The sequence below is a fragment of the Alteromonas halophila genome, from assembly GCF_014651815.1.
GTDB classification, from domain to species: domain Bacteria; phylum Pseudomonadota; class Gammaproteobacteria; order Enterobacterales; family Alteromonadaceae; genus Alteromonas; species Alteromonas halophila.
In genome coordinates, this window is sequence record NZ_BMXP01000010.1 from 54,579 (window position 1) to 107,227 (window position 52,649).

The following is a 52,649-nucleotide window of genomic DNA, read 5'->3' on the forward strand; positions in this document are numbered from 1 at the left end:
GACAGGTTCTTCGTAAGTGTTATCGACCCCGCATTACCCGACCAGCTGCACGAAAGCATTAAAACCCAGCTACCTCAACTTATGACATTTTTTGCCGACAAGCTGGGACGGCTTAAGTACCGGCCTTCTCTGTTTGCGTCTTACAGTAAAGACAAAACCGGCCGCTATGGCAATCAGGGCGGCACGCTGCCGGGCCAGGTATTTATGCACTGGTATGGCTACAAGTCCATTCATCCCTTCGACAGTCAGGCAACCTACTGGTTTTTTGCTCACGAGGTAGCGCACCTATATCAGGGTCAGGCAAGCCTTATCAACGATCCCAGTCATGCCTGGATCCACGAAGGCGCGGCTGACATGATGGCGGGGCTGGCGTCTGACGCCTCATATCTTGATAAACGCCTGAATAAGGCGCAGCAACAATGTGCACAACGCGTCTCAGACAAAAAAACGTACTCAAAAGCGGTCAGAAAGAAACCGACATTGCACTACAGCTGCGGACTTACGCTGTTTCACGCAATCATTCTTGATATGAAAGCAGGCAACGGTGTCTCACTGTTTGAGCTGTGGCAGCGCTTCAACACCCGTGTACTCAATGGGCGTCCCGCCTCTGCAGCGACCTTCCTGACCACTGCACAGCCGTACCTTTCGGAGGAATTATACCGGTTTTTAGATGCTTTTATCGCGCAGGACGCGCTGGATACGGTCTGGCTGAATGAATTTATCAGCGTGAAAAAAGGTGATGAGGCAACAGCGGACAGCGCTTTATAATCAGGCTGGGCCCGCTTTATTCACTAAGCTATTGCTGCAGGGCTGCAATAATCTCACGGTTGGCCGCGGGAAAGTCGTCCGGCTTGAGCGCATCCATGGTCTGCCAGCGACTTTGCTGCCCCTCTTTACCATGCGGCTCGCCATCAAAAGCGGTAACCTTATGGACATCCAGTACTACTTGCTTATCAGGGTATGCATGCCGGATAACCGTCAACGGTTCGCTGCCTGTCACGGTGATCCCGACTTCTTCAGCCAGTTCACGTGACAGCGCCTCGGCAACCGTTTCGCCCTCATCGACTTTGCCGCCGGGGAACTCCCACTTACCCCCCTGATGCTGGTGCTCGCCACGCAGGCAAACAAAGGTCTGCCCGTCGCGAAGAATGACACCTACGGCTACGTGAACGGTTTTCATTATCTTAATTTACCGTGACACTGCTTGTATTTTTTGCCTGAACCACAGGGACAGGGATCGTTGCGTCCGACTTTAGGCCCATCGCGTACTTCGGTTTGCGGCTTGGCCTTCGCGGCACCTGGCGCTTCTGAGGCACTTTCATGCTGATAGTTTTTAGGCACATCGTCGGCCTGACGACGCTGCTCTTCAACCTTTTCAACATCTTCCTCGGCGCGTACTTTGACCCGGGCCAGAATGGTGATGACTTCCAGCTTCAGTGCTTCAAGCATCTCTGAGAACAGTTCAAAAGACTCACGCTTGTATTCCTGCTTAGGGTTCTTTTGCGCATAGCCACGCAGATGGATCCCCTGACGCAGATGATCCATAGCAGCCAGATGCTCTTTCCAGTGACTGTCGAGGTTTTGCAGCATGACGGCTTTTTCGAACTGACGCAGCACGTCTTCGCCAACGATCTTCTCTTTTTCCTGATAAGCGGCAACAATTTCGTTAAGGATACGTTCACGCAGCTTTTCTTCATATAGCTTACTGTCTTCGTCCAGCCATGCCTGAATATCCAGATCAACCGCAAAATCCGCTTTTAAGCGATCGTGCAGCCCGCTGACATCCCACATTTCTTCCAGCGACTGTGGCGGAATATACTCGTCGACAACCCCACTCACTACGTCTTCGCGAATGGCCTGAATGGTTTCACTGATGTTGCCTTCATCGAGCAACTCATTGCGCTGCTCATAAATGACTTTACGCTGGTCGTTGGCCACATCATCGTACTCAAGCAGTTGCTTACGAATATCAAAGTTACGGCCTTCTACCTTACGCTGGGCATTTTCAATAGCGCGGGTTACCCAGGGATGCTCAATGGCTTCACCACGCTCCATGCCCAGGCGCTTCATCATATTGCCCATTTTTTCAGAGGCGAAGATACGCATCAGCGCATCATCCAGCGACAGGTAGAAACGGCTTGAGCCTGGATCGCCCTGACGGCCTGAACGACCCCGCAGCTGATTATCAATACGACGAGACTCGTGGCGTTCAGTACCAATAATGTGCAGACCACCCGCTTCCAGTACGGCGTCGTGGCGCTTCTTCCAGTCAGCTTTTATCTTTTCAATCTTTTCGTCAGACGGATTTTCAAGCTTTTCAATTTCGACATGCCAGTTGCCGCCCAGCACGATATCCGTTCCCCGACCCGCCATATTGGTGGCAATGGTCACCGCACCGGGCTGTCCGGCCTGCGCGACAATGTCGGCCTCCTGGGCGTGGAATTTCGCGTTAAGGACTTTGTGAGGGATCTTTTCTTTTTTCAGGATACGCGACAGTAGTTCTGAGTTTTCAATGGAAATGGTACCCACCAGTGATGGCTGGCCACGCTTCACGCAGTCGCGGATATCCTCAACGATCGCTTCATACTTTTCTTCGGCGGTAAGATAAATCAAATCTGGTTTATCTTTACGAATCATCGGTTTATTAGTAGGAATAACCACGGTTTCCAGGCTGTAGATATGCTGGAACTCGAAGGCCTCGGTGTCGGCTGTACCGGTCATACCGGACAGTTTGTCATACAACCGGAAGTAATTCTGGAAGGTAATGGATGCCAGCGTCTGGTTCTCGTTCTGGATCTTCACGTTTTCTTTGGCTTCTACCGCCTGGTGCAGACCTTCTGACCAGCGACGCCCTTCCATCGTACGCCCCGTGTGCTCATCAACGATAACGATTTGATCATCTTTGACAATGTAATCAACATCTTTGGTGAACAGCTTGTGTGCACGCAGCGCCGCATTGATATGATGCAGCAACGAAATGTTCCCGGCCGCGAACAGTGACTCACCTTCCGGCAAAATACCCTCGCGCTGCAGGACTTCCTCAACATGCAACTGACCCCGCTCGGTCAGGTGAACCTGTTTAGCTTTTAAGTCGACGGTGTAATCACCATCGCCTTCCTGGCCTTCTTCATCTTCTTTTTCCTGCTCAACCAGCTCAGGAATGACCGTGTTAATCTGACGGTACAGTTCCGAGCTGTCTTCCGCCTGACCAGAGATAATCAATGGTGTACGGGCTTCGTCAATCAGGATAGAGTCGACTTCATCCACCACTGCGAAATGCAGAGGTCGCTGCACGCGATCCTGCGGGCTGAACGCCATGTTGTCGCGCAGGTAATCAAAGCCAAACTCGTTGTTAGTACCATAGGTAACGTCAGACTGATAGGCTTCACGCTTTTGTTCAGGGTTCATGCCCGGAATGTTGCAGCCAACGGTCATGCCCAGATAGTTAAACAGGTCACGGCTCCAGTCGGCATCACGCTGGGCCAGATAGTCATTCACGGTGATCACGTGAACGCCCTTACCGGTAAGCGCATTTAAATAGGTAGGCAGTGTGGCTGTCAGCGTTTTACCTTCACCAGTGCGCATCTCAGAAATCTTACCCTGGTGCAGTACCTGACCACCGAGCATTTGCACGTCAAAGTGGCGCATCTCGTACACCCGCTTACTGGCTTCACGCACAACTGCGAAGGCTTCAACGAGAAGGTTATCCAGCGTTTCGCCTTTTTCCAGACGTTCACGGAACTCTGTGGTTTTTGCTTTTAGTGCCTCGTCTGACAGCCCTTCATATTCAGTTTCCAGGGCATTGATGGCATCAACACGTTTTTGTAATTGTTTTATCAGGCGGTCATTTCTGCTACCGAATACTTTTCTCAGGACACTTGCAAACATTGGCTTGATTATTCCACTACTTGTAGGGACAGCACGTGTAACGTACTGCCACATTAATAAACTGTCAGCGCCAGCATATCACTGGACACTACCCAACACGATATTGCGCAATGCCATTCTGGCATCACTTACCTGGCTGCTACCTTTTGCTACTTGCCTGCAACAAAAGGCAGAGGATCGACATGTTGTCCGTTTCTTATTACTTCGTAGTGAACATGAGCACCGGTAGAGCGCCCCGAGCTTCCCATCTGAGCAATAACCTGCCCCTGGGTCACGACGTCGCCCACCGAAACTGACAGAGATTGATTATGGCCATAACGTGTGGTGTAGCCATCACCATGATCAATCTCTATTAGCTGTCCGTAGCCGTAGCGATCACCGGCCCAGGTCACTATGCCTGCTGCCGTTGCTACAACATCACTGCCTTGTTCTCCCGCAAAATCCAGCCCTTCATGCATGGCTGGTTCTCCCGAGAAAGGATCGGCACGCATTCCGTAATAAGAAGACAACCACCCCGATGCTATTGGGCGGCCCGATAACTGACTCTGCTGTTGGATATGGTGACCCCTGACAAGCGTTTCAAGCGTTGCCAGCTGTTTCGCCTTACTATCCAGATTACGTTGCATGGTCTCGATGTTGTCGAGTATCGGGTTTTGTTGCTGGTTGTCAGTCAACATTTCAGGGGAAAAAGCGTCCAGGTCGGCCGCTTTCATCCCTAATTCTTTCGCTATATTCTGCCCTTGTCTGTCAAGCTTCTGCATTTGCGCTGAGAGCGCCGCAAGCCTGGCAACAACGGCACTAAGTTGTGCAGTCGTTTGGTCTCGCAACTCAGCAATGTCCTGCTGGTCACTGCTGGTTTGTGACTGTGCCAGTTTGATTCTGGCCAGATCTTCAGACACCGAGTCGGTAGACCGGCTTGAGACCAGCATAAACAACGAGGACAACACCGTCACGCTTACCAGTGTTCGCACACTGATACTGCGTTGATAGCGTTTCTTTTTGCCCGCAAAGGTTATGGTCAGTCTCATAATACAACTCAAAAAAATTCGGCTCACAGTGTAACCGCCTTTTGTGTCGGGAACAAACGCTGAGCCGGTGTTTTCCCCGATCCCTCGTCTAAAAGCGGTATGAAGCTTGCGAAGCGTGCATGTCGCACAAATTTTCAACAATTTTCAGCAGTTTACTTCGCACTTAACAAACGAAGCGAGTGAACCCGCTGCAAAAGTCGCGCTGATTACGTATATCTGCCCATTCACACTCATGGATACCGCAACCGGTATCTGAGCATCCGGTCAACTGGTTCACCACGTCGTTTTCAGAGCTTCACTACAAGATGTGAGTTAAATATAGATCAAGCATCATGCACTACTTTTTAGAATTCTTGTAAGCTAGCTGTTTGTAAACTATCCAGATCGGTGTTTTGCGAGAGTGAGAAATTTTCTGGTTGAATTTATTTATGGTGAAAAACTATAGCGTCTGATTTTTTTACACTTTGACTTTTAAACGTTTTTCTAAATTTAACTATTTTTAATTTAATCAATAAGATAAATATATAAAAAAGATAACCGGCTCAATTTGTGCTTTAAGGATTTTTATAGTGCGGAGCGCTATTTAACGACATAAATATTAATGGAAGGAAAAACATGAAAACAGTTAAAATTTTGGTGGCGACTTTAATTTTCATAAGCGTAAACGCAAATGCGGGTTTAATTCAGTGGGATGTCACGGGTGACCCCTCCACTAATGGATGGACAATGACAGGGTGGGTGCAAATTGATTCAAGCAATTTGCAAAGCAATACCGATATCGGCGCAAATATCGTCAACTGGATGTTTAACTGGACCGACGGAAATTTGGTACTCTCAAATAGCTCTGGTGCGGGAGATAGTTTTAATCCTGCCTATAGCTCATTTATTGTTGACAGCTCTTTTGAGGTTTCCAGCGCTTCATTGTGCGCAAAAGACTGTAACGGAGTGTCCGACTGGCCTGCGATTTTTGTTTCCCAAAACACATGGAACGCGAGTTTTGCAAACAATGGCTGTTGTATTAGCATCACTCCTGCAAGTTGGGTGAGAGCGAGTAATGTGAGTGTGAATGCACCTTCAACTTTTGCCATCTTATCACTTGGTATAGTTGCTTTGGCGTCACGCCGATTTAGAAAAGAGTGATTGCCTGGTTCTGGCACATAGAAGTCTTTCTGCGGTTAGCAGCTACACACAAAAAAGCCGCCCAACAGGCGGCTTTTCTCAATGAATGTGTCGCTTACGCCAGCACTGGTTGTGCATAGCGGATAGGCGCAGACTCGACGTTATCGTAGGTCACGAATTCCCAGCAGTCCTGTTGTGCCAGCATGGCATTAAGCAGCTTGTTGTTCAGCCCGTGTCCGGTTTTAAACGCGCGAAGCTCGCCAATGATGCTGTGACCACCAAGGTACAAATCACCCACGGCGTCCAGGATCTTATGCTTAAGAAACTCATCGTCGTAACGAAGCCCTTCCGGGTTAAGCACTCTGAACTCATCCAGCGCCACAGCATTTTCCATACTGCCACCCAGCGCCAGGTTCTTTGCGTTCATGTACTCCAAATCGCGCATAAAACCAAAGGTACGTGCACGGCTCACTTCATCAATGTATGAGCTGCTGTCAAAATCCATCACCATATGCTGACGGGTCTGACTGATAACAGGGTGGTCAAAGTCAATTTTAAAATCGACCCGGAAGCCATCATGGGGGTGCAGCTCCGCCCACTTGTCATCTTCTTCTACACGCACCGGCTTTTTGATACGGATAAAACGTTTTGGCGCATTGAGTTCTTCAATACCCGCTGACTGCAACAGAAACACAAACGGACTGGCACTGCCGTCCATAATCGGCAGTTCATTGCTGTCTACGTCAACAATAATGTTATCAATACCCAGCCCTGCCAGCGCAGAGGCCAAATGTTCAACGGTATTGATACTCACGCCATCTTCGTTATTCAGACAGGTACACAACATCGTACTACCCACCGCGTTGGCACGCGCGGGAATGTCTACATGCGGAGTCAGGTCAACACGCCTAAATACGATACCCGTATTGGCAGGCGCTGGCCGGAGAGTCATTGTGACCTTCTCCCCTTTATGTAAACCGATACCAGTCTCCTGGACCGGATTTTTTATGGTACGTTGCTTTATCATGTCCTGTGCTTTCTACCTATTCCAAAAGCGGTCGCGAATTATAGTGAGTTACCACTAACATGTCAAAAAAATGTCATATACCGCCTATTACCCAGACTTTCTTTAACCAACAAGTACTTACAACTATCCTGGTGAAGACTGAGACAACATTACAGCAATAAAATTCAATTTTTTGTCAGTCAGCGGCCTCCTCGCTACGCGTTAGTCTGCCTGCTTTCTGAGAAAAGCCGGAATATCCAGATATTCCAGGTCATCAGGCTGAGCTTCTTCGTCAGCTTTAAGCGCCTGGTTACCGTCCGTCGATCCCACGCTGCTGCTGCGGTTTTCACCACCACTGCTTTGTCCGTATTCACGCGCCGTCGCTGACAGTCTGGAGCCTTCATTGCTGACCAGAGAAATATCTGGCTTGCGCTCGGCACCTATTCCGGTAGCAACCACAGTGACACGGATTTCGTCGGTCATTTCCATATCAATAACGGTACCCACCACCACAGTCGCGTTTTCAGACGCAAAGGCCTTAACAGCGTTACCAACGGTCTCGAATTCATCGATAGCAAAGTCCGGGCCTGCCGTGATATTCACCAGAATGCCGCGTGCACCTGACAGGTCGATGTCTTCCAGCAGCGGGCTGGCAATCGCTGATTCTGCCGCTTCCTCTGCACGATCGGGGCCTGATGCCGCACCGCTGCCCATCATGGCTTTACCCATTTCTGACATCACCGTACGGACGTCAGCAAAGTCGACGTTAATCAGACCCGGACGAGTGATAAGCTCAGCAATACCCTGTACCGCGCCACGCAGTACATCGTTCGCTGCACTGAAAGCCTGCAGAAGCGGTGTGCCCGGCCCCATGACTTTAAGCAGTTTTTCATTCGGGATAGTAATTAGCGAGTCAACGTTGTTGGCCAGCTCAAGAATGCCCTGGTCTGCGAACGTGGTGCGCTTTTTCCCCTCGAACGGGAAAGGCTTGGTGACCACTGCCACGGTTAGGATCCCCATTTCGCGGGCGATTTTGGCTACCTCTGGCGCAGCACCGGTTCCGGTACCACCGCCCATGCCCGCAGTGATGAACACCATATCTGCGCCGTCGAGCGACTGACGAATGGTTTCGCGGTCTTCCTGCGCGGCCTCGCGGCCAATATTGGGATCAGCACCTGCTCCCAGCCCTTTAGTCACGCTGGAGCCAATCTGCAATGTGACATTCGCGCTGGAACTGCGCAGTACCTGTGCATCGGTATTGACTGCAATGAATTCTACGCCTTCAATGCTCTGAGACACCATGTGCTCAACCGCATTTCCACCGCCGCCACCGACGCCGATGACTTTTATTACGGCTTCTTCGCCGTGACTATCCATTAATTCAAACATACTTACTCTCCGGTTGTACGTCTTCAACACTAAGCCTGGTCATAAACTGCTCGCTTAACATTCCGCTGTTAGCTCTTATGCCTGACTCTAGCGCCCCCAAAAATTTAAAATTCACCTTTAAACCAGCTTTGCACACGCTCAAACAAACTCTCGCCTGTGCGCTGCTTACTGATTTTATTATTCTCTGACTGCATTTTGCCGTAGTGCAACAGCCCAACGGCCGTAGCAAACCCGGCATCATCTACGTATTCAGATAACCCTTTTACGCTGATGGGATTGCCCACTCTGACGGGCATCTGAAACAGTTCTTCTGCAAATTCCACCGCCCCTTCCATCTTGGCGGTACCGCCGGTTAGCACAAGGCCGGCAGCGATTTGCTCTTCAAATCCACTGGCACGAATTTCGTCATGGACCAGTTCAAATAATTCCTGATACCGAGGCTCAATCACCTCGGCCAGTGTATGGCGTGACATCACCCGCGCTGGACGACCACCCACACTGGGTACTTCAATGCTCTCTTCCATGCTAACCATGTCTTTGAGTGCGCACGCATAATTCACTTTTATCTCTTCCGCGTTACTAATTGGTGTACGGAAAATTTTAGCGATATCACTGGTTATCTGATTCCCGGCCACCGGGATCACCGCAGTGTGACGAATCGCCCCATCGGTGTAAATCACGATATCAATCGTGCCCCCACCAATGTCGACGACACAAACGCCTAACTCACGCTCATCGTCGGTCAGCACGGCATAGCTTGATGCCAGTGCGGAAAAAATAATCTGGTCGGCATTCAGCTCACAGCGCTCTACGCACTTAACCAGATTTTTGGCCATATCATCGGCGCAGGTAATAATGTGCGCGTCTGCTTCCATACGCACACCTGACATACCAACCGGGTTTTTAATGCCTTCCTGGACATCAATTGTAAATTCCTGCGGCAACACGTGCAGCAGACGTCGCTCGGCGGCAATAGGTACACTGCGGGCCGCATGAATAACGTTATCAACGTCTTCCTGGGTGACTTCCTGATTGTTAATGGGCACCATGCCATTTTCATTCTGGCACTTAACGTGACGGCCTGAGATCGACATAAACACCGATGACACCCGGCAATCTGCCATGAGCTCCATTTCATTCACGGCCCGCTGCACAGATTTGACCACCAGGTTCAAATCGTTCACGCCACCTTTGTCCATGCCTTTCGCGGCATGGGTGCCCACGCCGACGATGCTGATTTGATCATCGTCAAGCAACTCACCGACAACAGCCTTTACCTGGCTGGTTCCTATGTCCAGGCCGACTATCAGGTTGCGTTCCGCAGGTTTCGACATGCTGGTATCAACTCTCTTCTTTAATTTCGTCGCTGTCGCCGTTTTTCCAGCCAACAGCCAGTCCCGTATCGTATCGAAGGTCGACATACTTCACTGCCTTCGTTTCTTTGGTCAGCAGCGGATAAACATCAATAAACCGCTGCAGACGGTCAATAAATTCTTTGCGACCGAGGTTCAGCTCGATCCCGTTTTGTAACTGCAACTGCCAGGCAAACCGCTCGCTTAAGGATAACTCCGCAATGGGCATTCCCACGGTTGCCAGCAGCGAGTGCATGGCGTTATACCCCTCAAGCGCTGTTTTCTCGCTCCCCCCCGGCCCAAACAGCCGCGGCAGAGACAGCCCCTCAGCGCTGGCGTCAAAGGTGTCGCCGTAGGGATTGAGCAGTAAATCCTCATTCCACTGCGCCACTGGCTGTTGCTCAACCAGATAAATTTTCAGCGTATTCGGCCACTGTTTACGCACCGAGGCCCGGTATACCCAGGGCTGCGCCTCAACCAGGTGGTATACTTCATTCACATCCAGGGCAAAAAAACTGCCCGGCTGTGATTGTCTGATTAAGCGTTCCAGCTGGCCCACTTTGACATGGGAAAAGTCACCGGAAAAATCCACCACCTGCACCGGCATACGTTGTTCGTCTGCCAGCCAGTCTCGTACTTGTACGCCACCGACTATCAGCGCTGCCAACACCAGCACCAGAAAGGCAATACCGCCCCACAGGTTAAGTCTGGATGCGCTGACAGCCATAATTACTGCCCGTCTCTCATGTCAGTCATACTGGTCGCCAGGATCGCCATAGCCAGCGCTTCGAGCGTTATACCCGCCGCACTGGCTGCTTTTGGTACCAGACTTTTCTCGGTCATACCCGGCACGGTATTGGCCTCAAGTAAATAAAACTGTCCTGTTGCATCCTGCATCACATCAACACGGCCCCAGCCGTAGCCAGCGACCGCGGCGAACGCGCGTGTCGACAAGTCAGCCAGCGCCGCTTCCTCTTCATCACTTAAGCCACTGGGACAAAAGTACTCGGTGGTATTGTCCTGATACTTGGCCGAATAATCATAAAATGTGTGGGGGGTGGACATCCGTATAGACGGCAAGGCACGACCCTGCAGCACCGACACTGTCAGTTCAGGTCCGCTGATGTACTGCTCGAGCAGGACCTGGTTATCATAATTAAAGGCGTCCTGTACGGCAGTCTCGAGTTGTTTAGCGCTTGTCACTCTGGCCATGCCGATGCTGGAACCTTCCCGCGCCGGTTTTACCATGACCTCATTCCCCAATTCATGCATTATAGCGCTGCATGATCCAGCTTCAAAGCCACTTTTTTCAGCAATTCGGTATTTCGCAGTAGGCAGTCCCAGACTTTGCCAGATTTGCTTGCTGCGGATCTTGTCCATGGCCAGTGCAGAGCCCAGCACACCGGTGCCAGTGAAGGGAATACCAAGCTGTTGCAGTGCTCCCTGCATCACGCCATCTTCACCACCACGCCCATGCAGCATAATGATCACCCGGTCGGTTTGATTATGCAGCAACTCAACAATATTCGCTTCAGCGGGATCGAACTTGTACGCATCCACGCCCTGGCGCAATAAAGCATCAAGTACAGTCTGGCCAGAACGCAACGAGACTTCCCGCTCCGCAGACGCGCCACCAAACATCACGGCAACTTTGCCATACTCGGCTGCAGTGTACTGCTTCATGTGCCGGACTCCTGCTGCATCAGGACCGTTGGCTCCATACCGGCCGCGGCCAGTGTTTTGGCGACCTGTCCGATATTGCCTGCCCCCTGTGTCATGACGATGTCGCCATCTTCCAGCATATTACCTAAAATGGCAGGCAACTGAGCGGCGCCGCCCACGTACACAGGCTCTACCTGGCCACGCTGGCGAATAGAGCGGCACAGCGCTTTACTGTCAACGCCTTCAATTGGCTTTTCACTGGCAGCATACACATCCAGCAGCAACAGTACGTCTACCTTCGAGAGCACCTCCACAAAGTTTTCGTACAGATCACGGGTGCGACTGTAGCGGTGCGGCTGATAAACCATCACAATGCGTTTATCCGGCCAGTTGGCCCGCGCCGCATTGACGGTCGCCGCCACTTCCGTGGGGTGATGTCCATAATCATCCACCAGCGATATCTGGCCTTTTGACGTATCAAAGTCGCCAAGTAGTTCAAAGCGCCGGCCGATGCCGCCAAAGCTGGCCAGCGCGTCAGTTATCGCCTTATCCTCGATCCCCTCATCGGTCGCCACGGCAATTGCCGCAAGGGCATTGAGCACATTGTGCTCACCCGTCAGGTTCAGGGTAATAGCCAGTGGCTCGTGATTCGCCCGCAACACCGTGAAACGCGCCTGACCAAACGATAGCGACACATTTTCTGCGCGCACGTCGTTATCCGCGCCAAAACCATAAGTCAGCACGCTACGCCCGATATGGGGCCGTATTTCCTGCACGTTGGCATCATCACCGCACATAATCGCCTGCCCGTAAAACGGCAGGTTGCGCAGGAAGTCCACAAAGGTGTCTTTTACTTTAGAGAAATCGCCGCCATAGGTATCCATGTGATCAGCTTCAATATTAGTGACCACTGCCACCATGGGCTGTAAATGCAAAAATGACGCATCACTCTCATCGGCTTCGGCAATCAGATAACGACTCTTACCCAGCCGGGCATTGGTGCCTGCACTGTTCAGCAAGCCACCGATAACAAAGGTAGGGTCATACTCTGCCTGCGCAAAAATCGTGGCAATCAGGCTGGTTGTCGTGGTTTTGCCATGCGTACCTGACACGGCAATGCCATGGCGAAAGCGCATCAGTTCGGCCAGCATTTCTGCCCGGCGAATAATGGGAATACGCGACTGACGGGCCGTAATGATTTCAGGATTGTGTTCGTCAATGGCACTGGAGACCACCACCACATCGGCACTGGCTACGTTTTGGGCGCGGTGACCAATTTTGATATCTGCACCCAGGGCGGTGAGACGATCTGTCATGGCACCCTGTTGTATATCTGAACCGGCGATTTCATACCCTTCATTCAGCAGTACCTCAGCGATACCACCCATACCGGCACCGCCAATGCCGACAAAAAATATACGTTTTACTTTCCGCATCTGCGGACTTTCAAATGGGGTTCGTAATACCATTAGGCCCCTACTCCTGCCAGCGCTTCGCACTGGGTTACTACTTGTTCTGTTGCATCCTGCCGCGCTGCCTGTTTGGCGAGCTCGCCCATTTTCAGACAGGCATAAGGATCCTGGATCCATTGTCTGACAGCCTGGCCGAGGTTATCGGCCAGCGTTGACTGCGCAATCAATAGCGCCGCTTTTTTATTCACTAACGACAATGCGTTACTGGTCTGATGGTCGTCCACGGCATGCGGTAAAGGCACAAATATGGCTGCCCTGCCCGCCGCGGATACCTCGGCCACGGTCAGCGCACCCGCCCGGCATACCACAAAGTCTGCCCAGGCATAGGCATCAGCCATGTTGTCGATAAACTCGTCAACGGTCACAGGGACTGAGCCGCCACTGTATGCCGCCTCAACGTCGGCTTTATTATCTTTGCCACACTGATGCCAGATGTGCAGATCATCCAGACCTTTGCAGATTTCCGGCACAATAAGATTGAGCGGCCTGGCGCCCAGACTGCCACCGACAACCAGCATATTAAGAGGCTTCTCAATGGTGTCTTTTGGCTTTATCGCCAGCACCTCCCGACGCACCGGATTGCCCACCGCCATGATGTGATCCGGGTGCAGGGTAAACTGCGGCGCCGCATCGGCAAACCCCAGCATCACACGTTGCGCCAGTCTGCCCAGCAGACGGTTCGTCATCCCGGCAGTGGCATTTTGTTCGTGAATCACCAGGGGCACACCGCATAATTTCGCGGCAATGCCGCCAGGACCACTGGCGTATCCACCCATACCAAGCACGACATCAGGCTTAAGACGCTTAATCAATGCACGTGCCTTGCCAATGCTGCGTAACATCGCAAATGCGCTGTGTAGTTTACCGCCCAGACCTTTACCGCGCAGCCCTGAGACGGGAATAAAGTGAATAGCATAACCGGCTTTAGGCACCTGCGTGGCCTCCATACGCTCGCGTGTGCCCAGCCACTGAATATCCCAGCCTTTGGCCGATAATGCATCGGCAACGGCCAGCCCCGGGAACACATGGCCACCGGTTCCACCTGCCATTATCAGACAACGTTTAGTCATGACCGGCCTCCCGCGATACAGAATGTATCAATTCAGAGACATCGCGCTTCGCTGTCTCTTCATCCTTTTCGGCGGCCTTTTTGGTGTTTTCCAGACGCGGCTTCTTGCTTCGCTTCATGGCCTGCATGCCATCTACCCGAAGCTCAAAGTCAATGCGCAGCAATATCGCCACCGCAATGGCCATAATGATCAGGCTGGACCCCCCGTAGCTGACCAGCGGTAGTGTCAGGCCCTTGGTTGGCAGAATACCGGCACTGGCACCGATATTGACTGCCGTCTGAAACGAAAACCAGATCCCAATACTGTAAGCCATATAGCCATCGAAGGGCCGGTCCTTTAGCAGCGCCTGATTACCAATACGCAGCGCCTTAACGACCATCGTCAGAATCAGTGCCAGCACCACGATCACACCGGCAAACCCCAGCTCTTCGGCCAGGATGGCCATGACAAAATCGGTGTGCGCCTCTGGCAGAAACTCCAGCTTTTGAAGGCTGTTTCCCAGACCCTGACCAAACCAGTTACCCCGTCCATAGGCCATCAGAGACTGGGTTAACTGATAACCGGTGCCAAACGGGTCGGCCCAGGGGTCGAGAAAAGACGTGACCCGTTTAAGCCGGTACTCTTCAAAAATAATCAGTGCAACCACCGCCAGCAGGCCCGCAAATACCAGCGCAAAAAACTGCCAGAGCCGAGCCCCGGCTAAAAACAGCAGCCCCAGTGTAGTCGCAAACATCACCACCACTGTGCCCAAATCAGGCTGCAACAACAGCAGCATGGCGAGAATAAAAAATACTGCCAGTGGCTTTATAAAACCTTTCAGGTTTTCAGTCACTTCTTCATATCTGCGTACCAGATAGCCGGCAAGATACGCAAAGAAAAACAGCTTTGCCGGCTCTGCAGCCTGCACCGTAATAGGCCCAAATACCAGCCACCGGGTACTGCCATTAACCGTGCGACCAATCAGTAGTACCGTCAACAGCAAGCCGATGGCTGCAAGTAGCAGATACGGGTTGGTCAGCCGCCAGAAATTCATTGGTAGTTGCATAACCACCATGGCAGCAATACAGGCGGCAATCAGGTAAATACCGTGACGAATAGCAAAGTGGAATGGATTGTCGTAAATCCGCTGCGCCTCCGGCATGGACGCCGAAGTAACGATGATCAGACCAATACTCATCAACGCCAAAGCAATAACAATCAGTCCCTTGTCGTAGTAATCACGAGGCGAACTGTCACCATGTCTTAGCGCAAACATATCACTGAGGCTGGCTGAATTTAGCATGCCACCTCCAGTGCGTGTACCGCGTCTCTGAACACTTCGGCCCGATGAATATAATTGCTGAACATATCCAGACTGGCACAGGCTGGTGATAATAAGATGATATCCCCGGGTTTGGCTTCTGCAGCCGCCTGCCTGACCGCGTGCTCCAGACTGTCTGCCCGCTGGGCCTGTGGTGTCATGTCTGTAAACTGCGGCGCGTCTTTTCCAATGGCATAAACCTGTTCGACATGGTCGGTAATGGCCTGCCTGAGAACACTAAGATCCGCCCCTTTAGCATCCCCGCCGGCAATCAGAAACAACCTGCCCTGGATTGAGGATGCCAGCCCTTCAATTGCGGCCAGCGTTGCTCCGGCATTGGTGGCTTTGGAGTCATCGATATAGCGAACACCGTTAATAGTGGCAATATCCACACAGCGATGAGGGGCCGGTTCAAACCGGTATACAGCCTCCGCCGCCTGAGCCGGACTGACGCCCAGCGACAAGGCCAGCGCCATGGCGGCCTGTATGTTCAGCACATTGTGGGAGCCTGCCAGTGGGATACGGCGAATATCCAGCACATTCTCACCGTTGCAGGTGATCCAGTCGCCACTGACACCAAAGCCCTGCGCGGCTGCGTCAAGCCCGTATTCAATCACGGTATCAACCTGACGGCTCGGACGGGTTGCGTCTTGCCCCCGCCACACAGCAGCCTGATGACAGTGCATAAACAAACGCTGTTTAGCCGCCAGATACGCCTCCATGGTGCGGTGACGGTCAAGGTGATCGTCACTTAAATTAAGCAGGCAGCCTGCCTGCAGGCGCAGAGAAGAGGTGCTTTCCAGCTGGAAGCTGGACAACTCAAGTACAATGGCATCAAGCGGCAATTCCAGCGTATCGAGTACTGCACGGCCGACGTTGCCAGCGGCTACCACGCGTTGTCCCGCAGATGAGAGAATATGGGTCGTCAGCAAGGTAACGGTGGTTTTGCCGTTTGAGCCTGTAATGCCAATGGCAGGCACTGTATTGAAATGCGCAAACAGTTCGACATCACCCATAATGGTCACGCCCGCACTGCGGGCCATCTCTACGACGGGATGTTGCGGGTCTATGCCCGGGCTTAAGATCAGTACATCCACGTTATTGAAGTACTCTGTCGCCGGCGTGCCCAGTGTAACGGGCACGCTGACTGACGCATGCACCGTCAGGTGTTCGCGGCTGTCCCAGGCTTTCAAATCAGCACAGCGGCCTTGCAAAAAGCGCACACAGGCCTGACCGGTCATTCCAAGACCGGCGACAACTGCCCGCTGTGTGCTTAATGCTTTATCCATTACCGTAACTTCAATGTTGCCAGGCCAACTAAGACCAGGATGATAGAAATAATCCAGAAACGCACGATGACGCGCGGCTCCGGCCAGCCTTTTAATTCGTAATGATGGTGTATGGGTGCCATGCGAAAAATACGCTGGCCGCGCAACTTAAATGAACCAACCTGTAAAATAACGGACAGGGTTTCCATTACAAACACCCCGCCCATAATGATTAGCACGATTTCCTGACGCACCAGTACCGCCAGAATACCCAGCGTACCGCCCAGCGCCAGTGAGCCCACATCGCCCATGAAAACCTGCGCCGGGTAGGTGTTAAACCATAGAAATCCAAGGCCTGCGCCAACCAGCGCAGTGCAAACAATCACCAGTTCACTGGTCAGTGGTATATGCGGAATATTCAGGTACTCGGCAAAGTTAGCATTACCGGTGACATAGGCAAAAATAGCAAAGGCGCCGGCAACTAAAATCGTCGGCACAATCGCCAGGCCATCCAGCCCATCGGTCAGGTTTACCGCATTACTGGTGCCGACCACTGCGAAGTAGGTGATCACCACAAACATCAGACCAAGTTGCGGCATCACTTCCTTGAAAAAGGGCACCAGCAAGGCGGTCTCGGCGCCCTGCGACGAAGCAGAGTACAAGTAAATCGCCACTACCAGCGCGATAGCGGACTGCCAGAAATACTTCCAGCGGGCAATCAGGCCTTTGGGATCTTTACGGATCACTTTGCGGTAGTCGTCGACAAAACCGATGATGCCATAGCCTACGATGATGCTCAGCGTTACCCACACATAGCGATTTGACAGATCAGCCCATAACAGAATGCTGACCACAACGGCAGCCAGGATAAGCAGCCCGCCCATAGTGGGTGTACCGGCTTTTGAAAGATGACTTTGCGGCCCGTCATCACGCACGGTCTGCCCGATCTGCAGATTCTGCAGCCAGCGTATCATTTTAGGCCCAATAACAATTGCGATAATCAGTGCCGTCAGGGTGCTTAAAATCGCCCGCAATGTCAGATACGAGAAGACATTGAACCCGGAATCGAACTGGGTCAGAAAGTCAGCCAGCCACATTAACATGCAATGCGCTCCCGACGGCGTTCAAGCTTTCCCAGCTCAGAGGCCTCTATTGCCTCTACCACGCGCTCCATACGGGAGCTGCGTGATCCTTTAACCAGAATTGAAATATCGCGCTGCTCAGACAGTAATCTGCCTTTCAGCGCTTCTATCAGACTATCGATGTCACTGAAATGTTCACCCTGCTCACCGTACACCGAGCTGGCAGACTGGCTTAGCACGCCCAGCGTAAACAGCATATCAATGCCCTTCTCACGGGCGTAACTGCCTACCTGTTCATGGTAGTAACGCGACTTTTCGCCCAGTTCTTTCATGTCGCCCAACACCAGCAGTTTTACTCCGGAGAAACTGGCAAGGGTATCAATCGCTGCATTGACGGATGCCACATTGGCATTGTAGGTATCATCCAGCAGCGTGACCTGAGAAGTCAGTTTTTTCACGTTCAGGCGTCCGGCTACCTGCTGCATATCCATCAGACCATTGCAGACATCCTGCAGCGTAGCACCTACCTGCATGGTTAATGCTGCGGCCACCAGCGCATTGCCCACATTGTGTGCACCGGGAATGGCAAGATGGACACCCACATCGCCTTGGGGACAGACCAGATTAAATGACGCACAGCCATCCAGACCAATGGAAATATCTTCGGCGCTGAAATCGGCGTCATGCTGTTGATCAGGCGAGAAGGTCAGTACCGGCTTATGTCGCAGTTTGCCCTGCCAGAACTCAGCGAACTGACTATCAGCATTGACAATAGCCGTGCCGGTTTCACCCAGCCCTTTAAAAATTTCACTTTTCGCCCGTGCGACACCCAGCAGACTGCCGAAACCTTCCAGATGCGACGCTGCTGCATTCACAATGGTGGCCACATCCGGTTTCACCAAATCGGTGGTATAAGCAATTTCTCCTAAGTGGTTCGCGCCCAGCTCCATAACCGCGAAGTCATGCTGAGGCTCCAGACGCAGTAACGTAAGCGGCACACCAATGTCGTTGTTAAAATTGCCGGCAGTTGCCAGCACGTTGCCCCGGCGAGCAAGGATTGCGGCGCACATTTCCTTGACTGTGGTCTTGCCACTGCTGCCAGTAATGGCAATAGTTTTGGGGGCAACTTCGCGTTTTACCGCGGCGCCCAGTGCACCTAACGCCTGTTTGGTGTCTTCCACCATAATGACCGGCAGCGAGGTGCGCACCTTCTCACTGGCAATAATGGCGCTGGCACCGGATTCCTCAGCCTGTCTGACAAAACGGTGCCCGTTGAAGTTCGCGCCACTTAAGGCCAGGTACACAGCGCCTGGCGCAATTGTACGGGTATCTGTGCTGATCGCGTCGATTTGGCGATCCTCACCCTGCAGTTGCCCGTCCACCTGACTGGCGACCCAAGACAGCGTGGTTGTTATCATTAGCTGTACTCCCGTTGTAAGCGTGCGACTACCGCCCGCTCGTTGTAATCTGTGGTTGTGGTGCCGATTATCTGATAGTTTTCATGCCCTTTACCGGCCACCAGTACCAAATCCTCTGCACTGGCATTATCCAGACAGTAACGAATTGCTTTTTCGCGATCCGCTTCTGAATGAGCGTTCTGTGGCGACGCCAGGCCTGCCATAATGTCGCTGGCGATCGCCTCTGGCGCTTCAGAACGGCTGTTATCGGTAGTAATCACAATGTGATCAGCGCTCTGCTCAGCCGCGCTGCCCATTAGTGGGCGCTTGCCTTTGTCGCGGTCACCGCCACAGCCAAATATGCACCAGATTTTACCTGGCGTGTGTTTGCGTGCCGCCTCCAGCGCCTTTGTCAGCGCGTCAGGAGTATGTGCATAATCCACAACAATATTGGCGTGACGATCAAAGTGAAACACTTCCATTCGCCCGGCGACGGGTTTTAATGCTTCTACCGCGCTAACCACATCGGTAAAACGCTCGCCTTCGGCAAGCAGTGTGGCAATGGCGTTAAGGACATTGCGTATATTAAATTCACCCAGAAGCGGCAGGCTGACACTGCCCTCACCCCACGACGAGTGCAATGTAAAGCGACACCCATCCTGATGGTAATCGGCATTTGTGGCGAAACAGTGGCGATCATCAGGCTTATCCGGGGCAGCACTGTCGTCATTACCAGAGCGAATACCAGTCCACACGCAGCTAACATTATCGGGAGTATGCGCAGCCCAATTCTGACTTTCCGAATCGTCTGCGTTTAATACCACGGCATAAAGTCCTGGCTGTTGCAGCAAAAGACGTTTAGCCAGTGCGTATTCTTCCATGGAGCCGTGGTAATCAAGGTGATCACGGGACAAATTGGTAAATACCGCCACATCGGTCTGCACCTGGGCCAGGCGCCGTTGCACCAGCGCATGAGAACTGGCCTCAAAGGCGGTATGTACGACATCCTGTTGCTCAAATTCGGCGAGGATGTACTGCATTCTAATGGCATCTGGCGTGGTTACAGCCGCGGGCGTGGGTGTCCATTGCATGTCGGTGTCATCATAGATGCCGCTACCTAAAGTACCGATCGCCGCACTGCGGCTGCCAAGGTGATGTTTTAGCTGCGTAATCAGTTGTACAACCGAGGTTTTTCCGTTGGTCCCGGTGACCGCCACGGTCTTCATTTTCTGCGCCGGATAATCGTAAAAGGCGGCGGCCAGTGAGGACAGCATTGCCGGCAAATCATACAGAGAAATGATCACGCTATTGCCACGCATTTCCAGCGCACCATGGTCACGCTGATTGTCTGTCTGCGACAGAATAACCCGAGCCCCCAGACTGATAGCCTGCGGTATAAAGTCGCGCCCGTCGCGTTCATGACCTTTAATCGCCAGAAAACCCAGTTTAGTGTTCACTTCCCGGCTATCCAGCGTTAGTCCATGGATACGAATGTCCGGCGCGTCGACACCGAACTTGGCCAACAGCGCGCGCGTACTTTGCACAAACGCACTAACTACCACCTTGACCTCCTTTCAGAAAGCGGGTTGAGGTTACCTGGCGATCATCCGGGGCAATATTCATCAGTTGCAGGGCGCCGCCCATGATAGATGAAAATACCGGCGCCGCCGTATCACCGGCATGATACAGATCGCCACCAGGCTCATTGATAAGCACAACCGTGACCAGTTGTGGATCGGATACCGGTGCAATACCGGCAAATATGTTCACATATTCTTCGCCATAACCGCCTGCTACCGCTTTACGGCTGGTACCGGTTTTGCCCGCCACACGGTACCCGGGAATGGCTGCCTTAACCGCTGTTCCGCCTTTTTGCGTCACGCTTTCCATCATGTGCATGACGGCGCGTGCATTGGCCTTGCTGATAACCCGCTCTTCACCGCCTTGCCAGGTCTTGGGCTTAGGCTCTTTAATAATATTAAGTGGTCGCTTGGTTCCGCCGTTAGCAATGGTGGCGTACATACGCGCGAGCTGGGCGGTAGTTACCGAGATGCCATAGCCGAACGACAGCGTAGCCAGTTCAAACTCTGACCAGCGGCTTCGCTCGTGAAAGATACCGCTGCTCTCACCAGGCATATTTGAGCCCGTATCCGACATCAGGCCCATGTTGTAGTAGGTGTCCAGCAGGAATGGTTTTGGCACCGACAGAGCAAGCTTGGATGTGCCCATGTTGCTGGAATGCTGAATAATTTCCTCAAGCGTCAGTTCACCGTAATTACGGAAATCTTTCACCAGGCTACCGCCAAGACGCATCCAGCCTGGGTTAGTATCGATAACATCGCCGACGTTTACATCACCAAATTCAAGCGCTGTGAGTACCGCAAGCGGTTTTATTGACGAGCCTGGTTCGAATGAATCAGTAATCACCCGGTTCCGCATGCGGTGTGCCGACACATCATCGCGATCATTGGGGTTAAACGACGGCGCATTTACCATGGCCAGCACATCGCCACTGTGTACGTCTACGACAATGGCGGAGGCAGAGCTGGCCTTGTAGTACAGCATGGCCTCTTTAATTTCTTTGTAGGCCAGCGCCTGAATTCGCTGATCAATCGACAGTGTCAGGTTATCGGCTTCTTCACCCGTTGTGGTTTCAAGAATTTCTACCTGACGGCCTTTTGCATCGCGGCGGATTTTACGGGAGCCCGGTGTACCGGTCAGCCAGTCATTGTACATCCGCTCAAGCCCTTCAATGCCCTTGTCATCAACATCGGTAAAGCCAATTAACTGCGCGGCCACTTCGCCGGTTGGATAATACCGACGACTTTCCCTGCGCAGATAAATACCGGGAATATCCAGTTTATCAACGTAATTTGCCATGGCTGGCGATACCTGCCGCTGCAGATAGACAAACCGGCGCTTGGGGTTACTGACCTTCTCACGCAGGCTGTCCACGTCCTGCCCCAGTACATCTGCCAGTGCCCGCCAGCGACGGGCTTTGTTAAAGGCCTGGTTATCGTGAATAACTTTAGGATCGGCATAAATAGCCCTTACCGGTACACTGACGGCCAGCTCGGCACCATTACGATCGGTGATGAGACCACGATAAGTTGGCATATTCCGGGTTCTCAGTGTACGACTGTCGCCCTGTTCAATCAGCGCATCAGGCTCAATCACCTGTATAAAGGCAGCACGCGCCGCCAGTACCACAAACACCGTCACAACCAGCAACAGCACGGTTACAAACCGCCACTGAACCAGTCTGGGTGTCACATTTTGTTTGGCGCCACGGCGGGTACGGGCTTTGTTCGTTGTTCGTGTCATTTTAATCGCACCACCACTTCTTCATCCGCTCTCGGCCGGTGCATTTTCAGCTGCTTCTCAACCATACTTTCTATGCGGTTGTGCTCGGTCAGTGCGCGTTGTTCAAGGACCAGATTGCGCCACTCGACATCCAGCTGATCTTTCTCTTCCATCAGATCTTCCAGTGCAATCACCTGCTGGCGATTGTGATGTGTACTCAAAATCACCGCCATCGCACTTAGCATGACCATCAAATACAACAAAACCCGCAGCTTGTTGCGGGTCAGATCTGAGACCAGAATGAGAAGCAGACTGAAGTTTGTCGTGCTGTGTTTGTGGCTGGTCGAGGTCATAGCTTTTCCGCCACCCTTAGCACTGAACTGCGTGCCCTGACATTCTGTGTTATTTCTTCTGGCGAAGGTTTTATCGCTTTACCCAGTGTTCGCAGTACTTTGTCTGCGTCGATTTCTGCCTGGGTAACCGGCAGGTTGTGTGGTACCACCTTGCCCCGGCTTTGTTCACGCATAAACCGTTTTACCAGTCTGTCTTCCAGCGAGTGAAAAGAAATCACAGCCAGTCTGCCACCGGGTTTAAGCACACTCACGGCCGCCTTTAATCCTTCACGAAGTTGCTCAAGCTCGGCGTTGATATAAATTCTAATCCCCTGAAATGCGCGCGTAGCGGGGTGTTTATATTTATCTTTGACCGGCACCGCTTCATCAATGAGTGCTGCCAGTTGTGCAGTGCGGGTGATGGGTGTCTCATCGCGGGTATTAACGATGGCATGCGCAATGCGTTTACCGAATTTCTCTTCACCAAACTCTTTGATCACCTGTGCAATATCCTGCTCTTCTGCACTGGCCAGCCATTCTGCTGCACTTTGACCGCGGCTGGTGTCCATGCGCATATCGAGTGGACCGTCCCGTAAAAAACTAAAACCACGATCCGCATCGTCAAGCTGTGGGGAGGACACGCCAAGGTCCATCAATACACCGTCAACCTGACCACTCAGGCCGCGTTCGGCAAGCGTATTGGCCATCTCGGCAAACGGTTCATGAATAATACAAAAGCGGCTGTCACTGCTCAGCGCCTCAGCCGCTGTAATGGCTTGTGGATCACGATCAAAGGCAATCAGCCGGCCATCGTCACCCAGCTGACTCAGGATCGCGCGACTGTGTCCGCCCCGACCAAAGGTCGCGTCTACATACAGCCCGTCAGGCTCTATCGCCAGTCCATCAACGGACTCAGACAGTAGTACCGATGTATGTTTGAAATCAGCGGCGGTCATAACGAGAAGTCCTGCAGTCGTTCGGTCAGTTCAAAGTTGCCATCACGCTCGGTTTCCATATCCATTTCAATCTGGCTAGCCCAAATTTCTGCATCCCAGATCTCAAATTTGTTAAGCTGACCGACCAGCATCACTTCTTTACTGAGTTTGGCGTGTTGTCTGAGTGGTGTGGGAATAAGGATACGGCCGCTTTTGTCCATTTCGCCTTCGGTGGCATAACCAAGCAGTAACCGCTGCATCCGGCGTTCGGCCGGCACCATGCTGGAAAATTTACTTAATTTGAGTTCAATTTCTTCCCATTCGGGAAGTGGGTAAAGCAGCAAACAGCTTTGTTGTGTATCGACGGTGCAGACCAGCTGTCCGTTACAATCATCCTGGAGGGACTCCCGATACCGCGTAGGTATCGCCAGTCTCCCTTTTGTGTCCAGATTGATTGCGTTAGCGCCGCGGAACATTCCCCTAGCCTTTTATTATTTGCTTTTCTTGTTTGTTGAGTGCTGATCTGCAAAACGATGAACTCTCGATCCACAATTTGCCACTTTTACCCACTGTTTGACAGTTTAGGTAGCAATGATCCCCACTGTCAAGCAAAAAACCGCCGCTAGCCCGCGTCGTTACTGGCTTTAAGCTGTTTTTATATACAGTAGTATAAGGAAGTGGCTGATATAAGGCGGGAAAAGCGAAGCAAATGAGGCTCTGCCAAACATTAAATTTTCAGCCAAGAGCAGAAAAAAGCTAAAGAAAAAGTAAACACTCACTTGTCAACAGAAACGACGCTGTCAGAAGCTCAGCACAGTGCAGTCCTAACCTGTATAGGAGAGCAGGAACTTGGATCGGCGCACAACGACAACCGGCATGAGGGGACCTGTGCTGACCAGCGTTTCAGCCTGCACTGATGCGGATTGGTTCTTTGCTGAACTGATAACTCAGGCACGCGCGCTGACAGGAAAGGTGCTGAAGCAAGCCTGGTAAAAAAGAACGGTAATTCCCTGCCCTGTCGCTGACGGTTTCGCCCAATTGTATATAAATAAAAAAGCCGGGATGCGAATGCAGCTCCCGGCTCTGTCAGAGGTTATATCCCGATCAATCAGGCGTCCTGCTGTTGCGGCTGTCCCTGCTGTTCGGCCTGCGCTGCCGAGGTCATCTGCATTGACTGAATGGGGTTGTCAGTTTTAGATGACAGATCAACTAACCGGTTAAGTTGTCCAAGCGACAGCATTACTGCATAGATAGCACCGATGAAACCGGCTTTGTGCAGTTCAAGCACCTGCTCTTCAGGCAGCTCAAGCAGTTTTTTCTCGTTAATGCTCATCATGCCCGTTACATTGCGCTGTTTGCCATCGGCATAGGTCAGACGGATCTGGAATGGGTCCATCAGTTCAAGCTCTGTCAGTTTGGCAACAAAACGCTGTGTCATCATTTCGCTGTTGGCCAAATCAGCAAGAAACTGTTGTCTGTTTTTAAGCACTTCAGTTGGCTCGCCAGCTTCAGTAAACAGTGCCTGGCCATCGTCTGTCAGCTGGTCACTGTTTTCGTCAATGTACAGGCCCAGTTTGTCGCCATCGGGACGTACATCAAACGGGTAGCGCAGAATATTCATTGGTACATGCGGCGCCTGCCACTTTTCACCGTCTAAAAACAGGTTCTGGTTTTGTTCCATCCCCAGCATCGCAACTGTGTGATGGCGCTCTGAGTTAGGATCCTTAATAAATACAATTGGCATACAGGACGCCAGTTGCGCAAATTCTTTAATTGATGCGGCGGCAAGATGCGTGTTGCCGGCAAACTGGAAAGAGTTTCTGGGCGCTACTTTGATATCTTTATGTTTTTCTTTATCCAGCGGTACGTAATTAATCGCCATAATACTGTCTCATTCTTGTTGATGCGGCTGTATTGGTTACTTTTCAGACGACGCTGATCGTCTTAACAGACAGCCAGGTTTGCTACTCAATCCGGGACTCTGAGCCCCAAGGCGGCGGGCAGTATCCCGCATTTCTGTAAACAAGTCACGTACTGTAACACCAGGGAAGATGCGAATAAAACTATCATCACTCAGTGAGTCCTGACGTGTGTAGCCGCAAGGCGGCTACAGGACAGATAAAGATTGTCGCATCGTGGCTTTTTACGTAGGCTACATAGCAAAAATACGAAAAGGATAATACATGAAAAAAACAATGACGCTTTCCCGTATTACTGCGCTTTTTATTGGGCTCACCGCTGTGCCAGGTGTTCAGGCGGCTGAGGTATCAGACAAAGCCACAGCGCTGGCGCAGCAAACCATTATCGTCGATGGTCACATCGATGTTCCCTACCGCATTAACGACAATTGGGTAGATGTCACCACAGCGACCAAAGACGGTGACTTTGACTATCCACGTGCAAAGGAAGGGGGTCTTACTGCGCCGTTTATGTCTGTTTACGTGCCGGCCAGCCTGGACAACTCTCCGGCGTCAACGCAACTGGCCAATCAGTTGATCGATTCCGTTGAGGCAATAACAGCCCGGGCACCTGACAAGTTTGCTATTGCCAGAAGCGTGGCCGACGTTAAAGAACAGTTTGAGCAGGGGTTGATCTCATTGCCAATGGGCATGGAAAACGGCTCACCGATTCAGGGTGACATGGACAATCTCACGCACTTTTATGAGCGCGGTATTCGTTATATTACACTCACCCACTCACAGTCGAACCATATATCTGATTCGTCATATGATCTGCGTCGCCAGTGGAAGGGCCTGAGTCCGTTTGGCAAAAAACTCATCACCCAGATGAACAACATCGGTATGCTCATTGATATTTCGCATGTGTCAGATGATGCGTTTTATCAGGCGGTAGAGCTGAGCAAGGCACCGGTTATTGCATCACATTCATCACTCCGTGCCTTTACGCCTGACTTTGAACGCAATATGAATGATGACATGTTAAAAGCACTGGCTAAAAATGACGGCATTATCATGATCAATTTTGGCTCTGGCTTTGTCAGTAAAGCAGCCAGAGAGTGGCGGGCCGGGTTATCACAGGCACGAAATAAGTATATAAAGGAACACGGTGATGACGAGGCGACCCTGGACGCCTTTGACGCGCAGTATCGTAAGGAAAACCCTTATCCCTATTCAAGCCTGAGTGATGTGCTTGATCACATTGACCATGTGGCAGATCTGATAGGCGTGGAACACATCGGCATTGGCTCAGATTTCGATGGTGTGGGTGATTCATTGCCAGTTGGCTTAAAAGACGTGTCAGACTACCCCAACCTGATTCAGGGGTTGCTGGAGCGCGGCTACAGCGAGAAAGAAATTAAAGGCATTTTGAGCGACAATTTTCTGCGGGTGTGGTCACAGGTTGAGGACTACGCAGCAGAGCACTAGGAAAAATGGAGTCGCCAGTAAGGCGACTCCTTTCGCGTCTGTAATACCGCCTGTTAGTCTGTTGGTGCAACCGACAACTGGCTTAAGTAACTTTCCAGCATCATTGTCATTTGCCCGAACAGCGGGTTCGCCGCCGGGATTGCACATTGCTCGTTCGGATTCACCAGCGCGTCGTTGAAGCGCATTACATTCAGCAGGTAGGTGTTAACTACAAGGTCGGCGTGGCACAGTGAGTATGACTTGTCGATAACAAAGAAGGTATCAGGGCCTTCACTGTGTGCTAACAGGTTCTCTACCCCTTCGATAGGGGTAGTTTTATCGTCTGCCGAATGTGCGGCATAAACCGGCACACTAATGCGGCGGCCTTCTTCAAGCCGTGTGCGTATCTGTTCTATCACATCCATGAGTTCAAGGCCGGCATAACTGGCCACACTCGGGTACTTATATGGGTTGGGCCCATGGGTCTGGTAGTCTCCATCAACCAGCCACGCCAGCCATTTTATGCCCCAGATACGCGCCATTTTCTCGGCATCGTCTGACAACGCCAGTGCGCCAGAGAACAATGTCAGCCCTGACACCGACTCAGGCGCATCAAGATAGTAATCAACGGCCAGCGCGGCGCCAGCTGAGAAGCCGCCCAGCACGACCTTATCACCCAGTGATGTGGCAATGTCCATGACGTCACGAACATGCGCCTGCCAGCGCTCAGCAAGCTGACTGTCAGACATATCGTCATTTGCATTACGCAACCCGTGGCCGGGCAACAAAGGAACAAAAACGGTATAGCCCTGCGCCTGCATGACGCTGGCAATTTCGCGCAGAAAGAATGGCGAGTCGCTTAACCCGTGAACGAGCACCGCTACCTTGTCCGCTGGCGTATTGGAATGCAGCACGTAAGGGGCATTGCCCTCGTTGCGCAGGATATCAGAGCACACGCGATACCGGGTCAGTGACGTTTCCCGACATGGCGCCGTCTGGCCCCACTCCTGCTTATACAGCGAGGCAAACGCATCCAGCGCGGCACGCTGTGATGCCGCCTGAGCCTGACTTAACCCGCCCGCCATCATGAAAAATACGACTAAAAATATTCGCACACCGTCTCCTCTTCGCGGTTTGCATTATCCGGCTGCTGCCGAATTTTTATCGTCCATAGGCACGATCATAAAGGAAGCACCATCCAGACGCCATATTAGTGCACAAAAGGTATGACATTCTATTCGTTAATATTAACCTTCATGCTGTTTAATCGCATGCTCACTTCTAGTATGAGCTGTAAAGGTCCGCTCTGGTGTTTTATCGCCGGGCGCAGTCGTTCAGGTCAGCTGTATGTCTCCCAGGATACGGTGCCGTGTGCTGCGCCCGGATGAACACCGGTTGTGGCCTGTGGACGATAGAAAAAGGCAAAGCGGTACGAAAGGCCGTGACGCAAAGCTTCCGGTCTGTCACACAACGACCTTGTGTCATGATAGCGGGGTTACCGAACTTGTATACCAGCTGCAATGCAGTCAGGGAAGGTTCACTTTTTCGGTCATCAATTATGTTGTTGCCGGTACGTGCCGGTGCGAGAACACCATAGCGTGAGGACTGTGATCATGATAATTCTGGTAGGTGGAGAAAAAGGCGGCAGTGGAAAAAGTTGTCTGGCGCAAAATATCGCGGTGTATCTGCGGTGCGAAAAAAATGCGCAGGTACTGATGGTCGACTGCGACCCTCAGCGTACGACATCAGACTGGATTCAGGAACGCAAAGCTAACGAGGCGCTGCCTGAAATCAATTGCGTTCAGCTGTATGGCAAAATCAGAAACGAATTATTAAGCATGCGTCAGTATTACGATTATGTTGTGATCGACTGTGGCGGTCAGGATAACCTGGCATTGCGCTCATCGATGGCAGTGGCCGATCACATACTGATACCACTACGTCCGAAAAGGCGCGATCTGAAAACCGTGCCACACATGGAAGATATTCTGTCCACCTGCAAAATGGTCAACCCGAAAATGAATCCGGCTTTTGTCATCACGCAGTGCCCGTCGCTGCCTAGTCTTAGCAGCCGTATTCTTGAAGCAAAGGATGTGTGCCGCTCATTCGATGTTCCGGTACTCAACTCTGTGACCTTCAGCCGTAATATGTATGACGACTCTGAAGAGTCAGGTCAGTCGGTTATTGAAAGCGAACCCGATGGAAAAGCCGCGGTTGAAATTCGAAGTATCATTGAAGAGCTGCTGGCCAGACAGAAAGGGGGTGCCAATGAGCCTGTTGAGTCTCAGAAAATCCACGCCGTCAGTTAACCCGCCCCGGCTGTCGGTAGACCGCTTTATCGATGACGCGGTATATTATGCCTACGGGCAGCAGCACGCTGCTGATGCCCAGGATGCGTCGGCACATCTGCAGGCCATCCGCTCAGAACCGGACAGCTCCTCAACAATGCGGCGCGCCACTTTTACACTGGATACGGCCACAGCAGAACGATTAACGATGCTGTCGCAGCAAACGGGTATTTCGCGCTCCCGCCTGATCCGGATCTGGGCCAGCGAACAAACAATGCGGGATGATGAAAACCTTCTTCGGGCAACTACCGTATAACTGCAGGGTTGTGCTGAGCCTGCCGCTGTGGAGAGGATTTCCTTATCAGACGATGGTTGCCAGACAATTGCCTTCGCGTTGTTGAAAATCAGAACAGCTCTGATTATTTTAGCAGCAGTATTTACAGTTCGCCTTTTCACGTTGGGAAGGTGGGTCGATATGGAATGTCTATGAAAGTGCACACGTTGTATGCGACAGGACTGATCTGGCTTAGCCTGTTCAGTGTTTGCGCCAGTGCTCAGGACAACCTTAACGCTAAGTCACTTGAGTCTTTAGAAGACGTGTCAGCATTACGGGAGGCCGGTAAGCTCAGTGAAGCCAAGGCGGGTGTTCTGCTTATTCTTGAGCGTTCACGTATTGATGAAAACTCGCTGGAAATGGCCAGTGCATTTAGTGAACTTGGCTATATCCTCGAGCAGCAAAACGACTATATGCAGGCATTTCGCTCGTATAACCGGGCATTGGATATCTACACACAGCAACAGCGCTACGAGAGTATTGCTAAAACCCTGTCAGACATCGGCCAGAATTACCGCTACCGGGCAAGTTACAAGCAGGCATTCGATTACCTCAACCGTGCCATGGAACTGTATGAATCACTGGGCAATACTTTGGGTGTCGCCCGTCAGCAGCTCAATGTCGGCCTGGTATACAAATCACTGGGCCGCTATGAGGACGCGCTGAGTTCGCTGACGCAGGCATTGCGGGTGCTGCGTACCAACGATGACACAGAGTCAGTCAGCCTGTGCTTATCCAATATTGGCGATATTTACCGTGATATGGGGCAACTGAAAAATGCAGAAACCTACCTGACCGACGCGCTGACTATCAATAAACAAACCGGATCGGTACAGCAGACAGCAAAAACACACCAGAAGCTGGGCGACCTTTATCTGGAAATGGGACGGTTTGAGCAAGCCAGATTGCACCTCAATCAGGCGGTGAAAAAATTCTCTGGTATTGATGCTCCTTTGGATCATGAGCGCGCAAATGTTGCCCTTGCCCAGGTCGAACTTGCAGTAGGCCAGTATGACGTAGGCTTAACGTTACTTCAGCAGGCGTTGTTGCGTGCCACTGACGGCAATTTTATTACTCTTCAGACTCATATCCATCAGGCCCTTGCCAATGCGTTTCTGGAGCAGGATGATTATGACACCGCCCTGCAACATGCACAAAAAGGCCTGCTGCAGGCGCGTGAGCGTGAAGAACTGGCCACGCAGGCACAACTGCTGTCAGTGCTGGTCGATATATACTCGGCACAGGGAAATTATCAGCAGGCGTTCAACAGCCTGTTGAAAAAAAATGATGTACTCGAACAAGTGGTCGACCGTGACAACACCCTCATTGTACGCGACATGCAAACAGAAATTGAACTGGACCGACAGGCTCAGTCAATAGAATTGCTTAGGAAAAACCGTGCTATCGCCCTGGCTGAAGCCAAGCAGCGTAACCTTCGCACCAGTATGGTACTGGGTGGCCTTATCGCCCTGTTGCTTGTAATCTTTTTGCTTTGGAGCCGCTACAAAGAACGACAGCTCACCAGGACCCTCAAGCGCGAAGTCCGCAACCGGACACAGGAGCTGGAGGTCAAAAACCTCGAACTGGAAAATGCCTATCGTACGCTCGAACAGGCCAGCCTGCGGGATCCTCTTACTGGCCTGTATAACCGGCATCACCTCGAAGCCCAGCTGCCGGGTGAAATTCAGCGCTGCCAGCATGCTCATGCGTCGGGTGACGCTAAGCAAGGAAACCACGATCTCTTATGCTTTTTGATTGATATTGACCACTTTAAGGACATCAATGATGTGTACGGACATCTGGCCGGCGATCGCTTCCTGGTACAGTTTGCCCAGATTATTCGGGATGTGTTCCGCCAGACAGATTTAACTATCCGCTGGGGTGGCGAAGAGTTTCTTGTTATCTGTCGCTATTCATCCCGTGATTTGCTGGTCGATCTGGCCAGTCGATTCTCAGAATCGGTCAGGCAGCATGTGTTCGAGCTGGGTGGTAAAGTTCGCTGCAATGCTACCTGCAGTATTGGCTTCGCGCCAATCCCACTGGATAAATCGAAGCCTTTTGAGCATAACTGGCAAACCATGTTCGCGCTGGTTGACTACTGCCTTTATGCGGCAAAACAATCGGGCCGGAATGCCTGGGTTGGCGTATCCGATGTGCAAAGCACCATGTCCACTGCCACAGAATCTGGTCCGTTGGCATCGAAATTCGAATTAAGTGGTGCGCGAGTCAGCACCTCGTTAAATAATTTGGCCAGTATCGCCTGGCCGGAAAATCCGCAAACAGAAATCCCTCTGGAGTCTTAGCATGTTTAAAAATCACTGCTGCTGTGGCGCAATTACGCTGGAAGTGAATGCCGATATCGACGCCAGCAATGTGTCGCCCCATGCCCTGGCTGAAGGTCATGACAGCGAATTCAGGATGCAGGTGCCGGCAGAAGATGTTGTCGTTGATGCCGAACCCTGTGCACTGGGCTGCCTGGAAATATTTCCGGGCCACCGCCAGTATTTTTGTAATATATGTGCCAGCACCCTGTACACCCGAATTGACGAGGGACAGCTTTCCCTGAGTGTTCAGTTCTCTGGTCACGATGTCATGTCAAAGCACCATGTCGCTCAGTGCCGCGTCACCGAGAGCGGCATATCAACACGCCCCGCTACCTAAGCAGACAGCAACGGGCGGTGTTAACACTGCCCGTCAGTACTGCTAAAGCCTGACTTTCTCAGCGCATTAACACTCATAGCACTGAGCGCACTTTCCTAGACGCCTGTTTTAATATCTTCCAGATGATATTTTTCAATTAACGAATACAGGGTTGGACGCGTTACACCAAGCAATTCAGCCGTCTTTGACATATTCTTCTGTGCACTGCGGTAGGCTTTGCGAATCGCTTTACTTTCAGCCAGTTCGCGGGCTTCACGCAGATTCAGGATTTCGGGCTCTTCGCCGCCATCTGCGGCTATCAGGCCTAGATCGTCGGCCTGCACAACTGTACCTTCGGCCATGATGACCGCCGCTTTCAGTTTGTTTTGCAGCTCACGGATATTGCCTGGCCAGGAGTGCGCGAGCATGGCCTTAACCGCACTTTCTGAAAACGATTTTGCTTTCGCATTGAATTCATCACGGTATTGATTGAGAAAGGTTTTCGCTAAAAGAATAATATCCTGATCACGCTCACGCAGCGGCGGGATCAGGATCGGAATTTCCCCAATCCGGTAATATAAGTCTTCACGAAAGGTTTCTTTACCGACCATTTCCTGAAGGTTACGGTGAGTGGCACAAATCACCCGGATATCGACCGGAATTTCATTGCGACCACCAACGCGCTCTATTACCCGCTCCTGCAAAAAACGCAGCATTTTAGCCTGCAGGCCAATCGGCATATCGCCTATTTCATCCAGAAACAGGGTCCCGCCCTGTGCAGTTTCAATCTTACCCACGGTGGTTTTATTAGCGCCGGTGAACGCGCCTTTTTCATAACCGAACAATTCGCTTTCAAGCAAAGCTTCAGGTATAGAAGCACAGTTAATAGCCACAAACGGCGCATCTTTTCGTGGACTGTGTTCATGAATACTACGGGCAAATACTTCTTTACCCGTGCCGCTCTCACCCAGCAACAATGTACTGATATCGGTGCCAGCAATTTTTTCTGCTTTTCGAACCACTGTCTGAATCGCGTCACTGTTGCCGACAATACGCGACATCCCAGAGCGGCGCTTAGCCAGAATACGGTTTTCATGCTCAAGGTTAAACAGGTTCATCGCACGGTTGACCAGCAATTTCATGGTGTCGGAATCAACGGGCTTCTGGTAAAAATCGTAAGCGCCCATGTCAATTGCTTTTAACGCGTGCTCCTTATCATTATTGCCGGTAACCACAATCACTTTCGTATTTGGCGCCAGTGCCAGAATTTCTTCCAGGGCAGCCAGTCCTTCGGATGCGTTAGCGGGGTCTGGCGGTAAACCAAGATCCAATGTAACCACACTTGGCTCGTGACGACGCAGCTGGGCAATTGCCGATGGCCGGTCATCCGCAAACACCAGATTAAAATCTGTCAGACTCCACTTCAGTTGTTTTTGGATCCCCAAGTCATCATCAACGATGAGCACTGTATCTGTCATTCTTATCGTTCCTTACCACGTTAATGCACGTGCTCCCTCTGTATTTGGTGAATTAATCCAAAGGAAACACAAGTGTAAAGCAGCTGCCTTCTCCTGGCTGGCTTTGCACAGTGAGTTTACCACCAATTGACGTCATATAGTTTTTCGCATCATACGCCCCTATGCCCATACCCGCATTGCCTTTCGTTGTATCAAACGGCTTAAATAAGCGGTGCTCGATGAAATCAGCATCCATGCCACTGCCGCTATCCTCAATCAGCAGCAACTGGCGTGAACTGGCATGGTCGCGCATCAGTACCACTTCTATAGTGCCATCATCCGGCGTCGCCTGTTGTGCATTATTCAGTAAGTGAAAAAGCACATTGGACAATTTTTCGGGATCGGCGACTACCTTGCTCTCCTCAACGCAATGCAGGACCGGTACTGGCTTTAACTGCTGGCAGCGATCGGTTATCACCTTTTCCACCAGGCCTGAAAGCAGATACGCTGCGTCTTTACCGCCGTCGTCAATGTTTTTTTCGTTAAGCTGCTGCAGCATTTTGTCCATGCGGGCTTTGGTATGGGTCAGCGTTTCAAATGTGTCATCAATGAATTCAGGGTTGTTTTTGTGTTGCTCAGCATTCGCCAGAATAAGATCGATTTGCGCCAGCACATTCTTTAAGTCGTGCAACACAAAGGCGGACATGCGGCTAAACGCTGCAAACTGGGCATTCTCAGCCACGGCTTTCGCCGCTTCATGGTGGAATATAAATGTGCCGACCTGTTCGGTGACGGCATTGAGATAGTCCCTCACCTCCCAGTCCAACTTAACACGCTCAGATCCAACCGGATTCAGCAGGGCCATGCCCCACACCTTCTCATTCTGAAACAGCGGCAGCACAAGCTGAAACTCACACTCATCCAGTATGGATCTGTCCAATGCCAGCCCCTCATACTGAAATGGCGACACTTTGTACTCGTCAATATCTATCAGCCAACCGGTCCTGGCGCAATACGGCAACAACTGTTCGAGGATCAGAACCTGATTATCAGACAATGTGGTCGACTGAATACGTGACACCATCTCAAAGTCATCGTTGACAACTTTGACTAACTGACCCGCGTCATAATTAACTGCGCCAAGGATCCCTTCAAGCGCATTGCGGTAAACCTGCGAGGTTTCGTTACTGGTAGAAGAGAGGGCTTTGGTCAGCTTAACCCATTCCACCCTGTAGTCGTACTGGTTTGCGAAAAAGTGCTTGGTAATAAATACCTTGCTACGCGTACGAAAAGAATTGGAAAGGAACAGCGTGCCGAGCAGGGCCAGCGATAGCACGATAAGAACAATTTGTACGGTGGCCCCCCAGCTGCCGCCCACCAGATTGATGATATAGCCGACCAGCGCCATGATGAACAGATAACTACCAGCAACCAGCAACAATGAGCTGTGTAAAACTACGTCGCGGGAAATAAAGATATCCACGCCCCAGTTTTTAATTCGCCGGATAGCCACCACCAATAGCGGTACCAGCAACAGGTAAATATAGCCTCGCGCCTCGATGTAAACCGGCTCAATCTGATTCACCATGGCCGCATTCGCATAGGTAACGAATTCAAACAGATGAATAGCCCCAAGATACTGCACCAGCGGCTTGTACGCCCACTTATTATCACCGGACTGTCTGTACATTACCTCCAGCAACACCAGCGCTTCCAGCGCCAGAACCGTATGACCCAGAAAACGGAGCGTGGGCGACACGGCGATAAACTGAGGGATTAGCAACGCTGCCAGACAGGGCAGCACTACAAACAGCGTTGCCGGTCGCTTTAACACCTGCCATATATCAGTGAAGTCGTCCTGCAGACAACTGGCAATAAACAATAACCAGACCAGTTGCTTCGCGGCATCAGCGAGCAGCAGGCGGGACACGCTCAATGAGCCAAACAGACTGGTAATCAGGCTTAGTGACCACACCAGCGTGGCCAGACTGGCCAGAATCAAAAGATGTTTAGCCAGTCCTGCTTTACGATCAGTAAGCAGCAGCAGTAGCAGGGTAAGGTAGGCCAGACCGTTCAGGCCATAGCCTATATCTGCAATGATCACTTCCCTATCTCCCTACGTCTGCAGCACGACTAGCGTTTCTGTAATACCAGTGAACCGATGGAATACCCCGCCCCGAATGAGCATAAAACCGCCGTATCACCGGCACTGAGATCTTCATGGTACTTGCCAAATGCGATGACTGAACCGGCGGACGCCGTATTCGCGTATTCATCCAGCACTACCGGCGCCTCTTCCTGACTGGCATCACGGCCCAATAACCGCTTACAAATCAGGGTGTTCATATTGATATTTGCCTGATGCAGCCACCAGCGCTTCACATTCTCAGCGGTGAGATTGTGGCGCGCTAGATGCGCCTCAAGATGGGCGGCCGCCATCGGGCAAACCTCTTTAAACACCCGTCTACCTGCCTGATGGAACAGCTTGTCGGGCCCGTAAGGGTCGACATCTTCTGCACGGGTCATGTAGCCGAAATTGGAGCGAATATTATTGGAGTATTTCGTCAGCGCTTTAGTACTCAGAACATTATACATGTGTGGCGCATCCGCCGTTTCTTCGCGTTCCAATACTGTCGCGGTCGCCACATCGCCAAAGATAAAGTGGCTGTCCCTGTCGGTATAATTGATTTGCGGTGAAACCAGTTCAGGGTTGATAACCAGCACGCAGGACGCCGTGTCAGCAGACAACATCTCAAAAGCGCGGTGCATACCAAAGGTTGCCGCTGAGCAGGCCACCAGCATATCGAAGCCAAAACCTTCAATACCCAGCGCTTCCTGCACCTCGATAGCTATGGCAGGATACGCGCGCTGTGTGTATGCGCAGGAGACGATGACGGCATCGACATCACTGGCCTGCTTGTTTGCTTTCTTCAGCGCGATTTTTGCTGCGGCAATCGCTATTTCAGCCTGATGTGACAGTTCATCATCGTTGCGCGGGGTAATTTTTGGGCGCATGCGACTTACATCCAGCGCGCCTTCTTTCTGGTAGATGTAGCGGCTTTTTATGCCTGATGCTTTCTCGATGAACTCAGCGCTGGAATAAGGCATGGCTTCAGTCTCGCCGGCCTCAATTTGCTTTTCATGCTCAGCGTTAAACGCATCTACATAGCGATTGTAACTATCCACCAATTCCTGATTCGTAATTGTATGTTCCGGAGTCCACACCCCGACACCACTAATAACAATTTGTTGCGACATTTGGATTCTCTTAATTCTGTCATTTAAACCAGTCCTGGTGACAGCACTGCATGACCAGGACGAGGCTTGCCCCCTTTCACTGCTTACCGGCTACCAAAGGTCGGTGTTCATTGTAGCAAGTGCGTGGGTGGCAAATGTCTATGGGTCTAGCTTATCGCGTTGGTTGTTAAATGTCATGAAACAAAAACGGCGTCTTAAAAGACGCCGTTTTTCTGTATGTCTGCCTGGTTAGTTAATTAGTTAGGATTAACCGACCATACCGACACTGTCCCGCTTACCTCATTTCCGACCACTAACAGGGGCGTACCCGTCGGGCTGTCTTCAGCACTGATAAACACCAGACTTTCCGGCGCCAGATCGCCAATCACATCGTCGGCTGTCAGGCCTTCTGTCAGGTCGCGATTAATCACATATTCACTGAACTTAGCATCATAGGGATTCGTCACATCATAAACAAAAATGCCGCCCATACGCTCTGTACCAATAAATGCATACGTACGATCGCCAATCTTACCGACCGTTACTGCTTCTGGCTCAGGCCCTTTGTTTTCAGAGCGCGAGTCACCCTCGTTCTCATCATCGCCATTATTGAACTGAGCCCCGTGTACTGAGGCGGTAATACGCTCAAAATCGTCGCCAGAGTCAAACACGACCAGACCATTCTGATCCCATATAGTGAAGGACCGTGCACCATACGTGTATGCCGCATCATATTCACCATCACCGTCTGCGTCACCCATTGCATCTGTCACGCGCAGATCATCCACTTCGCCCAGAGTCTGCAGTTGCGCAAGCTCAGAATTTGGCTCTGCCGTAAGATCCCCTACCTGCATCTCATCAGTGTAGGCCAGGCAGCCATCATCTTCATCATAGTCCTGACCACCCGCGGCGGCACATTCAGCTTCATCCGCAACGTCAAAGAAGTATTCACGGGCATCCCCCTCATTCGCTGTAATAAGGAATTCGGCGCCTTTCCAGTCAAAATGCGTAATGGTATCGGGCATATATACGCCATACAGGCCCGTATACTGGCCAAAGCTGACCTGACCGTTTTCCTGTACATCAATGTTTAATCCAGACCAGCTCTTAACACCCAACCCGACGACTTCAACAGTCATATCTTCCAGGTCAACGATAGCCATACCGTTATTTTCCTGCAGGGTGACATAGGCCCTTTCGTTGGTGGCTGTAATGTATTCAGGCTCCAGGTCCTGCGCCACACTAATATCAATATCGTTGCCATTAATTGTACGGCCAGTTGGATTTGGGAACATCAGTCCCTGTGCCATTAGCTCTGCCTGCGTACCATTTAAGTCGGTAAACGTTATAAAGGTGGCAGTTTCTGCGGGTTCATTGCTCGCCAGAATATCAATCACAGCGACAGACCCTTCCGGATCGATGCTGTAATCCCCATTTGGCTCACCTTCGTTAGCTACAATCGCCTTACCACCGTTAGGTGTGAAGGTCACCATGTCAGGTAAACTGCCAACCAGCACAGCATCAACGTACTCAAGCGAGGCAGATTCAACGCCATTGTAGAACAACACATAGCCGGGATCGGTTTTCGTTTCCGCTGTTACAGCAACGGCCATCAGGTCACCACTCACAGCAATGCTGGTAACGCCGCCAAGTGGGTTTCCGTCTACCTCCTCAGGCAACGCAAAGGTTTGCGGATTAAGGTTTAGCTGACCAACAGGGTCGGTCATGGCCTCTGAAGAGATACCACCAATATTGATAGCTGCAATACTATTGGTGGCACTGTTAGTCGCATACACCACCTGATTTTCAGCATCGTATTGCACAATTTCTGCTGCTCCCTGGTTACCCAGGAAAGCACGTGCAACGACGTCCATCGTAACACCGAGCGACGCATCCTGCCCGTCTGAGCCGTCCTCTCCATTCTCACCTTGTTCGCCCTGTGGGCCCTGGGCGCCCTGGGGACCGGTTTCACCATCATCGCCGTCTAAACCACAGCCAGTTAGCGCTGCAGAAATCAATAGGGCAAGAAGTCCGTGTTTAAATTTGCTCGGGGTGACCATGTATGTTCCTTTTTTTGTTTATCAGCATTTTTCTGTCTCTTTGTAAGAAGATATTCAGACACAGATCAACACTATTTGCCGGGTGCTTTGCAGACATTGAGAACAGGGTTAGTAACCGACGCATGTATCACGCGCGCTGCAACGGTTAATAACACGCTACTCAACATCAATATTGTTAACGCAACTTTAAAACCAGTGTATGACACAATTATTAAGCGAGTAAAGACGAAAATAACCCCGCCATTCTGCGCAATCATTGCATGGATTCGGTGAATATGACGTAATTTGCAAGCCTTCTAAACGGTGCCGTTGCCTGTTCTGTGATATGTCAGATTTCAGCAATAGTTGCACCATTGTGACTTTTTGCGGTATACAGCGGTGAATGATCTGGGTTACAGGGCAACGGGTATTGATTGACAAACCGTCCCCTGATGTTGAGGAACAGCAACAATGAAAAACAGGATTTATAGCGCGCTATCGGTAGGTATTGTAGTGTTTATCACCGCCTGTGCGACGTCGCCAACCGGTCGCAATCAGGTATTACTTTTTTCCGAACAGCAACTCTCAGCCATGGGGGATCAGGCCTTCGCCAGCATGAAGGAAGAGCTGAAGGTATCGAATAAACGTGTGCAAAACGACTACGTTGAATGTGTAGCCAGGGCAATCACTGCCCGGGTGCCTGACTCTGTGTATTCTGGTCAGTGGGAAGTCGTCGTATTTGACGACGAACAGGTCAATGCGTTTGCGCTGCCGGGTGGAAAAATTGGCGTCTACACCGGGTTACTGAATGTTGCTGAAAATCAGCATCAGCTGGCCGCGGTTATTGGTCACGAAGTAGGCCATGTTATTGCTGATCATGGCAACGAGCGCATGTCGCAGTCGACACTTATCAACATGGGCTCACAGGCCGTGGGGCAAATTCTCGCGGCAAATGAAGTCGCGCAGTCCGGTACCATCATGGCCGCCATAGGTTTAGGCGTTCAGGTTGGCGTGCAACTGCCGTTTAGTCGCACCCACGAATCGGAAGCTGATCTAATTGGCCTTGAACTGATGGCAGAATCCGGCTTTAAACCGCAGCAATCTGTTGACCTGTGGCGCAATATGGAGGCCGCCAGCCAGGGCCAGCGTCCACCTGAATTAATGTCTACTCACCCGTCACCGGATACACGGATCCGTGATCTGCAGGCAAACATGGCGCAAGCCAATGCCGCGTACCAGAGCGCAACCTACCGCCCCAACTGCCGGTCATAACAACATAAAAAAAGCACGGTAACAGTACCGTGCTTTTTTTTGTCAGCAGGATGGCATTAGTCAGTTTTGCCATCCTCCTGCGCTTCCTTGTGTACGTGAACATCCATTTGCGGATACGGTATGCTAATCCCTTCTTCATCAAAACGGAGTTTTACCGCTTCGGTAAAGTCCAGCTTCACACCCAGGAAGTCGGCCGCATTTACCCAGGGACGTACTGTAAAGTTAACACTGCTGTCACCCAGCTCGGCAACGCCTACAAGCGGTGCTGGCTCGTCCAGGATCCGCTCCTCGTTTTTACACATCTCTTCAAGAATTGACTTTGCCTTTCGCAGATCATCGTCATAGCCAATCCCGAAGGTCATGTCGCAACGACGGGTTTCTTTTGCCGAGTAGTTGGTAATGTTGTCGCTGTAAATCTTTCCATTAGGGATAATGATTTCCTTGTTGTCCAGCGAGGTCATGGTGGTGGTGAAAATACCAATTTTCTGCACAGAACCGGCAGTGCCTGCTACTTCCACATAATTTCCTGCCCGGAATGGCTTGAATACCAGTAACATCACACCGGCTGCAAAATTTTTCAGTGAATCCTGCAATGACAGGCCAATAGCCAGGCCGGCAGCACCGAGTATCGCCACCAGTGACGTAGTATCGACGCCCAGCTCATCCAGCGATGCAACGATAACAAACAGCATCAGCACAGCACTGATGATAGCTTCCAAAAAGTCGATCAGCATCTGATCATATTTGGATTTCGCCATTACACGTCGAAAAACGGACAGTAAAATACCGACAACCAGCCGACCAACGACATAAATCAATATCGCCATAGCGATATTAATGCCCCACGGTATCGCATAGTTGTTCACATAGCCTTCAACATCACTGGCACTAAAAAATGACAGATTTTCTTCCATTGATATCTCCTTAGGGGGGGGGTTATTTACAGCTATGTTCAAATTAGCAGCATTCCTTACCGTGCAGAAGTTTTTTTTTCAGCGAAGTCAGTCAGCTATTTACTTTTTGTGCAATCAGCCTTGTCAGTGAAAAAAATGCGATCTAATTTTTTATACCAGCGTAACCAGCGCTGTAATCAGTTTGTCACCGGACTTCTCTAGACTTATTTCCGGTAAGACATGCGTCAAAAAATTGTCGTCACCAACACACTGAAATTAAAAAGAAACTGGTTATAGTGGCATTTACGGGTATAAAAATATGCTGGTAAATTGGCCAGTATTGACTATATTTGTTTAACTTCAGCGACGGCAAGATCGCAGCCTTACTATCTATAAGGTCGTAAATTTGTCGGGGGCCTGTTGCAGTGACGCAACTTTTTTGACCTCTTAAAACTAACAACCAGACGTTAATATTTTTAAAGGATTTGAAAATGTTATATTTAACAGTGCTTTTCGGTATTGTGATGGTCCTTCTGGCTTTCGCACTTATGAAAGACCGGGGCCAGCACACTGAATATGCAAGGCGTAACCCACCCGCTCCGTCAGTTAATAGCGTTGAACAGACAGAGCCCACAGGAAGAGCCATTCAGTTACACTGATATGCTTCCTGTACAATCAATCCTTTAAGCGGGCCATTGCGCCCGCTATCACTCTCCCGGTATCATCCGACCATTCTTCAGAACGCTGTCAGTGTTTATGCAAATTCCCAGAATACATTACCCAGACTCTATCTTAATGGACACGCCATTTTTGCTCGAGGACAGTGCGGCACATCATGTGGCGACTGTTTTACGTCTCAAGCCCGGCCATCCCATCGTCCTGTTCAACGGTGATGGCAATGAATACAGCGCCAATATTGTTGATGTCGAACGACGCCGGGTGACTGTCGAAGCGGATGCATGCCTGTCACTGAATAAGGAATCCCCGCTCCCCCTGCATCTGGGACAAGGTGTGTCTAAGGGGGATAGAATGGATACTGTGCTGCAAAAAAGTGTTGAGCTGGGAGTCAGCGAAATTACACCATTAATCACACAGCGCTGCGCGGTTAAGCTGGATGAAAAACGCTGGCAGAAAAAGCGCAGTCAATGGCAAAAAATCATCATCAGCGCCTGTGAGCAGTGCGGCCGCAACCGGCTACCCGTGCTGCACCCACCGATAGCGCTGAATCAGTGGTTCGCTGAATCCACCCACGCCACACGGCTGGTACTTTCACCCACCGCTGAGACCAGTGCAGCCCGGCAGCCCTATAATACTCATGGCTATCGGCTGTTAATTGGGCCGGAAGGCGGACTAACAGAATCTGAGATCCATCAGGCCTCGGAAGCCGGCTTTCAAAGCGTAAGTCTTGGCCCCCGGGTACTGCGTACAGAGACCGCTGCAATTACCACGATCAGTATTTTGCAGGCGCAGCACGGCGATCTTTAACCGGCTCCAGCTATTGAAAAAACCAAATCTGCGCCCATGTTTTGCCGATAAGCAGAGCCTGTAGACAAAGAGAATACTTCAATGCAATACACCCTTGGCGTGATCATGGATCCCATAGCGGCTATCAAACCTCATAAAGACACCAGCTTTGCAATGATGCTTGAAGCGCAGCGTCGTGGTGTCAGGATCCTGTATTTTGAACTCTCTGATCTTTATATTGAAAATGGCAGGCCAATGGGCAATGCCCGGGACGTCAGCGTGCGCGATCAGGCGTCAGACTTTTATACGCTGGGCGAGCCTGAACAATGGTCGCTGGGCGATGTTGACGTACTGATCATGCGTAAAGATCCGCCATTTAACAGCGAGTTTTTATATGCAACGCAGATCCTGACACTGGCTCAGGATGCCGGAGCTCTGGTGGTAAATAACCCGCAGGCGCTGCGTGATTATAACGAAAAGCTGTTTACCTCTTATTTCCCCGAGCATATACCGCAGACGCTGGTGAGCAGCAATGCAGCGCTCATTCGTGCTTTTCACGCTAAGCATAAAGATGTGATTTGCAAACCATTGGATGGGATGGGCGGTGTGTCTATCTTCCGTGTTAAGGAAGATGGCAACAACCTGGGCGTGATCATTGAAACCCTGACGGTCAATCAGACCCGTTATATGATGGTGCAGGAATACCTGCCTGAAATTAAGGATGGGGATAAACGTGTACTGATTGTTGATGGTGAGGTGGTGCCTTACTGTCTGGCCAGATTACCGGGTAAAGGTGAAACCCGCGGTAACCTTGCTGCCGGAGGGACCGGACGGCCGCAACCATTGAGTGACAGCGACCGTGCGCTGGCGAACGCTGTCGCGCCAGTGCTTAAGGACAATCATATTCTGTTCGTTGGGCTGGATGTGATTGGCGATAAGATCACGGAAATAAACATTACCAGTCCAACGTGCGTAAGAGAAATAGAAGGTCATTATGATATCAACATCATGGCCTTATTGTTTGATGCAATTGAACGCCGACTTGATGCCTGAGCAGACATGCATACGAGCACGCGTGTGCTGTTCCGTTCGCCCCGAGGCAGAGTACGTACCGGCGCCATGTTTTGCACACCCACAATGAGGAAACGATGACAGACATACAAAGCCTTCAAAATCACTTCCTTATCGCGATGCCGTCACTTGATGACGGGTATTTTTCGCGCACCCTGACCTATGTCTGTGAACACAATGAAGACGGCGCAATGGGACTGGTGATCAATCAGCCGTCAACCATGACGTTAAAGGAACTGCTGGCGCAAACTGACAAAGCACTCAGTGTGCCGGAAGACAAAGCAGAGCAGATTATTCTGGCCGGAGGACCGGTAAATCAGGACCGTGGTTTTGTGCTTCACTCCCAGCAGCAGGGCTGGGCGTCCAGCCTGACGCTGGCACCGAATATTATGGTCACTACCTCGAAAGATATTCTTACTGCAATTGGCCAGCAGCAGGGTCCGGAAGACGCCATCATTGCGCTGGGTTACGCAGGCTGGACAGCAGGACAACTTGAACAGGAGCTGCAGGACAATGCCTGGTTAACCATCGAAGCTGACGAAGACATTCTTTTTCATACGCCTATTCATAAGAAGTGGCAGGCGGCAGTGAATAAGCTGGGTGTGGACGTTTGGCAACTGGCGCCCGGAGCCGGTCATGCCTGAAGCGGGCTTTCGCCGGGTACTGGCTTTTGATTTCGGGACCAAAAGTATTGGTATTGCGGTTGGCCAGGAAGTAACGGGTACGGCGTCACCACTTCCTGCAATCGCCGCACGTGATGGTATTCCCGACTGGGACAAGCTGGCTGCCATTTTTGACGAATGGCAGCCTGATGTAGTGGTGGTGGGTTTGCCGCTGAACATGGATGGTACTGAGCAGGCAATGACGCAGCGCGCCAGAAAGTTTGCCAACCGCCTGCACAACCGCTATCGCGTGCCGGTAGAAGCCAGTGACGAGCGTTTGTCGACGGCTGATGCCAAAGCCATGTTATTTGAGTTAGGCGGCTATAAGAAGCTTACCAAAGATAAGATAGACAGTGTTTCTGCCTGCGTGATTTTTTCCAGTTGGGTGGAGAACCTGTACGGTTAAACCACTGATGGCGACGCATTAGCCCCACACGCCCAGCAACGTTCAAACGCACCGCCATTTTCTTCACCACAACAGTGGCAACACCAGTCGCCACTTGTGCTTCCGTCGTGTTCTGCCTGCCAGTGACTTAGTACGCGCTGCGCGGTTTTCCCCCAGCTTTCATCCACCAGCCACAGCTCCTGCTGGGTATCCTGCCAGGGTAATTCACCAAGCGCGCCACCGGCATACTCGTTCTTCATCATGTAGGGCACGCCGGCCGCATCAAGTGCACTGCGTAACGACTGCATCATAAACGGCTCGGCACTGACAAATAGCTGCTTCATAAGTCCCCTTCAGTCAGACCTCAGCCGCTTGATTGTATCGCCCGCTGAAGAAACACCACGAGCAACGCCGGCATATTAGTCATCCATATCAATTGACACATCTGACAGTGTACCCAGACTGGAGCCTTCGTTGGTGTCCAGTTTTACCATCAGACGTAAATCGTTGGGTGAATCGGCGTGGTGCAGCGCCTGCTTAAGATCAATTCTGCCTGCTTTGTAAAGGTCATACAGCGCCATATCGAAGCTCTGCATGCCGGACTCTTTGCCCTTTTTCATGGCTTCCTTAAGGCTGCCTATCTCGTTGCGACGGATCAAATCCGCCACCAGCGGTGAATTCAGCAGAATTTCAATTGCGGCCACCCGGCCGTTGCCGTCGGTCGTCGGTACCAGTTGCTGGGCAACAATGGCCCGGATGTTCATACTCAGGTCAAACCGTAATTTATCGTGCTGATCTTTAGGCGCAAGGTGCATGATCCGTTCTATCGCCTGATTGGCATTATTGGCGTGCAGGGTCGCGACACACAAGTGCCCCGTATCGGCAAAGGACATGGCATATTCCATGGTTTCCATGGAGCGTATCTCACCAATTAAGATTACATCCGGTGCCTGGCGCAGCGAGCTTTTCAGTGCGTCGTCAAACGACTGGGTATCCAGCCCGACCTCCCGCTGCGTGATTACGCAGTTATTATGCTCATGCACAAATTCAATAGGATCTTCAATGGTCAGAATATGACCATGAGAGTTCTTATTGCGATGGCCGATTAGCGCCGCCAGTGACGTTGATTTCCCCGTACCGGTTCCACCCACAAACAGCACCAGACCACGCTTGGACATAATAATGTCTTTAAGTACCGGCGGCAGCCCCAGTTCATCCACCTTTGGAATTTGAGTCACAATGCGTCGGATCACCATGCCAGCCAGATCACGCTGCCAGAAGGCGGAACACCTGAAGCGCCCCACCCCGTCGCGGGCAATGGCGAAATTGCACTCGCGGGTTGAGTGAAACTGCTGTTGCTGGTCTTCACTCATGGCTTCATGCACCAGACTCAGTGCTTCTTCATCGGTGAGACGATCCTCTGTCAGCGGGGTCAGTGTGCCGTTAATTTTGGCACTGACCGGAAATCCGGCGGTAATGAACAGGTCAGAGGCTGAATGCTCAACCATCTGAGAAAGAAATGAATCTAGCATTGGCGTATTCCTATAAGTTACTGCCGGACTGTTTATCGATGGATTTTGCCGCCGCGTCCTGTCGCGAAATCACGTTCATTGCAACCAGACGCTGCAGCGCCTGATCCATGGTCTGCATGCCATGCGCTTGCCCTGTCTGGATCACTGAGTACATCTGCGGCACCTTGTCCTCACGAATAAGGTTACGGATAGCAGGAATACCCACCATAATTTCATGTGCAGCGACACGCCCGCCGCCGACTTTTTTCAGCAGTGTCTGTGAGATAACCGCACGTAAGGATTCCGACAACATGGAGCGCACCATGGATTTTTCTTCTGCCGGAAATACATCAATGATCCGGTCAATGGTTTTGGGCGCCGAGTTAGTGTGCAGAGTACCAAACACCAGATGGCCGGTTTCGGCCGCCGAAATGGCCAGACGAATGGTTTCTAAATCCCGTAATTCCCCCACCAGGATCACATCCGGATCTTCCCGTAACGCAGAACGAAGCGCGGCATTAAAGCTGTGGGTGTCACGGTGTACTTCACGCTGGTTTACCAGGCTGAGTTTGTTGTCGTGGACAAACTCGATAGGATCCTCAATGGTCAGAATATGCTCACGCTTATTGGTGTTAATATGGTCAATCATGGCCGCCAGGGTGGTACTTTTACCGGAACCGGTGGCGCCGGTGACCAGCACAATCCCGGTCGGCTGATTGATAATATCTTTGAAGATGGCCGGTGCCCCCAAATCATCCAGTGTCAGAACGTCGCTGGGAATAGTCCGCAGCACCGCGGCAGCGCCACGGTTCTGGACAAAGGCGTTAACACGAAAGCGTGACAGGTCTTTGACCTCAAAGGAAAAGTCAGTTTCCAGGTTTTCTTCATATTCCTTTCGCTGGTTGTCATTCATGATTTCGTACACCAGCGCGTGCACCTGTTTATGGTCGAGCGGATCCACGTTCAGCTTGCGCATCTCGCCATCTACCCGAATCAGCGGGGGTAAGCCTGCGGATAAATGTAAATCGGAAGCCTTGTTTTTGACACTGAACGCCAATAGTTCGGTAATATCCACTAGCCGTTTCTCCTAACCAAGGTGATTAATGCAAACAATAGCAGAAAGACTGAAATCCGCCCATGAGCGAATTGAGCAGGCTCTTGCTGGTGCCCATCGTCCATCAAATAGTGTGCAATTGCTAGCCGTAAGCAAGACCAAACCCGTATCTGATCTGCTGATTGCGTATGAAGCCGGGCAACGTTTGTTTGGTGAAAACTATGTCAGTGAGGGTGTGGAAAAAATTCAGGCACTCAAAGCACTTACCGGTATTCAGTGGCATATGATAGGGCCGCTGCAGTCGAACAAGACCCGCGCCGTAGCCGAACATTTTGACTGGGTGCAAAGTGTCGACCGGCTGAAAATTGCCCGGCGTCTGAACGATCAGCGGCCAGAAGGTATGGCGCCGCTGAATGTTTGTATTCAGGTTAATATTGACGACGAAGACAGTAAGTCCGGTGTCGCCCCTGAAGAGATAGATACGCTCATCGACGCCATCACGGGATTTGAGAAGCTCACCCTGCGCGGCCTGATGGCGATTCCCAAGGCCGACCCGACACCTGAGCAGCAGCAACAAAGCCTGACTGCATTGCACGATTTATTTAAGCGCTACCATACAAAGCTGAGCAATTTTGATACCCTGTCCGTAGGAATGAGTGCGGATATGGAGGCGGCCATTACCCATGGCTCGACCATGGTGCGCGTCGGCTCAGCCATATTCGGCGCCCGGGATTAAGCGGGCAACATCGCAAACCTAATTTTAATGACTAAGAAGGGTAAACATGCAACAGAAAAAATTGGCCTTTATTGGTGCCGGCAATATGAGCCGCAGCATAATCAGTGGTTTAATTCAGTCTGGCTACGACAAGGATAGTATTCTTGCCAGTAACCCCTCCACGCCGAAGCTGGACGGACTGAAAGCAGAATTTGGTATTCGCACCACGCAGTCCAATGATGAAGCCGCGCAGTTTGCCGATGCTATTGTGCTTGCCGTAAAACCGCAAAAAATGGCGGAAATGTGCGAAGCCCTGCAGAAGAACAACGATTTGTCTGATTGTCTGTTTATGAGTATTGCCGCCGGTTTGCCCGTCAGCCGCCTGCAGGAAATGTTAGGGGGCGACTACCCGGTGGTGCGCATTATGCCAAATACGCCCAGTCTGCTGGGCAAAGGCATGTCAGGCATGTACGCCGATCCCACTGTGACCGATGAGAACCGCCAGTACGTTGATGATGTCATGAACAGCGTGGGTGAAACCGTGTGGGTTGAGAAAGAAGATGACATCAACGGTGTGATTGCCGCTGCAGGCAGCAGCCCGGCGTATTTCTTCTTATTCCTCGAAGCAATGCAGGAAGAAGCCATGAACATGGGCTTTGATGAGAAGCAGTCACGCCTGATGGTTCAGCAAGCCATGTTAGGCGCCGCCGAAATGGTCATTCACAATGACGACCTGTCTATCGGTGAACTACGTGAACAGGTTATCTCAAAAGGTGGGACAACGGCAGCCGCCGTGAACACCCTGATTGATGAAGGTTTGCCTGAAACCGTTGCCAAGGCAATGCGTGCTGCCGTAGCTCGCGCAGAAGAAATGGCAAAACAGCTTTAAACTCCGGGATCCGCAGTAATGAACGCAACCTATTTCCTTGTCAGTACCCTGTTCAACCTGTATCTCATGGTCGTTATTTTACGGCTATGGCTGCAGTTAGTGCGGGCCGATTTTTACAACCCGTTAAGTCAGTTTGTGGTGAAAGCCACCCATCCGCTGGTCGCGCCGATGCGGCGTATCATTCCCTCCATGGGGCGGCTGGATACGGCGACCCTGTTGCTCGCAATTATCGTCGCAGGGCTTAAAATTGTCACCCTGTCGCTGCTGTTCGGGGGCAACCTGAATCCACTGGCGCTGGTCATCGTGGCGGTTATGGATGTCGTTAAGGAAACCCTGTCACTGATGTTCTGGGTGTTATTGCTGCGGGCCATTTTAAGCTGGGTATCGCAGGGACAAACCGCCATTGATTATGTGCTCTATCAGCTAACAGAGCCCTTCCTTGCGCCAATCCGCAAGGTTATTCCGCCTATTGGCGGGCTGGATTTGTCGGTACTGGTTGCGATCATTGCGCTGCAGTTTCTACAATTACTGATCCAGGATACCTTCGGGCTTTACTAGGGGGCGTTATATGAAACGGTTTATTCTGACAGTGCTGTCACTGGTGCTTGTGACACTAAGTAGCCAGGCCAGTGCGGAACAAAAACAACGGCTGGGGGACTGGGATGTCCACTATATGGTTGTGAATACGCCGTTTCTGACCCCCGAGGTGGCCGCAAACTACGGCATTGTGCGCAGCAAGTACAATGCCCTGATTAACCTGTCGGTGCTGGATGCACAAACCGGCGATGCGCAGCGCGTATCAGTCTCAGGAAAAGCGACCAATCTGCTGGGCTCAGGCCATGAACTGAGCTTTAAAAAAGTTGAAGAAGGCGACGCTATTTATTACCTGGCAGTACTCCCCTACCGGGATCAGGAAACCTTCCGTTTTGCGATTGATATTCAACATGGCGAAAAGCAGCAAACCCTGACTTTTAAGCAGAAACTGTACGTTGATGAGTAAATAAGGCCAGCGTCCGCGCTTGTCATCCTCTCGCAGGCGAGGATCTCATTTGTGCCAGTAGCGGACGGTGGTACTTCATGTCGCGGGCGGCAGCTGGGTACGTAAACCGGACGTCTAGCATTCTTTCCTATGAAGACACAGATTATGGTTTTTCAGTGAAAACGGGTGCTACTATGAAGCCCCAGTAATAAGCTGTTAGATTCTTTGAGATTTCAAGATGATATTGTCAAATAATGCAATCGAAGCAATGGGTTTTTCAGAATATCCAGAAAGTGATGTGCTTGAGGTTCGATTTGGTATTGTTAGAGTGTTTTCAGTCCAAGGGGTTAATTTTCATCCAAGTAGCTCGAAAACCATATCGGACGTTGTTAAGTTCGGTGAAAATTGTACGGTTGTGATTTCCAATTCGTTGAATGAGGGCTGTAGACTTTTAACTGGTGAAAATTTCGTAGATGAAGACGAAGAAAATTGGGTCGAGAACAGAAAGACAAGACCACCGTTTGTACTGGTCTATTTTAAAGAGTTTTGCACTCGGACGTTAAAGGGTGGATGGAGAAAAGAACACGAAGGAAGCATAATGACCTATGACGCTTTCCCTACAGGAAAAGAAGATATAAGAAAGTGGGAGAAAGAGTCGCTGCCCAATATAATTACATCTTTAGTAGCTCATTTATCTACTCTAGAACGTCCTGTGAACTTAGTGCCAGTTGATAGCGCAATATCAGGCACAACTTCTGGAGGTATTTCCTTATTTGATGTCAAGATGACTGCGAATGCCAATATGTTCGTATCATCTGGAAAAACACCAGAGGATATCAATATGTCATTACAATCTTCGACTGAAGTGTTTGAGCAACTGGAATACAAAGCAAGTCGTCATTTCTATTCCGCGCTCAATGAAAAAGACAGATTCAAGCAGTTTTTGAGTTACTTTTTGTTTATTGAGCGAACCACTCACAAGTGCTTTAAAAGGCTTGATTATAATATTGACGCAAGGCCAACATTTAATGTTCCGAGCAGGCTGACTGAATCAGGCTCACTCTTCTTTGAGCAAAGATTTAGTGATGCGAAAAACTTGGCCCAAAGGTTTAATTGGTGTGCCCAGCTTGTCTGGAATACATTAAATGATAGTGACATCAATGATTTTAATGAGCTAAAAAAAACTCGTGACCTGCTTAGCCATGGTGAAGACGTACCAGAATCTGATTTGCCGGTTGAAAAAGCAAGAAAATTGGCGTCAAAGATACTGGGAACAGTATGAATCTAATAAGAGCATATTGCCTGACGGGTTTTTCGCTGCGTTTCAAAAAATCTGCAAATCCGAGCGCTATACCGTCCGCTCGTTGTCTAGAGGAGATCACCGCCTTTGCGGTGCTGACGGGCTGGATATCACTCTTTGCTGTTAAAAGAATATTGACCGCAAAACCGAAAAGCAGTAACGGGGTAGAACCCCTGTACTAGTGGCGATTCACTCAAAAAGTGTGCACAGGGTGTAATGCTACAGAGATATTTCTGTATTCGCCTCGTTCCTTAATTTTTCGTAGCCTTCTTCAAACACGGATGTTATATAGTCATCAAACCTCTTATCCAACAACTGAATCGCTTCGAGTGCAGCGCGGGGGGCACGCGCGTCGACTATTAGTTCGACCTTTTCAGAAGAGTTCGAGCCATTTTTTACATGCATTCGAAATTCGATAAAGTATTCTAATTTGTCAGCTAGTTGTGAATTCTTTCTAGTGGGCGCGCTAATTTCAGCCTCAACCGGAAGTTTCATTGAATTATAGTCAATTTGAGACTGACTCATCTCTTCGGCATATACTAACTTCGAATCCGTCTCAAAATTGGGACTTCCAAACTTATTTATAATTGCGTTTTTGACTGCGTCTAAGCTTGACGTATCGTATACCTTACTCGCTTCAAAAGCATATATAATTTGATCAATCACTATGCTTTCTGAAAGCCGCCAACCGTTCCCTAGGTCATTCGTATCCATTTTACCGATGGGAAATGGGGCGAGATTAAAAAAGTCGTAAGTGGCTTGTTCGTATTCTATATCTCTTACTCGAAAGTTCATTTCCTTTAATTTTGAATTATACTCGATAAGTAATTCGTTGAACTTATCAGTAAGATAAAATGAGTTTGACATTTCAGGTTCTACTTTGTGAGCAGACCTCTCTTGTAATGCTATTCCCATAATCCCAAAACGAGGACCAATTGACCTGAACTCCGTCACTTGATTTTTTTCGTTAGCACGCACGAGGTTAGTTTTTTTCTTTGTCCCAATCAATTTTTGTGACTTTGGCTCTTGAGAAGCACTAGACCCGGGGTTAACTTTTTCCGAAATTAACTCAGTAGTTTCACTTATAGAAAGTGAGACCGGACATACTGGCGTATAGACTCTAGCCTTATCACCTTTATGATTGCTTGGAAGTAGTGCTCTTATACTCCTCCAAGCTGGGAAAAAAATAGCTTGCTTGCCTTTACCATGGGTTATCGCATAAAAAATAGATTTTCCTGTTTCGTCCATTTTTTTGGTTGCGTGTTCTCCAAGCCAAGGCCGAAGCGCCACATTTGGCGCACGCGTGATTAGAAGCTCTGTGTCAAATACTGAATCACAAAATGCATTAGGTAATGATTGATCTGTCCCGAATTCAGATAATAAGTGCACCACTCATGGTTAAACGGCGAGAAGAGATCAACTGCCTGTTGGTGGTACTCTGTAGTCGCCAAACAAACAGAAGTAATCACCATGAGTTACAAGCAGTTGATC

46 protein-coding genes, 1 pseudogene and 1 riboswitch are annotated in these 52,649 nt (G+C 50.8%); of the genes and pseudogenes, 17 read left to right on the forward strand and 30 right to left on the reverse strand.

Going from position 1 to position 52,649, the window contains the following annotated elements:
* Positions 1 to 768: pseudogene (locus IE054_RS15410) on the forward strand (hypothetical protein); the annotation flags it as partial.
* A 28-nt stretch (positions 769 to 796) separates the two neighbouring features.
* Here the strand turns inward: IE054_RS15410 and mutT are convergent.
* The 3 genes from mutT to IE054_RS15425 all read right to left on the reverse strand — a co-directional run bounded on the left by mutT (position 797) and on the right by IE054_RS15425 (position 4,916).
* Positions 797 to 1,180 (reverse strand): 8-oxo-dGTP diphosphatase MutT, encoded by a 384-nt coding sequence (mutT, locus tag IE054_RS15415; RefSeq protein ID WP_189407976.1) that lies wholly within the window; start codon positions 1,178 to 1,180, stop codon positions 797 to 799.
* Complete coding sequence (gene secA, locus IE054_RS15420; RefSeq protein WP_189407977.1) at positions 1,180 to 3,888, reverse strand: preprotein translocase subunit SecA; 2,709 nt, start codon at positions 3,886 to 3,888, stop codon at positions 1,180 to 1,182. Before secA ends, mutT begins: the two co-directional genes overlap by 1 nt.
* Before the next feature lie 149 nt (positions 3,889 to 4,037).
* A complete protein-coding gene (locus IE054_RS15425; protein WP_189407979.1) occupies positions 4,038 to 4,916 on the reverse strand; it encodes a M23 family metallopeptidase in 879 nt (292 codons plus the stop codon).
* A gap of 615 nt (positions 4,917 to 5,531) precedes the next feature.
* On the opposite strand from IE054_RS15425, the gene IE054_RS15430 reads away from it, so the two are divergent.
* A complete protein-coding gene (locus IE054_RS15430; protein WP_189407980.1) occupies positions 5,532 to 6,056 on the forward strand; it encodes a hypothetical protein in 525 nt (174 codons plus the stop codon).
* 94 nt (positions 6,057 to 6,150) lie between these two features.
* Here IE054_RS15430 and lpxC read toward each other — a convergent pair whose 3' ends face one another.
* The 17 genes from lpxC to IE054_RS15515 form a co-directional block, all read right to left on the reverse strand.
* Positions 6,151 to 7,062, reverse strand: a complete 912-nt coding sequence (gene lpxC / locus IE054_RS15435) for a UDP-3-O-acyl-N-acetylglucosamine deacetylase (RefSeq protein WP_189407982.1) — start codon at positions 7,060 to 7,062, stop codon at positions 6,151 to 6,153.
* Positions 7,063 to 7,263: 201 nt separating this feature from the next.
* The gene (gene ftsZ / locus IE054_RS15440) at positions 7,264 to 8,430 is read right to left on the reverse strand and encodes a cell division protein FtsZ (RefSeq protein WP_189407983.1); all 1,167 of its coding nucleotides are present in this window, start codon (positions 8,428 to 8,430) and stop codon (positions 7,264 to 7,266) included.
* 104 nt (positions 8,431 to 8,534) lie between these two features.
* Positions 8,535 to 9,764, reverse strand: coding sequence for a cell division protein FtsA (gene ftsA / locus IE054_RS15445; RefSeq protein WP_189407985.1), 1,230 nt, complete (start codon positions 9,762 to 9,764; stop codon positions 8,535 to 8,537).
* Between the two features lie 7 nt (positions 9,765 to 9,771).
* A complete protein-coding gene (locus tag IE054_RS15450) occupies positions 9,772 to 10,509 on the reverse strand; it encodes a cell division protein FtsQ/DivIB (RefSeq protein WP_189407986.1) in 738 nt (245 codons plus the stop codon).
* Positions 10,510 to 10,511: 2 nt separating this feature from the next.
* The gene (locus tag IE054_RS15455) at positions 10,512 to 11,465 is read right to left on the reverse strand and encodes a D-alanine--D-alanine ligase (RefSeq protein WP_189407987.1); all 954 of its coding nucleotides are present in this window, start codon (positions 11,463 to 11,465) and stop codon (positions 10,512 to 10,514) included.
* Complete coding sequence (murC, locus tag IE054_RS15460) at positions 11,462 to 12,913, reverse strand: UDP-N-acetylmuramate--L-alanine ligase (RefSeq protein WP_189407989.1); 1,452 nt, start codon at positions 12,911 to 12,913, stop codon at positions 11,462 to 11,464. Before murC ends, IE054_RS15455 begins: the two co-directional genes overlap by 4 nt.
* Positions 12,913 to 13,986, reverse strand: coding sequence for an undecaprenyldiphospho-muramoylpentapeptide beta-N-acetylglucosaminyltransferase (gene murG / locus IE054_RS15465; RefSeq protein WP_189407990.1), 1,074 nt, complete (start codon positions 13,984 to 13,986; stop codon positions 12,913 to 12,915). Before murG ends, murC begins: the two co-directional genes overlap by 1 nt.
* The gene (gene ftsW / locus IE054_RS15470; protein ID WP_189407992.1) at positions 13,979 to 15,268 is read right to left on the reverse strand and encodes a cell division protein FtsW; all 1,290 of its coding nucleotides are present in this window, start codon (positions 15,266 to 15,268) and stop codon (positions 13,979 to 13,981) included. Before ftsW ends, murG begins: the two co-directional genes overlap by 8 nt.
* Positions 15,262 to 16,575, reverse strand: coding sequence for a UDP-N-acetylmuramoyl-L-alanine--D-glutamate ligase (gene murD, locus IE054_RS15475; protein ID WP_189407993.1), 1,314 nt, complete (start codon positions 16,573 to 16,575; stop codon positions 15,262 to 15,264). The genes ftsW and murD overlap by 7 nt, the downstream gene beginning before the upstream one ends.
* The gene (gene mraY, locus IE054_RS15480; protein WP_189407994.1) at positions 16,575 to 17,657 is read right to left on the reverse strand and encodes a phospho-N-acetylmuramoyl-pentapeptide-transferase; all 1,083 of its coding nucleotides are present in this window, start codon (positions 17,655 to 17,657) and stop codon (positions 16,575 to 16,577) included. Before mraY ends, murD begins: the two co-directional genes overlap by 1 nt.
* The gene (locus IE054_RS15485) at positions 17,651 to 19,054 is read right to left on the reverse strand and encodes a UDP-N-acetylmuramoyl-tripeptide--D-alanyl-D-alanine ligase (RefSeq protein ID WP_189407995.1); all 1,404 of its coding nucleotides are present in this window, start codon (positions 19,052 to 19,054) and stop codon (positions 17,651 to 17,653) included. The genes mraY and IE054_RS15485 overlap by 7 nt, the downstream gene beginning before the upstream one ends.
* Positions 19,054 to 20,595: a UDP-N-acetylmuramoyl-L-alanyl-D-glutamate--2,6-diaminopimelate ligase gene (murE, locus tag IE054_RS15490; protein WP_189407996.1), complete on the reverse strand. Its 1,542-nt coding sequence runs from the start codon at positions 20,593 to 20,595 to the stop codon at positions 19,054 to 19,056. The genes IE054_RS15485 and murE overlap by 1 nt, the downstream gene beginning before the upstream one ends.
* Positions 20,585 to 22,357, reverse strand: a complete 1,773-nt coding sequence (locus tag IE054_RS15495) for a penicillin-binding transpeptidase domain-containing protein (RefSeq protein WP_189407997.1) — start codon at positions 22,355 to 22,357, stop codon at positions 20,585 to 20,587. Before IE054_RS15495 ends, murE begins: the two co-directional genes overlap by 11 nt.
* Positions 22,354 to 22,689, reverse strand: coding sequence for a cell division protein FtsL (gene ftsL / locus IE054_RS15500; RefSeq protein WP_189407999.1), 336 nt, complete (start codon positions 22,687 to 22,689; stop codon positions 22,354 to 22,356). The genes IE054_RS15495 and ftsL overlap by 4 nt, the downstream gene beginning before the upstream one ends.
* The gene (rsmH, locus tag IE054_RS15505; protein WP_189408000.1) at positions 22,686 to 23,624 is read right to left on the reverse strand and encodes a 16S rRNA (cytosine(1402)-N(4))-methyltransferase RsmH; all 939 of its coding nucleotides are present in this window, start codon (positions 23,622 to 23,624) and stop codon (positions 22,686 to 22,688) included. The genes ftsL and rsmH overlap by 4 nt, the downstream gene beginning before the upstream one ends.
* On the reverse strand, positions 23,621 to 24,079 hold the full coding sequence (mraZ, locus tag IE054_RS15510; protein ID WP_189408001.1) for a division/cell wall cluster transcriptional repressor MraZ: 459 nt from the start codon (positions 24,077 to 24,079) through the stop codon (positions 23,621 to 23,623). Before mraZ ends, rsmH begins: the two co-directional genes overlap by 4 nt.
* Positions 24,080 to 24,711: 632 nt before the next feature.
* Complete coding sequence (locus IE054_RS15515; RefSeq protein ID WP_189408002.1) at positions 24,712 to 25,485, reverse strand: SapC family protein; 774 nt, start codon at positions 25,483 to 25,485, stop codon at positions 24,712 to 24,714.
* A 301-nt stretch (positions 25,486 to 25,786) separates the two neighbouring features.
* Here IE054_RS15515 and IE054_RS15520 point away from each other — a divergent pair, with 301 nt between their 5' ends.
* Positions 25,787 to 26,989, forward strand: coding sequence for a dipeptidase (locus IE054_RS15520; RefSeq protein ID WP_373293920.1), 1,203 nt, complete (start codon positions 25,787 to 25,789; stop codon positions 26,987 to 26,989).
* Positions 26,990 to 27,042: 53 nt separating this feature from the next.
* Here the strand turns inward: IE054_RS15520 and IE054_RS15525 are convergent, their stop codons facing one another.
* A complete protein-coding gene (locus IE054_RS15525) occupies positions 27,043 to 28,083 on the reverse strand; it encodes an alpha/beta hydrolase (RefSeq protein WP_308428289.1) in 1,041 nt (346 codons plus the stop codon).
* 295 nt (positions 28,084 to 28,378) lie between these two features.
* Positions 28,379 to 28,471, forward strand: a riboswitch (cyclic di-GMP riboswitch).
* A gap of 110 nt (positions 28,472 to 28,581) precedes the next feature.
* Between IE054_RS15525 and IE054_RS15530 the strand changes: the two genes are divergently transcribed.
* The 4 genes from IE054_RS15530 to IE054_RS15545 all read left to right on the forward strand — a co-directional run bounded on the left by IE054_RS15530 (position 28,582) and on the right by IE054_RS15545 (position 32,251).
* Positions 28,582 to 29,277 carry an AAA family ATPase gene (locus IE054_RS15530; RefSeq protein WP_189408003.1) on the forward strand — a complete coding sequence of 232 codons (696 nt, stop codon included), beginning with the start codon at positions 28,582 to 28,584 and terminating at the stop codon, positions 29,275 to 29,277.
* A complete protein-coding gene (locus IE054_RS15535) occupies positions 29,237 to 29,572 on the forward strand; it encodes a ribbon-helix-helix domain-containing protein (RefSeq protein ID WP_189408005.1) in 336 nt (111 codons plus the stop codon). The genes IE054_RS15530 and IE054_RS15535 overlap by 41 nt, the downstream gene beginning before the upstream one ends.
* Positions 29,573 to 29,742: 170 nt before the next feature.
* On the forward strand, positions 29,743 to 31,893 hold the full coding sequence (locus IE054_RS15540) for a tetratricopeptide repeat-containing diguanylate cyclase (RefSeq protein WP_189408006.1): 2,151 nt from the start codon (positions 29,743 to 29,745) through the stop codon (positions 31,891 to 31,893).
* 1 nt (position 31,894) lies between these two features.
* On the forward strand, positions 31,895 to 32,251 hold the full coding sequence (locus tag IE054_RS15545) for a GFA family protein (RefSeq protein WP_189408007.1): 357 nt from the start codon (positions 31,895 to 31,897) through the stop codon (positions 32,249 to 32,251).
* 95 nt (positions 32,252 to 32,346) lie between these two features.
* Here the strand turns inward: IE054_RS15545 and prsR are convergent, their stop codons facing one another.
* From prsR to IE054_RS15565, 4 genes are all read right to left on the reverse strand, one after another.
* A complete protein-coding gene (gene prsR, locus IE054_RS15550) occupies positions 32,347 to 33,708 on the reverse strand; it encodes a PEP-CTERM-box response regulator transcription factor (protein WP_189408009.1) in 1,362 nt (453 codons plus the stop codon).
* Between the two features lie 52 nt (positions 33,709 to 33,760).
* Positions 33,761 to 35,788: an XrtA/PEP-CTERM system histidine kinase PrsK gene (gene prsK / locus IE054_RS15555; RefSeq protein ID WP_189408040.1), complete on the reverse strand. Its 2,028-nt coding sequence runs from the start codon at positions 35,786 to 35,788 to the stop codon at positions 33,761 to 33,763.
* A gap of 32 nt (positions 35,789 to 35,820) precedes the next feature.
* Positions 35,821 to 36,945, reverse strand: a complete 1,125-nt coding sequence (locus tag IE054_RS15560; RefSeq protein ID WP_189408010.1) for a beta-ketoacyl-ACP synthase III — start codon at positions 36,943 to 36,945, stop codon at positions 35,821 to 35,823.
* A 236-nt stretch (positions 36,946 to 37,181) separates the two neighbouring features.
* The gene (locus IE054_RS15565) at positions 37,182 to 38,984 is read right to left on the reverse strand and encodes a choice-of-anchor I family protein (RefSeq protein ID WP_189408012.1); all 1,803 of its coding nucleotides are present in this window, start codon (positions 38,982 to 38,984) and stop codon (positions 37,182 to 37,184) included.
* Between the two features lie 450 nt (positions 38,985 to 39,434).
* Here IE054_RS15565 and IE054_RS15570 point away from each other — a divergent pair, with 450 nt between their 5' ends.
* A complete protein-coding gene (locus IE054_RS15570; protein ID WP_189408014.1) occupies positions 39,435 to 40,235 on the forward strand; it encodes a M48 family metallopeptidase in 801 nt (266 codons plus the stop codon).
* Positions 40,236 to 40,291: 56 nt separating this feature from the next.
* Here IE054_RS15570 and IE054_RS15575 read toward each other — a convergent pair whose 3' ends face one another.
* Positions 40,292 to 41,149 carry a mechanosensitive ion channel family protein gene (locus IE054_RS15575; RefSeq protein WP_189408016.1) on the reverse strand — a complete coding sequence of 286 codons (858 nt, stop codon included), beginning with the start codon at positions 41,147 to 41,149 and terminating at the stop codon, positions 40,292 to 40,294.
* A gap of 735 nt (positions 41,150 to 41,884) precedes the next feature.
* On the opposite strand from IE054_RS15575, the gene IE054_RS15580 reads away from it, so the two are divergent.
* From IE054_RS15580 to ruvX, 4 genes are all read left to right on the forward strand, one after another.
* Positions 41,885 to 42,613, forward strand: a complete 729-nt coding sequence (locus tag IE054_RS15580; RefSeq protein ID WP_189408018.1) for a 16S rRNA (uracil(1498)-N(3))-methyltransferase — start codon at positions 41,885 to 41,887, stop codon at positions 42,611 to 42,613.
* A gap of 81 nt (positions 42,614 to 42,694) precedes the next feature.
* Positions 42,695 to 43,645: a glutathione synthase gene (gene gshB, locus IE054_RS15585; RefSeq protein ID WP_189408019.1), complete on the forward strand. Its 951-nt coding sequence runs from the start codon at positions 42,695 to 42,697 to the stop codon at positions 43,643 to 43,645.
* Between the two features lie 95 nt (positions 43,646 to 43,740).
* Complete coding sequence (locus IE054_RS15590) at positions 43,741 to 44,307, forward strand: YqgE/AlgH family protein (RefSeq protein WP_189408021.1); 567 nt, start codon at positions 43,741 to 43,743, stop codon at positions 44,305 to 44,307.
* On the forward strand, positions 44,300 to 44,731 hold the full coding sequence (gene ruvX, locus IE054_RS15595) for a Holliday junction resolvase RuvX (protein ID WP_189408023.1): 432 nt from the start codon (positions 44,300 to 44,302) through the stop codon (positions 44,729 to 44,731). The genes IE054_RS15590 and ruvX overlap by 8 nt, the downstream gene beginning before the upstream one ends.
* On the opposite strand, the gene IE054_RS15600 is transcribed toward ruvX, so the two are convergent.
* From IE054_RS15600 to IE054_RS15610, 3 genes are all read right to left on the reverse strand, one after another.
* A complete protein-coding gene (locus IE054_RS15600) occupies positions 44,728 to 45,054 on the reverse strand; it encodes a putative signal transducing protein (RefSeq protein WP_189408024.1) in 327 nt (108 codons plus the stop codon). The genes ruvX and IE054_RS15600 overlap by 4 nt on opposite strands.
* 75 nt (positions 45,055 to 45,129) lie before the next feature.
* Positions 45,130 to 46,242: a PilT/PilU family type 4a pilus ATPase gene (locus IE054_RS15605; protein ID WP_189408025.1), complete on the reverse strand. Its 1,113-nt coding sequence runs from the start codon at positions 46,240 to 46,242 to the stop codon at positions 45,130 to 45,132.
* A 10-nt stretch (positions 46,243 to 46,252) separates the two neighbouring features.
* Positions 46,253 to 47,296, reverse strand: a complete 1,044-nt coding sequence (locus IE054_RS15610) for a type IV pilus twitching motility protein PilT (protein WP_189408027.1) — start codon at positions 47,294 to 47,296, stop codon at positions 46,253 to 46,255.
* A gap of 28 nt (positions 47,297 to 47,324) precedes the next feature.
* On the opposite strand from IE054_RS15610, the gene IE054_RS15615 reads away from it, so the two are divergent.
* The 5 genes from IE054_RS15615 (at position 47,325) to IE054_RS15635 (ending at position 51,140) form a co-directional block, all read left to right on the forward strand.
* A complete protein-coding gene (locus IE054_RS15615; protein WP_189408028.1) occupies positions 47,325 to 48,011 on the forward strand; it encodes a YggS family pyridoxal phosphate-dependent enzyme in 687 nt (228 codons plus the stop codon).
* Positions 48,012 to 48,057: 46 nt separating this feature from the next.
* A complete protein-coding gene (gene proC, locus IE054_RS15620) occupies positions 48,058 to 48,879 on the forward strand; it encodes a pyrroline-5-carboxylate reductase (RefSeq protein WP_189408030.1) in 822 nt (273 codons plus the stop codon).
* Between the two features lie 18 nt (positions 48,880 to 48,897).
* Positions 48,898 to 49,437: a YggT family protein gene (locus IE054_RS15625; RefSeq protein ID WP_189408031.1), complete on the forward strand. Its 540-nt coding sequence runs from the start codon at positions 48,898 to 48,900 to the stop codon at positions 49,435 to 49,437.
* A 10-nt stretch (positions 49,438 to 49,447) separates the two neighbouring features.
* Positions 49,448 to 49,879 carry a DUF4426 domain-containing protein gene (locus tag IE054_RS15630; protein WP_189408033.1) on the forward strand — a complete coding sequence of 144 codons (432 nt, stop codon included), beginning with the start codon at positions 49,448 to 49,450 and terminating at the stop codon, positions 49,877 to 49,879.
* 223 nt (positions 49,880 to 50,102) lie between these two features.
* Positions 50,103 to 51,140 (forward strand): hypothetical protein, encoded by a 1,038-nt coding sequence (locus IE054_RS15635; protein WP_189408034.1) that lies wholly within the window; start codon positions 50,103 to 50,105, stop codon positions 51,138 to 51,140.
* Positions 51,141 to 51,377: 237 nt separating this feature from the next.
* On the opposite strand, the gene IE054_RS15640 is transcribed toward IE054_RS15635, so the two are convergent.
* Complete coding sequence (locus IE054_RS15640; RefSeq protein WP_189408036.1) at positions 51,378 to 52,547, reverse strand: hypothetical protein; 1,170 nt, start codon at positions 52,545 to 52,547, stop codon at positions 51,378 to 51,380.
* Between the last annotated feature and the right edge of the window lie 102 nt (positions 52,548 to 52,649).

Excerpts from the sequence above, each read along its gene's own strand:
- mutT (WP_189407976.1), bottom strand. The coding sequence starts at position 1,180 with ATGAAAACCGTTCACGTAGCCGTAGGTGTCATTCTTCGCGACGGGCAG.
- IE054_RS15495 (WP_189407997.1), bottom strand. The coding sequence starts at position 22,357 with ATGACACGAACAACGAACAAAGCCCGTACCCGCCGTGGCGCCAAACAA.
- mraZ (WP_189408001.1), bottom strand. The coding sequence starts at position 24,079 with ATGTTCCGCGGCGCTAACGCAATCAATCTGGACACAAAAGGGAGACTG.
- secA (WP_189407977.1), bottom strand. The coding sequence starts at position 3,888 with ATGTTTGCAAGTGTCCTGAGAAAAGTATTCGGTAGCAGAAATGACCGC.
- mraY (WP_189407994.1), bottom strand. The coding sequence starts at position 17,657 with ATGTTAATGTGGCTGGCTGACTTTCTGACCCAGTTCGATTCCGGGTTC.
- murD (WP_189407993.1), bottom strand. The coding sequence starts at position 16,575 with ATGGATAAAGCATTAAGCACACAGCGGGCAGTTGTCGCCGGTCTTGGA.
- prsR (WP_189408009.1), bottom strand. The coding sequence starts at position 33,708 with ATGACAGATACAGTGCTCATCGTTGATGATGACTTGGGGATCCAAAAA.
- IE054_RS15425 (WP_189407979.1), bottom strand. The coding sequence starts at position 4,916 with ATGAGACTGACCATAACCTTTGCGGGCAAAAAGAAACGCTATCAACGC.
- IE054_RS15430 (WP_189407980.1), top strand. The coding sequence starts at position 5,532 with ATGAAAACAGTTAAAATTTTGGTGGCGACTTTAATTTTCATAAGCGTA.
- IE054_RS15615 (WP_189408028.1), top strand. The coding sequence starts at position 47,325 with ATGCAAACAATAGCAGAAAGACTGAAATCCGCCCATGAGCGAATTGAG.
- ftsZ (WP_189407983.1), bottom strand. The coding sequence starts at position 8,430 with ATGTTTGAATTAATGGATAGTCACGGCGAAGAAGCCGTAATAAAAGTC.
- gshB (WP_189408019.1), top strand. The coding sequence starts at position 42,695 with ATGCAATACACCCTTGGCGTGATCATGGATCCCATAGCGGCTATCAAA.
- murC (WP_189407989.1), bottom strand. The coding sequence starts at position 12,913 with ATGGTATTACGAACCCCATTTGAAAGTCCGCAGATGCGGAAAGTAAAA.
- ftsW (WP_189407992.1), bottom strand. The coding sequence starts at position 15,268 with ATGCTAAATTCAGCCAGCCTCAGTGATATGTTTGCGCTAAGACATGGT.
- IE054_RS15565 (WP_189408012.1), bottom strand. The coding sequence starts at position 38,984 with ATGGTCACCCCGAGCAAATTTAAACACGGACTTCTTGCCCTATTGATT.
- IE054_RS15485 (WP_189407995.1), bottom strand. The coding sequence starts at position 19,054 with ATGATAACAACCACGCTGTCTTGGGTCGCCAGTCAGGTGGACGGGCAA.
- IE054_RS15535 (WP_189408005.1), top strand. The coding sequence starts at position 29,237 with ATGAGCCTGTTGAGTCTCAGAAAATCCACGCCGTCAGTTAACCCGCCC.
- IE054_RS15630 (WP_189408033.1), top strand. The coding sequence starts at position 49,448 with ATGAAACGGTTTATTCTGACAGTGCTGTCACTGGTGCTTGTGACACTA.
- IE054_RS15600 (WP_189408024.1), bottom strand. The coding sequence starts at position 45,054 with ATGAAGCAGCTATTTGTCAGTGCCGAGCCGTTTATGATGCAGTCGTTA.
- IE054_RS15590 (WP_189408021.1), top strand. The coding sequence starts at position 43,741 with ATGACAGACATACAAAGCCTTCAAAATCACTTCCTTATCGCGATGCCG.
- IE054_RS15450 (WP_189407986.1), bottom strand. The coding sequence starts at position 10,509 with ATGGCTGTCAGCGCATCCAGACTTAACCTGTGGGGCGGTATTGCCTTT.
- IE054_RS15560 (WP_189408010.1), bottom strand. The coding sequence starts at position 36,945 with ATGTCGCAACAAATTGTTATTAGTGGTGTCGGGGTGTGGACTCCGGAA.
- IE054_RS15455 (WP_189407987.1), bottom strand. The coding sequence starts at position 11,465 with ATGAAGCAGTACACTGCAGCCGAGTATGGCAAAGTTGCCGTGATGTTT.
- rsmH (WP_189408000.1), bottom strand. The coding sequence starts at position 23,624 with ATGACCGCCGCTGATTTCAAACATACATCGGTACTACTGTCTGAGTCC.
- IE054_RS15515 (WP_189408002.1), bottom strand. The coding sequence starts at position 25,485 with ATGGCGATTAATTACGTACCGCTGGATAAAGAAAAACATAAAGATATC.
- IE054_RS15570 (WP_189408014.1), top strand. The coding sequence starts at position 39,435 with ATGAAAAACAGGATTTATAGCGCGCTATCGGTAGGTATTGTAGTGTTT.
- proC (WP_189408030.1), top strand. The coding sequence starts at position 48,058 with ATGCAACAGAAAAAATTGGCCTTTATTGGTGCCGGCAATATGAGCCGC.
- IE054_RS15520 (WP_373293920.1), top strand. The coding sequence starts at position 25,787 with ATGAAAAAAACAATGACGCTTTCCCGTATTACTGCGCTTTTTATTGGG.
- IE054_RS15545 (WP_189408007.1), top strand. The coding sequence starts at position 31,895 with ATGTTTAAAAATCACTGCTGCTGTGGCGCAATTACGCTGGAAGTGAAT.
- IE054_RS15575 (WP_189408016.1), bottom strand. The coding sequence starts at position 41,149 with ATGGAAGAAAATCTGTCATTTTTTAGTGCCAGTGATGTTGAAGGCTAT.
- IE054_RS15625 (WP_189408031.1), top strand. The coding sequence starts at position 48,898 with ATGAACGCAACCTATTTCCTTGTCAGTACCCTGTTCAACCTGTATCTC.
- ruvX (WP_189408023.1), top strand. The coding sequence starts at position 44,300 with ATGCCTGAAGCGGGCTTTCGCCGGGTACTGGCTTTTGATTTCGGGACC.
- ftsL (WP_189407999.1), bottom strand. The coding sequence starts at position 22,689 with ATGACCTCGACCAGCCACAAACACAGCACGACAAACTTCAGTCTGCTT.
- ftsA (WP_189407985.1), bottom strand. The coding sequence starts at position 9,764 with ATGTCGAAACCTGCGGAACGCAACCTGATAGTCGGCCTGGACATAGGA.
- murG (WP_189407990.1), bottom strand. The coding sequence starts at position 13,986 with ATGACTAAACGTTGTCTGATAATGGCAGGTGGAACCGGTGGCCATGTG.
- lpxC (WP_189407982.1), bottom strand. The coding sequence starts at position 7,062 with ATGATAAAGCAACGTACCATAAAAAATCCGGTCCAGGAGACTGGTATC.
- IE054_RS15605 (WP_189408025.1), bottom strand. The coding sequence starts at position 46,242 with ATGCTAGATTCATTTCTTTCTCAGATGGTTGAGCATTCAGCCTCTGAC.
- IE054_RS15540 (WP_189408006.1), top strand. The coding sequence starts at position 29,743 with ATGAAAGTGCACACGTTGTATGCGACAGGACTGATCTGGCTTAGCCTG.
- IE054_RS15530 (WP_189408003.1), top strand. The coding sequence starts at position 28,582 with ATGATAATTCTGGTAGGTGGAGAAAAAGGCGGCAGTGGAAAAAGTTGT.
- IE054_RS15580 (WP_189408018.1), top strand. The coding sequence starts at position 41,885 with ATGCAAATTCCCAGAATACATTACCCAGACTCTATCTTAATGGACACG.